This window comes from Mycobacterium sp. NGS26 (genome assembly GCF_059813025.1).
Window position 1 is genome coordinate 335605 of the sequence record NZ_JCALDU010000006.1, and the last position, 56580, is coordinate 392184.

Genomic DNA, 56580 nt, shown 5'->3' on the forward strand with positions numbered 1-56580 from the left:
TCCGGGCGCGAGCCGCCGGCCGAACTCGAAGCCGTGCTGGACTGCGACCCGCCGATCGACCGGGTCGACGCCGCGGCATTCGCCGGACGCTCGCTGGCCGGCACGCTGCATCAGGCCCTGATGGCCGCCGGGGTCGGCTGCACCCGGCTGGCCATCCACGCCGTCACCGCCAACGGTGAAGAGCTGCACCGGGTTTGGCGGTGCGCCGAGCCGTTGACCGAGGACGCCACCGCCGACCGGGTGCGCTGGCAGCTGGACGGGTGGTTGAGCAACCGGACCGCGCGCGAGGCCCGCCCCACCGCGGCGGTGACGCTGTTGCGGCTGCGGGCGGTGGAGGTGGTGTCCGCCGAGGCGCTGCAGTTGCCGCTGTGGGGTGGTCTCGGGGAGGAGGACCGGCTGCGGGCCCGCCGGGCGCTGGTGCGGGTGCAGGGCCTGCTCGGCCCGGAGGCGGTGCGGGTGCCGGTGCGCTCCGGCGGTCGCGGGCCCGCCGAGCGCATCACGCTGACGCCGCTGGGCGACGAGCCGGTGCCGCACGCCGACCCGGATCGACCGTGGCCCGGCCGACTGCCCGAGCCGTCGCCGGCGGTCCTGCTCGACGACCCGGTGGAACTGCTTGACGCGCAAGGGAATCCGGTACGGGTGACCAGCCGGGGGATGTTCTCGGCCGACCCCGCGCGGCTGACCGTGCGCGCCCGGGACGAGCGGCTGCGCTGGTGGGCCGGACCCTGGCCGGTCGACGAGCGGTGGTGGGACCCCGACGCCAAGGGCCGCAGCGCCCGCGCCCAGGTCTTGCTGACCGACGAGCGAGCGTTTCTGCTGTGCTACCGCCAGCGGCGCTGGTATCTCGAGGGCAGCTACGAGTAGCGGCGCTCATCCGGGCATACCCGGTCGGTGGGTGGGTAGTCACCCGGCATGGCCCTACTTGCGAGTGCACCGATTCCCGTCGAATCCGTTGAGGCCTCGGCCTACTCGATCCCGACCGACGCGCCGGAGTCCGACGGCACCCTGACGTGGGACTCGACGACCCTGGTGCTGGCGAGCGTGCGCGCCGGCGGGCAGGTCGGGGTCGGCTACACCTACGCGGACACCGCCGTCGTCACCGTCGTGCGATCCAAGCTGGCCGAGGCCGTCACCGGGGCGGACGCGTTGCAGCCGCCGGCGCGGTGGGCCCAGATGCAGCACGCGGTCCGCAACCTGGGCAAGCCCGGGCTGGCCGCCGAGGCGATCTCGGCCGTCGACGTCGCGCTGTGGGACCTGCGTGCCCGGTTGTTGGACGAACCGTTGGTGGTTGCGCTGGGCGCCGTGCACGACGCCACCCCGATCTACGGCAGCGGCGGGTTCACCTCATACGACAACGACGCGCTCGCGAGGCAGCTGGGCGGCTGGGTCGAGGCCGGCATTCCCCGGGTCAAGATGAAGGTGGGCCGCGACCCGGAAACCGACATCGACCGGGTGGCGGCCGCCCGGTCGGCGATCGGCGACGGCGCCGAGTTGTTCGTCGACGCCAACGGCGCGTACCGGCGCAAGCAGGCGCTGCTGTGGGCGCAGCGCTTCGCCGAGTACGACGTGCGGTGGTTCGAGGAGCCGGTGAGCTCCGACGATCTCGACGGTTTGCACCTGCTGCGCGAGCACGGCCCCGCCGGCATGGACATCGCCGCCGGCGAGTACGGCTATCACCTGCCCTACTTTCACCAGATGCTCGCCGCCGGCGCGGTCGACTGCCTGCAGGCCGACGTCACCCGGGCGCTCGGCATCACCGGGGTCCTCAAGGTCGCCGCGCTGTGCGACGCGCGTGGGATGGACCTCTCGCTGCACTGCGCCCCACAGATCAGCGGCCACGTCGGCACCGCCGTCTGGCACCTGCGCCACCTGGAGTACTTCCACGACCACGTGCGGATCGAAGGCCTGGCGTTCGACGGGGTGATCCAGCCGGAGCCCGGCGGCCTGCTGCGCCCCGACCGGACGGCGCCCGGGCACGGGTTGACCGTCAAGCACGCCGACCTGGAGCGGTTCCGGGTGGCGTGAACCCGCGCGCGAACATCCCGACCCGTTCGACGAACCGGTCGAAGAACGCGCCGGGGTCCACGCCAATGCCGATGTGGGCGTTGGGTTCTCGGCCCCACCGCCCCGACCAGTCGACGACGGTCATGCCACGGGTCAGGGTTCCGGCGAGCTCGACGTCGACCGTCGCCGCCCGGGTCGTCACCAGCCCGGGGTCCAGCGCCATGGCGGCGGCCAGCGGATCGTGAAGGTACGCCACGTATCCGTGACCGTTGTCGTGATGGACCTCGAAGTAGTAGCGCAGCGCATCCTCGATCACCCGGATCAGCGGGTTCGACGCCGTCGACCGGGTGCCGCGTTCGTCGAGCGCGCTCATCGCGGTGGTGGTCGAGCCCGCCGCGGCCGCCAGCCGCGCCAGCACCTCCGGCGTCATCGCGATGTGCTGCGTGAGGTCCAGCCCGCACAGGATCGGAAAGCGTTGGGGGTCAACGGCCGCGGTGGACCAGGCCGCGAACACCTCGGCCGCCGCCTCGGGGTCCACGGCGATATTCCATTCGGCCACCGGGTTGGTGTTGCCGCGGTAGTCGTAGGCGCCGCCCATGATCGCCAGTCGCCGCAGCAGTGTCGGCAGTGCGGGCTCGGCGCGCAGCGCCAGCGCCAGGTTGGTCAACGGTCCGGTGGCCACGCCGATCAACTCCCCGGCATGGGCGCGCGCGGCGCGCACCCAGGCGGTCGCGGAATCGTGGCCGGTGAGCCGGAGATCGGTGGCCGGCAACTCCGCGTACCCCATGCCCCTGGGGCCGTGCGCCTTCCCCGGCGGCAACGAACAGTTCAGCGGCCGCTGCGCACCCTTGGACACGGGAATGCCTGTGGCCCCGCACAATTGGAGCAGGCCGAGGTTGTTCTCGCAGACCTGGTCCACCGCGACGTTTCCGGCGGTCGAGGCGATGCCGACCACGTCGGCGTCCGGGCTGGCCAGCAGGTACACCAGGGCCATCGCGTCGTCGACGCCGGTGTCGACGTCGACGAAAACGGGCTTCACCGCGGCAACGATACCGGCGCGCTCACGGCCAGCGGGACGCCGATTTACCAGTGCAGGCCGGGCACCAGCCGCGCCAGCCGCTTGACCGGTCGGGGTGTGCGGATGCCGCGGGCGACGGCGCGCGCCGGGCGCTTCGGCTTGCGGCGCGACGGGCGGGGCGCGGCCGGCTCGGTGGCCGTGACCACGCCGCGGGCCGCGGCCGAATCCGGGTAGCCCAGGTACAGCTGATGCAGGATCCGGCGCGACAGCCTGGGCGTGAAGTAGTTGCCGGCCTCGGCCAGCGTGCCCACCGGGGTGTCGATGCGCGCCGGCTTCTCCACCAGCCCGCGCACCACCATCGCCGCGGCGCGCTCGGGGCTGATCGGCGGCACCGGGTTGAGCCGGTGCGACGGCACGATCATCGGCGTGCGGACCAGCGGCATGTGGATGTTGGTGAACGTGATGTGGTCGGACAGCGTCTCGGAGGCGACCACGTCGGCGAACGCGTCGAGCGCGGCCTTGGTGGGCAGGTACGAGCTGTACTTCGGGTTGCGGGCCTGCACGCCGGCGCTGGAGACGTTGACGACGTGGCCGAATCGCCGCTCGCGCCAGTGCGGCAGCAGCGCCAGCACCATGCGCACCGCGCCGAAGTAGTTGACCGCCATCACCCGTTCGTAGTCGTGCATCCTGTCCGTCGCGTTGACCACCGAGCGGCGAATCGACCGGCCGGCGTTGTTCACCAGGTAGTCGACGTGGTCGAACCGGCCCAGGATGTCCTTGACGGTGTGCTCCACCGACACGGAATCGGTGATGTCACAGGTGAATGCGTACGCCTGACCGCCGTTGGCGCGGATCTCGGCGACCAGCTTGTCGAGCGCGTCGCCGTTGCGGGCCAGCGCGAACACCGTCGCACCGCGCTCCGCGACGGCGATCGCCGACGCCCGGCCGATCCCGCTGGATGCGCCGGTGATGATGACGTGCCGGCCCACCAGCGGCCCGTCGGGGTTGTCGCGACGCGCGCGGTCGGGGTCGAGGTGGTCGGCCCAGTAGCGCCACAGCTTGGGTGCGTAGTCGGCGAATTCGGGCACGTCGATGTTGGTGCCGCGCAACGCCTTCCGGGTCTCGTCGCTGACGAACTGCGGCGCCAGGTCGACGACGTCGAGGACCTCGGCGGGAATGCCCAGCTGGGTGGCCGCCATGTTGCGCACCACTTTGGCGCGCCCGCTCACCTTCAGCACCGGCGTCGCCACCGAGCGGGGCAGCGATCCGCGCAGCGGGGGCAGCCCGGCCTCCTTGGCGACGCCGCGGTAGATGCCGCGCAGCCCAATGGTTTTCGGCGCGGTCAGGTGGAACGTCTGCCCGTCGCGGCCGTCGGCGTGCATGAGGGCAACAAGCGCGTCGACGACGTAGTCGACCGGGACGATGTTGGTGCGCCCGGTGTCGGGCAGCATGATCGGGGTGAACTTGGGCAGCACGGCCAGCTTGGCCAGCACGCCGAAGAAGTAGTACGGCCCGTCGACCTTGTCCATCTCGCCCGTGCGCGAGTCGCCGACCACCACGGCCGGCCGGTAGATGCGGTGGCGCAGCCCGGGCGTCGATCGCACCAGCAGCTCGGCCTCGAACTTGGTCTGGTGATACGGGGTGGGCAGCCGCTGGCCGACGTCGAAGTCGTCCTCGGTGTACTCGCCGCGGAAGTCGCCCGCCACGGCGATCGACGACACGTGGTGCAACGTGGCGTCCAGCCGTTGCGTCAGCTCGATGACGGCGCGGGTCCCGTCCACGTTGGCGGCCCGCTGCTCGGCGTCGCCGGCGGTGATGTCGTAGATCGCCGCGCAGTGCACGACGTGGTCGACCTCGCCCAGTTCGGCGACGGTCTCCTCGGTGAGCGCCAGCTCGGGCAGCTCGCCGACGAGGGGCTTCGCCCGCTCCCCCCACTCGGCGGCGAGGCGCTCGAAGCGGCCCAGCGACTGGCGGCGGACCAGCACCCACACCTGCGCGTCGGGTCGCGCCTCCAGCAGACGAGCTACGACGCGGCGCCCAATAAACCCGGTACCGCCGGTAACGACATACCGCATTCAGCCATGGTGGCCGCTGGTGGTGGCGCGCGTCAACCGTGATCTACGTCGCTACCGGCGGCGCCCGAGGCTCAGGTGAAGTTGCGGATGCCGTCCCAGTCCACCAGCGTCCAGCCGTCCGCCGGGTTGCCGGTGATCACCACGTGGCCGATGTTCGGCAGGGGATGGCTGGTCAGCAGGCTGTTCTTGCCGTTCTTGGTGTTCATCAGCGTCCAGACCATGATCGCGGTGCCCTGCGAGAACACCACCGGGTTGTGGTGGCCACTGCTGTAGATCTTCTGGACCGCGCCGGTGAACTGGTCGTTGAACTGCTTGCCGCTGACCGACCCCGGGATGCTGTTCTGGACGTCGCCGTTGACCCAGCCCGTCGGCGCCAGCAGATACGTCGAGTTCGCCATCGCTTCGGGTTTGCCGTTGTACCAACCGGCGTTGATCGACTGCAGGCCGCCCAGCACCTCGACCTGCTTGCCCAGTTCGCTGGCCAACGGCGCGGCGGTCTGCTGGGCCTCGGCCATCGCCGAGGCGTAGACGGCGTCGAACTGGTTGTGGCCGGCCTGGTGGACCACCTGCTGGGCCTGCCCCTTGCCCTCGGCGGTGAGGCCGGGACCGGGAATCTCGGTGTCGATGACCCCGTCCGCGTTCGCCTGGGACTGTGCGTTCCGGATGAAGGTCAGGGTGATGCTGCGCGCCTGCGTCGACCCGCCGCAGGCGCCGACGATCAGCGTTGCGGCAAGCACGGCCATTGCTTTTGAAGCCATCCTGATCCTGCTGCGATTGCGCATGGCGATAGCCTGCCCTGCCAACGGTGCCGGTGGGAAGGGTTTGCGATGGTTGAGTGCAGAAAAAGCCGAAAATTCCACCCGATTTCCACCTGAGAGGATCCTCGTATGGCGATTGATCCGACTGCCGTCGGCGCGGTGACCGAGCCGATGCTGTTCGAATGGACCGACCGGGACACGCTGCTGTACGCGCTGGGCGTCGGCTGCGGGACCGATGACCTGTCGTTCACCACCGAGAACAGCCACGACATCCCCCAGCAGGTGCTGCCCACCTACGCGGTGATCTGCTGTCCGGCCTTCGGGGCGGCGGGCAAGATCGGAAAGTTCAACTGGGCCATGCTCTTACACGGATCGCAAGGCATCCGGCTGCATGCGCCGCTGCCGCCCGCGGGCAAGCTGTCGGTGGTCACCGAGGTCACCGACATCCAGGACAAGGGCGAGGGCAAGAACGCGGTCGTGATGCTGCGCGGTCGCGGCACCGACCCGGACTCGGGGACGCTGATCGCCGAGACGTCGACCACCTTCGTCGTGCGGGGCGCGGGCGGATTCGGGGGCCAGCCGGGCCAGCGGCCGATCGCGCCGGAGATCCCGGATCGCGAGCCCGACGCCCGCGTCGCGCTGCCCACCCGCGAGGACCAGGCGCTGATCTACCGGCTCTCCGGCGACCGCAACCCGCTGCACAGCGACCCGTGGTTCGCCCGGGAGCTGGCCGGGTTCCCGAAGCCGATCCTGCACGGGCTGTGCAGCTACGGGGTGGCGGGACGGGCGCTGCTCGCCGAGCTCGGCGGGGGCGTCGCGGCCAACATCACCTCGATCGACGCGCGGTTTTCCTCGCCGGTGTTTCCCGGCGAGACGCTGACCACGCTGATCTGGCGGACCGGCCCGGGCAAGGCGGTGTTCCGCACCGAGGCCTCCGGCGCCGAGGGCGCCGACGCGCGGGTGGTGCTGGACGACGGCGCGGTGGAATACGCCGACGGCTAACTCACCGGGGCATCGCTGAGCTCGCGCGCCAGCCGGTCGGTGAACTCGACCACCCGCGCGGGACTGTCCAGCGCGAACAGCGCGGCGGTGGCGCGGTCGCCATCGTCGGTGTGCCGCACCACAATTGGGACACCGTCGTGGCGCACCGCGTCGAACGCGTCTTCGTCGGTGATGTCGTCGCCGAGATAGATGGGCATCAGCTGGCTCGAGCCGGCGTGCCGCAGGTGGTCGATCACCCAGCGCAGCGTCTTGCCCTTGTCCCAGTCGATGTCGGGGCGCAGCTCGATGACCTCGCGGCCGGTGGTCACGCGCAGCGCGTGGCGCCGGCCCGCCGCGCGCACCGTCGCCGCCACCTCGCCGACGCGGTCCCGGGCGGCGTTGCGGTAGTGCACGGCCACGCCGAATCGCTTGTGCTCCACCATGATCCCGGGGATGCCGCCGAGCTTTTCGCGCAGCTCGGCGGCGACCCCCTCCAGCACAGGTATCGCCGCCGCCGCGGCGTCGTTTTGGTGGTGCGTTCCGTCGGGCGCGGTCAGCTCGAAGCCGTGGCTGCCGGCATACCAGATGCCGGGCAGGCCGACGCGCCCGGTCACGTCGGCGAGGTCGCGGCCGGACAGCACCGCGACGGGACAGTGCGCGGCCAGCTTCGAAAGCGCCTCGGCCGCACCGGCGGCCGGGCGCGCCGCGTCCGGGTCGTCGACGATGTCGGACAGCGTGCCGTCGAAGTCGAAGAACACCGCGGGCTGCCGGGCGGTGAGGCCGGCGGCCAGCCCGAGCGCCTGCAAGGCGTCGGGTAACTCCGACATCCGCCGGTCCCCGGTTCGCACGGTGACCTCGTCCAGGTCGACGACGACGGCGTCGGCGCCGAAGCGGCGCAACTCGTCGCGGTGGGCCGTCGGGTCGACGCCGATGACCAAGGCGAACCCGGCGGCCCGGGCGGCCTCGACGTCCGCGGCTTCCGCGGCGATGACGACGCAGCGGCCCGGCCGCGCGCCGAGCCGGTCGGCGGCCCGCACCAGCCCGGTCGCGTCGGGCGAGCCGACCGCGTCGGCGCGGATGCCGGCGTCGCGCAGCCGCGCCATCATCGATTCGGTCGCCAGCGCGTCGGATCCGAACAGCACCGCGTCGTGGCGGCGCGGGTCGATGATGACCGGCTCGAATCTGCGCACGACCAACCTTCTCACGGCGGGCGACACGCTACGAAATCGAACATACATTCGATAGACTGCGTGGGTGGGTTGGTTCAACGGACCGCCGAGTTGGGCGGAGATGGAGCGGGTGCTCGACGGCAAGCCGCGCCGCGCGGGCGGCCCGGCCGAGCCGACCTTGGAAGCCGGGGGAGACGTCCCCTCGTCGCGCAAGCGCGGGGCCTACGAGCCGCCGGACGACAACCGGAGGGTGCGCTCGTCCGTCGCGTACGCCGAGCTGCACGCGCATTCGGCGTACAGCTTCCTCGACGGGGCGAGCACGCCGGAGGAGCTGGTCGAGGAGGCGGCCCGGCTGGATCTGCGCGCCCTGGCGCTGACCGACCACAACGGGCTGTACGGGGCGGTGCGGTTCGCCGAAGCGGCCGCGGAGCTCGACGTGCGCACCGTGTTCGGTGCCGAGCTGTCGCTGGGGTCGGTCGCCCGCACCGAGGAGCCGGACCCGCCCGGGCCGCACCTGCTGGTGCTGGCCCGCGGCCCGGAGGGCTACCGGCGGTTGTCGCGGCAGCTGGCCGCCGCGCACCTGGCCGGCGGCGAGAAGGGCAAGCCGCGCTTCGACCTCGACGCGCTGACCGAGGCCGCGGGCGGGCACTGGCACATCCTGACCGGGTGTCGCAAAGGCCATGTGCGGCAGGCGTTTTCCGACGGCGGCCCAGACGCGGCGCGGCGCGCGCTGGCCGACCTGGTGGACCGATTCGGCGCCGCGCGGGTCAGCGTCGAGCTGACCCATCACGGCCACCCGCTCGACGACGAGCGCAACGAGGCGCTGGCCGGGCTGGCGCCGCGCTTCAGCGTCGGCGTCGTCGCCACCACCGGGGCGCACTTCGCGGGGCCGTCGCGGCGCCGGCTGGCCATGGCGATGGGGGCGATCCGGGCCCGGCAATCCCTGGATTCCGCCGCCGGGTGGCTGGCCCCGCTGGGCGGATCGCACCTGCGGTCCGGCGCGGAGATGGCCCGGCTGTTCGCCTGGTGTCCCGAGGCGGTGACCGCCGCGGCTGAGCTGGGTGAGCAGTGCGCGTTCGGGCTGGCGCTGATCGCGCCGCAGCTGCCGCCGTTCGACGTGCCCGACGGGCACACCGAGGACAGCTGGCTGCGGCAGTTGGTGATGGCCGGGGCCCGCGACCGCTACGGACCCCCCGACGGCGCGCCGCGGGCCTACGCCCAGATCGAGCGCGAGCTGAAAGTCATTGCGCAATTGCGGTTTCCGGGCTATTTCCTGGTGGTGCACGACATCACCCGGTTCTGCCGGGACAACAACATCCTGTGCCAGGGCAGGGGGTCGGCGGCCAACTCCGCGGTCTGTTATGCCCTCGGCGTCACCGCGGTGGACCCGGTGGCCAACGAGCTGCTGTTCGAGCGCTTCCTGTCGCCCGCCCGCGACGGTCCGCCCGACATCGACATGGACATCGAGTCGGACCAGCGCGAAAAGGTCATCCAGTACGTCTACGACAAATACGGCCGCGACTACGCCGCGCAGGTCGCCAACGTCATCACCTACCGCGGCAAGATCGCGGTGCGCGACATGGCCCGCGCCCTGGGCTTCTCGCAGGGGCAGCAGGACGCGTGGAGCAAGCAGATCAGCAGCTGGAACGGGGTGGCGGATTCCCCTGACGCAGAGGGCATTCCGGAGCAGGTGATCGACCTGGCCGCCCAGATCCGGAATCTGCCGCGGCACATGGGCATCCACTCCGGCGGCATGGTGATCTGCGACCGCCCGATCGCGGACGTGTGCCCGGTGGAGTGGGCGCGCATGGAGAACCGCAGCGTCCTGCAATGGGACAAAGACGACTGTGCGGCAATAGGTTTGGTGAAGTTCGACCTGCTGGGGCTGGGCATGCTCTCGGCGCTGCACTATGCCAAGGACCTGGTGGCCGAGCACAAGGGCATCGAGGTGGACCTGGCCCGCCTCGACCTCTCCGAGCCGGCCGTGTACGAGATGCTGGCGCGCGCCGATTCCGTCGGCGTGTTCCAGGTGGAGTCGCGCGCCCAGATGGCCACCCTGCCGAGACTTAAGCCGCGGGAGTTCTACGACCTGGTGGTGGAGGTCGCGCTGATCCGCCCCGGACCCATCCAGGGCGGGTCGGTGCACCCCTACATCCGGCGGCGCAACGGGCTCGACCCGGTGGTCTACGACCACCCCTCCATGGAACCGGCATTGCGAAAGACGTTGGGGGTTCCGCTTTTTCAGGAGCAGCTGATGCAGCTCGCGGTCGACTGCGCCGGCTTCTCGGCCGCCGAGGCCGACCAGCTGCGCCGTGCCATGGGTTCCAAGCGTTCCACCGAACGCATGCGACGGCTGCGCGGCCGGTTCTACGACGGCATGCGCGCGCTGCACGGCGCCACCGACGAGGTGATCGACCGGACCTACGAAAAGCTGGAGGCGTTCGCCAATTTCGGCTTCCCGGAAAGCCACGCACTGTCCTTCGCGTCGCTGGTGTTCTACTCGTCGTGGTTCAAGCTGCACCACCCGGCGGCGTTCTGCGCGGCGCTGCTGCGCGCCCAGCCGATGGGCTTCTATTCGCCGCAGTCGCTGGTGGCCGACGCGCGCAGGCACGGCGTCGTTGTGCACGGTCCGTGCGTGGCCGCCAGCCTGGCGCACGCCACCCTCGAGAACGCCGGGACGGAAGTCCGCCTCGGGCTGGGCGCCGTCCGCCATATCGGCGAAGACCTCGCCGAGCAGCTGGTCGAGGAGCGAAAGGCCAACGGCCCCTTCGCTTCCCTGCTGGACCTGACCGCCCGCCTGCAGCTGTCCGTGCCGCAGACCGAGGCGCTGGCGACGGCCGGGGCTTTCGCCTGCTTCGGGATGTCCCGGCGGGAGGGGTTGTGGGCGGCCGGGGCGGCCGCCACCCAGCGGCCGGACCGGTTGCCCGGGGTGGGGTCGTCGTCGCGTGTTCCGGCCCTGCCGGGGATGACCGAGCTGGAGCTGTCCGCCGCCGACGTGTGGGCCACCGGCATCTCGCCGGACAGCTACCCGACGCAGTTCCTGCGGGCCGACCTGGACGCGATGGGGGTGGTGCCCGCCGAGAAGCTGCTCGGCGTGCCCGACGGCGACCGCGTGCTGATCGCCGGCGCGGTGACCCATCGGCAGCGACCCGCGACGGCCCAGGGGGTGACCTTCGTCAACCTCGAGGACGAGACCGGGATGGTCAACGTGCTCTGCACGCCGGGGGTGTGGGCCCGGCACCGCAAGCTGGCCAACACGGCGCCGGCGCTGCTGGTCCGCGGCCAGGTCCAAAACGCCAGTGGCGCAGTGACCGTCGTCGCCGAGCGGTTGGGCCGCATCACCCTGGCCGTCGGCTCGCGCTCACGCGATTTCCGCTGACCCCTCTCGCCGAGCGTGAAACTGTTGCGAAAAAACTCGCGAAACCTCGCAACAGTTTCACGCTCGGCGAGCAAGAGGGGGCAGGAGGGCGCTAGCCCGTCGGCGTCGTCCATACCTTGGTCGGGGTGATCGTCAGCCGGGTGCTGTAGGCGCCCATCGCCTCGGTCAGGCCGAATTTCGCCGCCTCATCGCTGTACTTCGCCCAGTACGGCTCGTCGTCGCGGCAGTCGACGTCGGTGGCATCCACGGTGGCGACCCCGCCGACGACGATGATGCCGCCGCCGTTGCCGTCGGAGTCCAGGTTCAGGCTCACCTTGGGCTGCGACTTGATGTGGGCCACCTTGCCCGCCCGCGGCATGGAGTACACCGTCAGCGTGGCGCCGTCGAAATAGAACCAGACCAGCCGCGGGATCGGTTGCCCGGATTTCGCGACCGTGGTCAGCCACCCGTAGTGATCGGAGATGAGCCTGCTGGAAACCTCTTGTTTCAGTTCGACGCTCATGAGGCCGAATGTAGTCTCCCACTCATGACCCTCAACCTGTCCGTCGACGAAGTCCTGACCACCACCCGCTCGGTCCGCAAGCGCCTCGACTTCGACAGGCAGGTGCCCCGCGAGGTGTTGATGGAATGCCTCGACCTGGCGCTGCAGGCGCCCACCGGTTCCAACTCGCAGGGCTGGCAATGGGTCTTCGTCGAGGACGCGGACAAGAAGAAGGCGATCGGCGACATCTACCTGTCGAATGCCCGGGGCTACCTCAGCGCGCCGGCTGCCCAATACCCCGAGGGCGACACCCGCGGCGAGCGGATGGGCAAGGTCAGGGATTCCGCGACGTACCTCGCCGAGCACATGCACGAGGCGCCGGTGCTGATGATTCCCTGCATCGAAGGCCGCGAGGAGAAGACGCCACTGGGCGGCGTGTCGTTCTGGGCGTCGCTGTTCCCGGCGGTGTGGAGCTTCTGCCTGGCCCTGCGCTCCCGCGGGCTGGGATCCTGCTGGACGACGCTGCACCTGTTGCGCGACGGCGAAAAGCGGGCCGCCGAGGTGCTCGGCATCCCCTACGACGAATACAGCCAGGGCGGACTGTTCCCGATCGCCTACACCAAGGGCACCGACTTCCGGCCGGCCAAGCGACTGCCCGCCGCGAGCCTCACGCACTGGAACAGCTGGTAGCCGCTAGGTCGTCAGCGGCCACACCTCGACCACCCCGTGCCCGACGGCGCACGGGACCTGGCTCACCCGCTCGATCGCCGCGTCGAGATCGTCGGCCTCCAACACTGCGAACCCCGCGATCGGCAGCTCCGACCGCAGGTAGGGCCCCGGCTCGGTCCGCACGCCGGAGCTCTCCGGATTGCGGACTTGAACGGGCCGCCCGGCAATTCCGATGAGCGCCCCGGCCGCGCGCAATTCGTCGTCGCGCACGTGGGCGGCCTTCCGGCAGTCGTCGCTCACGCGGTCGTACCCGGCCGCGTCCCCGTAACCGATCGTGATGAAAGTAGCCATGTCAATGCTGACTCGCGCGCGGCCCCGAACTCATCGCCGGCTACACCGCGCCCGCGTAGCCGTGCTGGCGCCAGGCCTCGTACACGGCGATGGCCGCCGCGTTGGCCAGGTTCAGCGAGCGCCGGCCGGCCAGCATGGGGATGCGCACCCGCCGGGTGATGTGGGCGTCGGCCAGGGTCGCCGCGTCCAGCCCGTCGGGTTCGGGCCCGAACATGAGCACGTCGCCGGGCTGGTAGTCGACGTCGGCGAACGACGTGGTCGCGTGCGCGGTGAACGCGATCACCCGGGCCGGGGCCAGCGCGTCCCACGCCGCCGGCAGCGACGGGTGCACGGTGACCGACGCCAGGTCGTGATAGTCCAGGCCGGCCCGCCGCAGCTTGGGTTCGGACAGGTCGAAGCCCAGCGGCTCGACCAGGTGCAACTGCGCGCCGGTGGCCGCCGCGGTCCGGATGGCGTTGCCGGTGTTGGGCGCGATGCGCGGGGTGACGAACATCAGCTTGAACACCCGCCGATCATGGCAAAGCCGTCCGCGCCGGTCACCCGGCGCGTTTGCCAGATCTGCCCGCCGGTGTAGCGGCAGCCCTTGAAGGGCTCCGTCTGCTCAGTAACAATTCTGGTGACCTGGGCCGCGGGCTGTCATACTCGTCGGATTGCCAGGCGTTTCCGCTCGCGACTCTCTGCGCGGGCCGGGGTGTGAATAAAGCAGGAAGTTTCATGAGGCTGTCGTTTCCTTCAGCGCTGAGCGTCAGCGCAGCGGCCGGGGCACCGGCCGCGACCGCGTGAGCATGTTCGCCCGCCCGGCCGACGCGGTCGAGGCGGTTCCCCCCGAGACCACCGAGGCCCCCGCCGCTCCGGCGCCGGTGAAACGCCCGCGCGCTTGGTCGCTGAGCAACTGGCCGGTGCGCTGGAAGGTCTTGGCGATTGTGCTGGTCCCGCTAGTTTTGGCGACGGTTTTCGGCGCCCTGCGGGTCAACGCCGCGATGGCCAACTCCGGTGGTCTGCGGCTGGCCGCGGCCCGCGCCGACGTGCTGCCGGCGATCACCAAATACATGTCGGCGCTGGACGTCGCCCTGCTGGCGAGCTCCACCAACCGCGACGTCGAGGGCGCCAAGAAGAACTTCGAGGCCCGCAAGGGCGAGCTGGCGGCGCGGCTGGCCGACACCGACGTCACGCCCGACGTCCGGTCGGCGGTGAGCACCCTGCTCAACGGCGGCCAGGCGCTGCTGGAGAAGGTCGCCGACAACAGCATCGGTTTGCGGGAGCGGGTGACGACGTACGCGCCGCTGCTGTTGACGGCCGAGGACGTGATCAACGCCTCGGTGCGCGTCGACGACGAGAAGATCCGGGCCGTGGCGCAGGGGCTGAGCCGAGCGGTCGGGGCCCGCGGCCAGATGACGATGCAGGAGATCCTGGTGACCCGGGGCGCGGACCTGCCCGAGCCGCAGCTGCGCACCTCGATGATCACGCTGGCCGGCACCGAGCCGTCGACGCTTTTCGGGATGAGCGAGGTGCTGGGCGCCGGCTCGCCGGAAGCCAAGACGCTGCAGCAGCAGATGGTGACCCGGATGGCGATCATGTCCGACCCGGCCAGCCCGCTCGTCGACAACCCCGAGCTGCTGCGCTCGATACGGACCACCGACGGCATCGCCGAACAGGTCGTCAAGGACGCCACGGCGTCGGTGACCAAGGCGGTGCACGCCCAGGCCGACGACCGGCGCAAGGACGCCGTCGTCGACAGCGTCGTGGTGCTGGCCGCGATCGTGGTCGCGCTGGCGATCGTGTTGCTGGTGGCGCGCGCGCTCGTGGTGCCGCTGCGGGTGCTGCGCGACGGCGCGCTCAAGGTCGCCCACACCGACCTCGAGGAGGAGGTCGCGCTGGTCAAAGCCGGTGGCGCCGAGCCGATCCCGCAGCCGCTGCCGGTCTACACCACCGAGGAGATCGGTCAGGTCGCCCACGCCGTCGACGAGCTGCACACCCAGGCCCTGCTGCTGGCCGGTGACGAGGCCCGGTTGCGGCTGCTGGTCAACGACATGTTCGAGACGATGTCGCGGCGCAGCCGGTCGCTGGTCGATCAGCAGCTGCAGCTCATCGACCGGCTGGAGCGCAACGAAGAGGATCCCGACCGTCTCGACAGCCTCTTCCGGCTGGATCACCTGGCGGCCCGGCTGCGCCGCAACAGCGCCAACCTGCTGGTGCTGGCGGGCGCGCAGCTGGCGCGTGACCAGCGTGAGCCGGTGCCGCTGGCGACGGTCATCAACGCCGCGGTGTCCGAGGTCGAGGACTACCGCCGCGTCGAAATCGCCCGGGTGCCGGAGGCGACGCTGCTGGGCGCGGTCGCCGGTGGGGTCATCCACCTGTTCGCCGAGCTGATCGACAACGCGCTGCGCTACTCGCCGCCGACGACGTCGGCCCGGATTTCCGGGGCGCCCGGCGGCGACGGCGGGGTGCTGCTGCGCATCGCCGACGCGGGCCTGGGCATGAACGACGCGGACCGGCGCATCGCCAACATGCGGCTGCAGGCCGGCGGCGAGGTCACCCCCGACAACGCCCGCCACATGGGCCTTTTCGTGGTCGGCCGGATCGCCGCCCGGCACGGGATCCGGGTCGGGCTGCGCGGTCCGGGGCCCAACGAGGCGGCCACCGGCACGACGGCCGAGATCTACCTGCCGCCGACGGTGCTCGTGGGCGCCGCCTCCCGGGCGGCCGGGCCGCGGGCCAGGGCCGTGTCGTCGCCGAGCACGCAGCTGGCCAACGCCATGGCCACGACGGACCCCGCCGGTGAGGCCGCCGGAGACGACGGCCCCGTCGCGGGCACCACGTCCAACGGCTCCCAGACGCCGGCGCCGCCGATCACGTTGTTGCCGCGCCGCGACCCGGGTTCCAGCGGCATCACCGGCGTTCCCGCCCCGCCCGCCGAACAGCCGCGCCGGCACCGGCGCGAGCTGGCCACGCCGTGGTGGGAGACGCAGAAACAGCCGGAGCCGGAACAGGAGCGGTCGGAGGAGCCCGCGGCCCCTGCCGCGGCCGTGTCGGACACCTCGGCGTTCTTCGCCGCGCGTCGGGACGCCGGCGACGCGGCTGACGCCGGCGACGCGGCGGACGCCGGCGATGCGGCGGATGCGCTGGGTGCGCCGGCCGAGCCTCCCCAGGCCGCCGAGGCGCCCGAAGCCCCCGAGGCGGCCAGCGGCGACGACGTGATCTACCGCCGGATGCTCTCGGAGATGCTGGGCGACCCACACGACCTGGTCAACAGCCCCGACCTGGATTGGCAGACGGTGTGGGACCGGGGCTGGTCGTTGGCCGCCGAGGCCGAGGACAAGCCCGTCGAGTCGCACACCGCCGAGCACGGCCTGCCGGTGCGCACCCCGGGCGCGCGGCTGGTGCCGGGGGCGGCCAACGGCGTCGGCCTCCCCGAAGAGGACGGCCCCGGCCAGGACGACGGCTCGCTCGTAGGATCGAATGGCGGATCCGGTTCGGCCCGGCCCGGCCGGGAGCCGCAACACGCGGCCGCGGTGCGCGACCCCGACGCGGTTCGCGCCTCCTTCAGCAGCCATTTCGGCGGCGTGCGCACCGGACGCTCGCATGCCCGTGAAACGAATCAAGGACCCGATCAGGAATGAGTTCACCCGGCAACTCACTGGACTGGCTGGTGACCAACTTCGCCCGCGACGTCCCCGGCGTGGCGCACGCGCTGCTGGTGTCCGTCGACGGGCTGCCCGTCGCCGCCAGCGAGCACCTGCCGCGCGAACGGGCCGATCAGCTGGCCGCGGTGGCCTCCGGGCTGGCCAGCCTCGCGACCGGCGCCGCGCAACTGTTCGAGGGCGGGCAGGTGCTGCAGTCCGTGGTCGAGATGCAGAACGGCTATCTACTGCTGATGCGCGTCGGCGACGGCTCGCACCTGGCCACGCTGGCCACCACGTCGTGCGACATCGGCCAGATCGGTTACGAGATGGCCATCCTCGTCGAACGGGTGGGCGGCGTCGTGCAGTCCTCCCGCCGATCCGCCGCACACTCGTGAGCCGCGATGGACAAACGCGAGCCCTGGCCGTCCTCACGTGAGGCGAGCCTGGTCCGTCCGTACACCCTGACCGCCGGACGGACCGCCACCCACGTCGACCTTCCCCTGGAAGCGCCGATCCAGAGTTTGCCGGCCGGGCTGGCTCATCGATGGCCACCCAACGATGCGAGAGGCAGGATCATCCAACTGTGCGTCAACAGCCCGTCCGTCGCGGAGATCTCGGCCCGGCTCGACCTGCCGGTCGGGGTCGCGCGCGTCTTGATCGGCGATCTGGTGCTGTCCGAATACGTTCGGGTGCATCGAACGCTGACCGAACGGTCGACCCGCGACGAGCGTCACGAACTCATAGGAAGGACGCTGCGTGGCCTTAAAGCACTCTGAGGCGCACTCCGACGAGCCGGCCACCGCCTCGACGAAGATCGTCATCGCGGGTGGATTCGGCGCCGGCAAGACCACGTTCGTCGGGGCGGTCTCGGAAATCATGCCGCTGCGCACCGAGGAGATGGTCACCGACGCCTCGGCCGGTGTCGACATGCTCGAGGCGACCCCCGACAAGCGGACCACCACGGTCGCGATGGACTTCGGCCGCATCACCCTGGACGAGGACCTGGTGCTCTACCTGTTCGGCACCCCGGGCCAGCGGCGGTTCTGGTTCATGTGGGACGACCTGGTCCGTGGCGCGATCGGCGCGATCATCCTGGTCGACTGCCGGCGCCTGCAGGACAGCTTCGCCGCGGTCGACTTCTTCGAGCACCGCAAGCTGCCGTTCTTGATCGCGGTCAACGAATTCGACGGCGCGCCAAGGTATCCCGTCGGCGCGGTGCGCGAGGCGCTGACGTTGCCGGCGCACATTCCGGTGATCAACGTCGATGCCCGGGATCGCCGGTCGGCGACGGACGCGCTGATCGCGGTGAGCGAGTACGCGCTGGCCAGCCTGACCGCGTCGTAGGAGCTATCGCTTGAGCCGCATCCGCCACCGCACGATGCCGGTGTACACCAGCGACAACAACGCGAGCATCGCCATGTCGAAGAGCCAGGTGCCCGACGCGTGCTTGAAGTGGCTGTCGTGGGGGCTCTGCGGACCGGGCGCCACCGTCCACAAATCCACCGTCGACGCCGACGCCGCGTACCCCCACCGCGAGGGCACCAGCCAGGACAGCTGATCGAGAAAGATCCGGTCGGTGACGGGCACCATGCCGCCGCACAGCACCATCTGCATCATCAAAGACACCACCAGCAGCGGCATGATCTGCTCGTTGGAGCGGGCCAGCGACGACAGCAGCAGGCCGAGCATCGCCGAGGCCACACAGGTCGCCGCGACCGTGACGTACAGCTCGAAGGTGGCGTCACCGAGCAGCACGGCCGGCCGCGTCGGCGCGCCCTTGCCCAGGATCACGATGGTCGTCGCGATCACCGCCTGGACGATGGCGAACATGCAGAACACGACGACCTTGGCGCCCAGATACGCTCCCGTCGACAGGCCGACCGCCTGCTCTCGCCGGAAGATGGAACGCTCGCCGATCAAGTCGCGCAGCGTCAGCGCGGTCCCCATGAACGCGGCGGCCATGGTCAGCAGCATCAAGATCGTGGCGGGTTCGCCGGCGGAGGGACCGGCCGGGTCGGCGATGCCGAAACCGGTGTTGCCCGGAACGGTCAGCGACAGCGCACCCATGACGAACGGCAACAGCGCCAGGAACACGAAGTAGGCGCGGTCGGAGACGACCAGGCGAACCTGGCGGCGGGCGATCGTGAAGAACTGGCGACGCACGCTGGTGTGCGCCGCGTCGCCCAGTTCGGCCGCCGGCGCTTCGGCCTCCGGGGGCGGCGGCGGCTTGGCCTGGGCCAGGAAGCGGCGGTTGGCCTCGTCCGGGTCGGCGCCCACCTTCGCGAAGATGTGGGCCCAGTTGGTGGTCCCCATGGCGGCGCCGATCTGATCGGGTGCGCCCAGGAAGGCCGTCTTGCCGCCCGGTGCCATCAGCAGCACCTGATCGCAGACGTCCAGATAGGTCAGCGAGTGGGTGACGACCAGCACGACGCGGCCGGCGTCGGCCAGCTGCCGCAGCATCGTCATGACCTGCAGGTCCAGCGCGGGATCCAGGCCCGACGTCGGCTCGTCGAGGATCAGCAGCGACGGCCCGGTGAGCAGCTCGAGGGCCACCGAGGCGCGCTTGCGCTGGCCGCCGGAGAGCCTGTCCACCCGGGTGTCGGCATGCTCGGTCAGTCCCAGTTCGTCGAGCACCTGCGCGACGACCTCCTGGCGGTCGGCCTTGTTGGTGTCCGGCGGCAGCCGCAGCTCGGCGGCGTAGCCCAGCGCCTGGTTGACGGTGAGCTGGCGGTGCACGACGTCGTCCTGCGGGACCATCCCGATCCGGGTGCGCAACGACGCGTACTCGGTGTGGATGTTGTGGCCCTCGAACGTCACGGTGCCGGCGGTGGGTGTGGCATAGCCGGCGATCAGCCGCGACAGCGTGGACTTGCCGGCGCCCGACCCGCCGATGATGGCGGTCAGCGTGCCGGGCCTGGCCGTCATCGACACCTTCTCGAGCAGGTTCTTGCCGTCGATGGCGAAGTCGACCTGGCGCACCTCCAGACCGCCGGTGCGCGTCGCGGCCTCCTGGCGGCGCAGCAGGGCGCCGCCGGTGAACACCAGGTCGACGTTGCCGATGGTGACCACGTCGCCCTCGGACAGCAGCGCGGACCCGACCCGGATCCCGTTGACGAACGTCCCGTTGCTGCTGTTGGCGTCGCGGATCTCGGCGCCGATCGGCGTCGGCGCCAGGTACGCGTGATAGCGCGAGGCCAGCACGTCGTGGATGACGATGTCGTTGTCGATCGCGCGACCGATCCGGGCGGCGCCCGGGACGGCCGCGGCCGGTTCGGGCCGCAGCGACCTGATCCTTCGGGTCCGCGCCTCCACCATCTCGGGCCCCGACGCGGGCGGGATCGGCTGCGGGACGGAGCGGTAGATGCGCGCCCGCGGGGCCTGGCCGGACGGCGGGGATTGCCGCGGCGCGGCGGGCTGCGGCCGCGACGCCGGGGCGCGCGCGGGGCCCGACGGCGGGCCGCCGGGCGGCACGATGGTCGGGATCGACACCGTCGTCGGCGGCAGCGCGCCGACGTTGCCCTGGTGATGCCCGACCTCGAAAAGGATCTGCGGCCCGTCGGGCTTGCCGATGTTGATGCTCTGGCCGTCGGTGATGTCGACCCTCGGCACCCGCTGCCCGTTGACGAACATGCCGTTGAGCGAGTTGTTGTCGACGGCCACCCAGCGGCCCTGCTCGAAGCGCAGCAGCAGATGCGCGCGGGCGACCAGCGGGTGGGCCACCCGAAGGTCGGCGCGCAGGTCGCTGCCGACGACCACGTCGCCGCCCGGGGCGAAGCTGCCCTGGGATCGATTGGACCGGGCCGTGAGCACGGGTTGGGCGGGCCGATTCATCTGGCTCAGTGCCGCTTGAGCCGGATCTTCCACCACACGATGGCGCTGTAGACCACGCTCAGCACCGCGAGCATCACCATGTCGAAGACGAAGATGTGTTTCGAGTGCTGCCAGATCGGATCGTTGGTCGGGATCTGTTTGACCTTCACCAGTGACGGAAAGTCGATCGAGGACGCACCCGCCGCATAGCCCCAACGGGCGGGTGTCAGCCATGCGAGCTGCTCGAGACCGAAGCGTTGGTAGACCGGAATCATCCCGCTGGAAAACACCAGCTGCGACATGATCGAAACCACGAGCAACGGCATGATCTGCTCGTTGGACTGCGCCAGGGCCGACAACAGCAGGCCGAGCATCGCGGAAGCAACACAGGTGCCCGCGACGGTCACGAACAGCGAGAACGTGGAGTTGCCGAAGAATTGGGGGTGCGCAGTCGGCGCGCCCTTGCCCAGCCGCACGATGAAGGTTGCTATCGCAGCCTGCGCGGTCGCGAAGACGCAGAACACCGTGATCTTGGCCAGCAGATACGCGGTGGTGGACAGACCGACGGCCTGCTCCCGGCGGAAGATGGCACGCTCGCCGATGAGATCGCGGATGGTCAGCGCGGTGCCCATGAAGACTGCGCCGATATTCAACAGCACCATGATGTACTGCGGCTGCGTGGGCGCGGGACCGAGCGGGTCGGCGGGACCGAGGCCGGGGTGGGGGCCTTTCACCGTCAGCGACAACGCGCCGATGAGAAACGGCAAGATCGCCAGGAAGATCGTGTAACCGCGGTCGGACACGACGAGGCGAACCTGGCGGCGGGCGATCGTAGACAGCTGCCGCCACAGGTCGGTTTGGGGTGGTTCGCCCAGATCCGCCGGGCTCTGGGGAGCCGGTGGCTGCGACATCTGCTGATTACGTTCCCTGAAGCGGCGGTTGGCCTCGTCGGGATCGGCGCCCACCATGGCGAAGATGTCGGCCCAGTTGCGGGTTCCCATGGCGGCCTCGACCTGGTCGGGAGGCCCGCAAAATGCGGTCTTACCGCCGGGTGCAATCAGCAGGATCTGATCGCAGACATCCAGATAGGAGACCGAGTGGGTGACCACCAATACCACGCGGCCGGCGTCGGCGAGCTGGCGCAGCATCAGCATGACCTGACGGTCCAGCGCCGGGTCCAGACCGGAGGTGGGCTCGTCGAGCAGCAGCAACGACGGTTGGGTCAGCAGCTCGAGTGCCACCGAGGCGCGTTTGCGCTGGCCGCCGGAGAGCTTGTCGACCCGGGTGTCCGCGTGTTTGGTCAACTCGAGTTCCTCGAGCACCTGAGCGACGACCTGGGCCCGTTCCCCTTTGCTGGTGTCGGGCGGCAGCCGCAGCTCGGCGGCGTACCCCAGTGCCTGGTTGACGGTCAGCTGGCGGTGCACCACGTCATCCTGCGGGACCATGCCGATCCTGCTGCGCATGGACGCATATTCGGTATGGATGTTGTGGCCCTCGAAGGTCACCGTGCCCGAAGTCGGGCTGGTGTAGCCGACGATCAGCCGCGACAGGGTGGTCTTGCCGGCACCGGACCCACCGATGATGGCGGTCAGCGTTCCGGGACGCGCGGTCAGCGAGATGTGGTCGAGCAGCTGCTTGCCGTGGTCGACGGTGTAGGTGACCGAGTTGACCTCCAGTCCGCCGGTGCGCGTCGCCGCCTCGGTGCGGCGCAGCAGGGTGTCGCCGGTGAACACCAGGTCGACGTTGCCGATGGTGACCACATCGCCCTGGGTGAGCACCGCCGACCCGACCCGGACACCGTTGACGAAGGTCCCGTTGACGCTGTGTGCGTCGCGGATCTCGGTGCCCAGCGGCGTCTGGGTCAAGAACGCGTGATGGCGCGACGCCAGCACGTCCTGGATGACGATGTCGTTGTCGGTGGCACGGCCGATCGTGATCGAGCCGCTGGGCATCGCGCCGGACCGGGACGGCAGCAGCGCCTGGAACATCTTCGTCGCCAGGTTCGCCACCTCCGGCGGCTTGGCCGCGCTGGGCGACATCTGGGTGTGCGGCGCGGCGGGCGGCGCCGCCGGCATCTGCGGCTTGGGCTGAAGGTTGGGCGGCGGGCCGGGTGGCCGCCCGCTGTTCGGAAATCCCGGCGGTGCCGGCGGCGGGCCGGGATGCGGCCGCCGGGGCGGAGCGGCCCAGTTCGGCGGGCGTCCCGGGGGGCCGGACGGGGCGGCGAGCGGGGGGCCCGGCTGACCCGACGCCGACGGCCACGCCGCCCCCGCCTGGGCCGCGACGGGGATGCCCATCGACTCGGTCCGGGGCGGGCGGCCGGCCATCCCCTGGTGGCGGCCCACCTCGAAGGTCAGCTGTGGGCCGTCGGGGTTCCCGATGTTGATGGTCTGGCCGTCGTGGATGTCGACCACCGGAACCCGCCGGCCGTTGACGAAAGTCCCGTTGAGCGAACCGTTGTCGATCGCCAGCCACCTGCCCTGGTCGAAGCGCAGCAGCAGATGGGCGCGCGAGATCAGCGGGTGGGTGATGCGCATGTCGGCGCGCAGATCGCGCCCGACCACCACGTCGTGACCCGCCGCGAACGTCCGTTCCGACCCGTCGTGTCGAACGGTCAGCGTTGGCGGGGGTGGTGCGGTCATCGCCACAACTCTAGCTCGTGCAACTGCCGTCACCCTGGCCTTAGCCCCGGCATTGATTGTGAAGCCTCGGCTTCGACAGTGAAGCCTTGGTGGACGACCGGCTCGACGTCCCGCCGTGTGCTCACCCTGAAAGCCGTCGGCTCACACTCAACCCGCCAGTGGGCCACATCCGTCAGTGGGCCAGCGCGTCGGGCGCCCCCGTCACCACGCAGCGGGTGCGGCTGTAGATGGTGGGCATGCATCGATTGCAGTGCGTGCACGCCGAATGCACTGTGCGCGCGGCCCCGTCGGCGGCGATCCGATTGATCAGGTCGGGCTCGGCCAGCAGCGCCCGCGCCATCGCGACGAACTGGAATCCCTCCGCCATCGCCAGGTCCATCGTCTCCCGGTTGGTGATGCCGCCGAGCAGGATCAGCGGCATCGACAGCTCGGCGCGAAAGAGCTTGGCGTCACGCAGCAGGTACGCCTCGCGGTAGGGGTACTCGCGCAGGAACTTCTTGCCCGTCATGCGCATGCCCCAGCGCAGCGGCGGCTTGAAGGCGCCGGCGAACTCCTTCAGCGGCGCGTCGCCGCGGAACAGGTACATCGGGTTGACCAGCGAGCTGCCCGCGGTGAGCTCGATCGCGTCGAGCCCGCCGTCGTCCTGCAACCACTTGGCGGTGCGCAGTGATTCCTCGGTGCTGATGCCGCCGCGCACCCCGTCGGCCATGTTGAGCTTGGCGGTGACCGCGATCGGCGCCCCCTCCCGGTCGACGGCGCGGCGAACGGCCATCACCACGCCGCGGGCGACCTTGGCCCGGTTCTCCAACGATCCGCCGAACTCGTCGTCGCGGCGGTTGATCAGCGGAGACAGGAACGCGCTCGCCAAATAGTTGTGGCCCAAATGGATTTCGACGGCGTCGAAGCCGGCCTCGATGGCCAGCCGGGCCGCATTGGCGTGCGCGGCCATCACCTCGTCGATGTCGTCGCGGGTGGCCTTCTTGGCGAACCGCATCCCGATCGGGTTGAAAAACCGCACCGGCGCCAGGGCCGTGGCCCGGTTGGTCTTGGCGTTGGCGACCGGGCCGGCGTGGCCGATCTGCGCGCACACCGCGGCGCCCTCGGCGTGGATCGCGTCGGTGAGCCGACGGAACCCGGGCACTGCCTCCGGGCGCATCCAGATTCCGTTGCCCTCGGTGCGGCCGCCCTGGGAGACCGCGCAATAGGCGACGGTCGTCATGCCGACCCCGCCCGCGGCCGGCAGCCGGTGATATTCGATGAGGTCGTCGGTCACCAGCGCGTCGGGCGTGCGCGCCTCGAACGTCGCGGCCTTGATGACGCGGTTGCGCAGCGTGACGGGTCCCAGCTTGGCCGGTGTCAACACGTCCGGAGGGGTAGACATGCCAGGAGCGTACGCGGCGGGCGTGCCAGACTGTCAGGCGTGGGCGCAATCACGCTGGACGGCAAGGCCACCCGTGACGAGATCTTCGTCGACCTCAAGCAGCGGGTCGCCGCGCTGACCGCCGCCGGTCGCACGCCCGGGCTGGGCACCATCCTGGTCGGCGACGACCCCGGCTCGCAGGCCTACGTGCGCGGCAAGCACGCCGACTGCGCCAAGGTCGGCATCAACTCGATCCGCCGCGACCTGCCCGCCGACATCAGCACCGCCGTGCTCGACGAGACCATCGACGAGCTGAACGCCAACCCCGACTGCACCGGTTACATCGTGCAACTGCCGCTGCCCAAGCACCTCGACGAGAACGCGGCGCTGCAGCGCGTCGACCCGGCCAAGGACGCCGACGGGCTGCACCCGACCAACCTGGGCCGGCTGGTGCTCATGGACCCGGCGCCGCTGCCGTGCACGCCGCGCGGCATCGTGCACCTGCTGCGGCGATACGGCGTCGAGATCGCCGGGGCGCACGTCGTCGTCATCGGCCGCGGTGTGACGGTCGGCCGGCCGCTGGGCCTGTTGCTCACCAGGCGCTCCGAGAACGCCACTGTGACGTTGTGCCACACCGGAACTCGCGACCTGCCCGCGCTCACCAGGCAGGCCGACATCATCGTCGCGGCCGTCGGCGTGCCGCACCTGCTGACCGCCGACATGGTTCGTCCGGGCGCCGCCGTCGTCGATGTCGGCGTCAGCCGCACCGAGGACGGACTGGTCGGCGACGTGCATCCCGACGTGTGGGACGTCGCCGGTTACGTGTCCCCGAACCCCGGCGGGGTCGGCCCGCTGACCCGTGCGTTCCTGCTGACCAACGTCGTCGAGCTGGCCGAGCGGCGATGACCGCCCGGTCCGTCGTGCGCGCGCAGTGGCCGATCGTGTCGGTCGGGCTGATCTTCGCCGCGGCCTTCGTGCTGGTCGCGGCCAACTTCTGGCGCCGCGGTTCGTTGCTGATCGGCATCGGCGTCGGCGTGGCGGCGGTGCTGCGATTGCTGTTGTCCGAAGACCGCGCCGGCCTCTTGGTGGTGCGCAGCAAGGGCACCGACTTCGTCACGACCGCGATGGTCGGGGCGGCGATGATCTACATCGCATCGACCATCGACCCGTTGGGGACGCGTTAGACGCCGGGCATGCCCGGCATGCCCGGCATCCCGCCTTGCATCCCCGGCATGCCCGGCACTCCGCCCGGCATGCCCGGCACCTGCGGCACACCAGACAGGTTGCCGCTGGCCACATTTGCCATCTCCGCCGGGCAGTACGTCTGTATGGCGATGGTGGTGAACATCTGGGCCATCGCCGGCGACAGCCCGGCGCCCCGAACGCGTTGCACGGCCGCGGCCATGCTCCCGCCGGGCTGCGCGATCATTGGGCAGATGGACTCGCCCACGGCCATCGCGTTGCCCGGTTGGCCGAACTCGACGCCGGCATGGTTCAGCGCGTCGATGAAGTTGTCGTCGTTCGGATCCGCCTCGGCCGGGGCCGCGAACGCCGCCGCCACCGTGAGCAGGCCGGCGGCCGCCGCCAGCAGGCGAATGGTCAGCGGCTGATAGCGGAACGGCCAGATCCAGTCCTGCGTTCGTGCCAGAGCCTTCAAAACAGCTTCCCCATCTGTTCCGGAGTGCACTCACAGCACTCAAATCACTCTAGGAACATTGATCTATCGGGGTCACATTTACAACACGGGGGCATAAAGGTTTGCACACTATGCGTTTCGTGACCGCGATGCGCCCGAGATATCGGCTATTGCAGCGTCGCGCGGATGCACACGGTGACGTAGGGCAAGGCCAAACCGGTGGAGTTCGCCAGCGCCGGATGGGTGGCCAGCAGCTCGCGCACCCGGTCGAGCGTCCTGGTGCGAACCTCGGTCGGCGAGGTGATGCAGTAGCTACGGGACGCCACCAGGTCGATCAACGCTTGCGGGGTAAGGTAATTCGTCCATTCCACCTGATGGCGCTGCGACTCGGCGAACGGCGCCGGCAGCGCTACGTCGAAGCGCCGCTCGCCGTCGCTGCCGATGATCTCGCCGAGTTCGCGCACCCAGCCCAGCCTTTCGTCGCGGGTGTTCCACACCAGGCCCAACCGGCCGCCGGGCCGCAGCACCCGCGCCACCTCCGGAACCGCCCGCTCGGGATCCACCCAGTGCCACGCCTGGGCGACCAGCACCGCGTCAACGCTGTTGTCCTCCAACGGAATATCTTCGGCGGTGCCCAGCACCGCGCGAGTCTCCGGCAGCGACGTGCGCAGCACCTCCAGCATGTCGGGAATCGGGTCGACGGCCACCACGTCCAGGCCGCGCTCCACCAGCCGGGTGGTCAGCTTGCCGGTGCCCGCACCCAGGTCGAGCACGCGGCGCGCGTCGCGCGGCAACAACCAGTCGATCGCCTCGGGCGGGTAGGAGGGACGGCCACGCTCGTAGGCGGCGGCCGCGGAGCCGAACGACAGCGAGCGGTCGTGCCTCGAGCGGCTCACGTCGGACACCAAAGTCACGCGCCTTCCTTCTCGGCCAGTTCCTTCTCGGCCAATTCGAGGGTCTTGCGGATCAGGTCGTTGACCGCCTCGACTTCCACCAGGAAGGAATCGTGCCCGTAGGCGGACTCGATCACGTGCAGGCCGCTGCAGCCCGGCAGCAGCTCGGCCAGTTCCTCCTGCAGGCGCAGCGGGTACAGCCGGTCGGAGGTGAAGCCGCCGACCACCACTGGCACCGGACACCCGGTCAGCGCCTTTTGCACCCCGCCGCGGCCACGGCCCACATCGTGGGCGCTACAGGATCCGCTCAGCGCGACGAAGGTGCCGGCGTCGAAGCGGTTCACCAGCTTGTCGCCCTGGTATTCGAGGTAGCTCTGCACCGCGTAGCGGCCGCCGTTCAGCGGGTCCTCGTCGCCCTGGCCGCCGTTGGCGAACCGGGTGTCGAGCTCGACCTCGCCGCGGTAGGTCAGCTGCGCGAAGCGACGGGCGAGGGACATCCCGGCATCCGGCTTGCGCCCGGTGCCGTAGTAGTCGCCGCCCTGCCAGTCGGGGTCGGCCTTGATGGTCGCGATCTGGGTTTCCAGGTGACCGATCAGGTCGGCGGTGCTGCGCGCGCTCATCGCCAACAGCAGTCCGGCCCGGACTCGGTCCGGGTAGCTGACGATCCATTCCAAAGCCCTCAGGCCGCCCATGGATCCGCCGACGACGGCGGCAACTCGTTCGATGCCCAGTGCGTCCAGCGCCGCGACATCCGCCTCGACCTGATCCCGCACCGTGATGCGCGGAAACCGTGAGCCCCACGGTTTTCCGTCCGGGGCAAGCGAACTCGGCCCGGTGGAGCCGCGGCAACCGCCCAGCACATTGGTGGCCACGGCGCACCAGCGGTTGGTGTCGATCGGCGCGCCCGGCCCGGCCACGCCGTCCCACCAGCCGGGGGTGGGATGCTCGGGCCCGGCGGGCCCGGTGATGTGCGAGTCGCCGGTGAGCGCGTGCAGCACCACCACCACGTTGTCGCGTGCCGGCGACAGCTCACCCCAGCGCTGCACGGCGATACGGACGTCGTCGATCACCGCGCCGTTCTCCAGGGTCAGCGAGCCGATGTCGACCAGCCCGATCTCGCCCTCCGGGGGGAGCGTCTGGGCAGCGTCGGAAGCCATCTTCTCGGAGTTCATCGCAACGCCCCCCTGCCTGCGGCTCACCATTGTCACGCGCCTTCGTTCCCGGCCAATTCGAGAGTCTTGCGGATCATGTCGCCGACCGCGTCGAATTCCAGCAGGAAGCCGTCGTGCCCATAGATGGACTCGACCACCTGCAGGCCGGTGCAGCCCGGCAGCAGCTCGGCCAGCTCCTCCTGCAACGTCAGTGGGTACAGCCGGTCGGAGGTGAAGCCGCCGACCACGACCGGCACCGGGCACCCGCGCAGCGCGTTGCGCACCCCGCCCCGGCCGCGGCCGACGTCGTGGCTGTTCAGCGCCTCGGTCAGCGCCACGTAGCTGCCGGCGTCGAAGCGGTTCACCAGCTTGTCGCCCTGGTGTTCCAGGTAGCTCTGCACCGCGAATCGGCCGCCGTTGAGCGGGTCTTCGTCGCCCTGGCCGTCGTTGCCGAAGCGGGTGTCGAGCTCGACCTCGCCCCGGTAGGTCAGGTGCGCGAACCGGCGGGCGATCGCCAGCCCGGCATCCGGTGCCCGCCCGCTGTCGTGGTAGTCGCCGCCCTGCCAGTTCGGGTCGGACTTGATGGCGGCGATCTGAGTGCTCTGGGTTCCGATCTGGTTGGCGGTGGCGCGCGCACCGACCGCCAGCAGCAGCCCGGCCCGGACGAGGTCCGGGTGGCTGACGATCCACTCCAAAGCCCTTGCGCCGCCCATGGATCCGCCGACGACGGCGGCGACCCGTTCGATGCCCAGCGCGGCCAGCGCGGCGACGTCCGCCTCGACCTGATCCCGCAACGAAATCTGCGGGAACCGCGAGCCCCACGGCTTTCCGTCGCGCGCAAGCGAACTCGGCCCGGTAGAGCCGTGGCAGCTGCCCAGCACGTTGGTGGCCACGGCGCACCAGCGGTTGGTGTCGATCGGGGCGCCCGGCCCGGCCACCCCGTCCCACCAGCCCGGGGTGGGATGCCCGGGTCCGGCGGGCCCGGTGATGTGCGAGTCGCCGGTGAGCGCGTGCAGCACCACCACCACGTTGTCGCGCGTCGGCGACAGCTCGCCCCAGCGCTGCACCGCGATGCAGACGTCGTCGATCACCGCGCCGCTTTCCAGCCGCAGCGAGCCGATGTGGACCAGGCCGATCTCGCCCTCGGCGGGCAGCGTCTGCGTCGGAATGTCGGAGATCGTCATGTCCGGATTCCTCAGAACGCCGCCACGGACTGCGGGTCGCCGCTGGCCTGGGCCGACCCCGCCGCCGCACCGAACCTGCGGGCGGCGGCGAAGCCGAGCTCGAGGTCGGCGAGGATGTCGTCGATGCCCTCGAGGCCGACGGCCAGCCGCACCAGCCCCGGGCTGACGCCGGTGGTCAGCTGCTCGGCGGGGCTCAGCTGGGCGTGGGTCGTCGACGCCGGGTGAATCACCAGGGAACGCACGTCACCGATGTTGGCGACGTGGCTGTGCAACTTCAGCGCGTTGACGAACGCCTGGCCGGCCTCGATACCGCCCGCCAGTTCGAACGCCAGCACGGCCCCGGTTCCCTTGGGCGCGAGCTTCTTTGCGCGCTCATGCCATGGCGAACCGGGCAGCCCCGCGTAGTTGACCGACAGCACGCCCTCGTGCGAGGCCAGGAACTCGGCGACCCGTTGCGCGTTGGCGACGTGGCGTTCCACGCGCAGGCTCAGCGTCTCCAGGCCCAGGGCGACCAGGAACGCGTTGAACGGCGACGCCGCCGACCCGTAGTCGCGCAGCAATTGCACGCGCGCCTTGATGGCGTATGCCGGCGGTCCCAGCTCGGCGTACACCACGCCGTGGTAGCTGGGATCGGGTGTGGTGAACCCGGGGAAGCGGCCCTGCGTCCAGTCGAACGTGCCGCCGTCGACGATGACGCCGGCGATCGCCGCGCCGTGCCCGCCCAGATATTTGGTGGCCGAGTGCACGACGATGTCGGCGCCCTGGGTCAGCGGCTGGATCAGGTACGGGGTGGCGATGGTGTTGTCGACGATCAGCGGTACGCCGTTGGCGTGGGCGACCCCGGCGACCCCCGGGGTGTCGAGCACGTCGATCTGGGGGTTGGAGATGGTTTCGCCGAAGAACGCCTTGGTGTTCGGCCGCACCGCGGCCTGCCAGGAGTCCAGGTCGTCGGGGTCCTCGACGAAGCTGACATCGATGCCCAGCTTCGCCAGCGAATAGTGGAACAGGTTATAGGTGCCCCCGTAGAGCCGCGGGCTGGTGACGATGTGATCCCCGGCGCCCGCCAGGTTCAATATGGCGAACGTCTCGGCGGCCTGCCCCGAACTCAGGAACAGCGCGGCCGCGCCGCCCTCGAGCGCCGCGATGCGCTGCTCGACGACGTCGGTGGTCGGGTTGCCGATCCGGGTGTAGATGTTGCCCGGAACCTCGAGCCCGAACAGCGCCGCGGCATGCGCGGTGTCGTCGAAGGTGTACGACGTCGTCTGGTAGATCGGCAGGGCCCGCGCGTTGTTCGGTGAGTCCGGGTGCTGGCCGGCGTGGATCTGCTTTGTCTCGAACGACCAATGCGCGGTCGGATCGGTCTCGGTGTTGCTGTCGTCGCTCATGACGGGCTTTCTGTCGGGAGTGGGTGAATCGGGTATCGGGAGTGCTCGCGGCCAAGCGGGACGCCACGAGCGATGGCGTCGGCCGGGCGGCCGTCGGCTAGCACCGACACACGATGGAGCGCGAATGGGCTTGAAGAATGCGCATCACGTATCCCCGTCTAGTCAGGGGCCCGTCATGGCGGACCCGCGCTTGCCGGATAGCCGGTTGGGCTACTCAACCCGGTCATCACCCGGGGCACCCCACCGCGGTTGGAGGGTTGCCGGCCAGCAAGCCGGGGCTTGTCGCTGGCACTCATGACCAATTACGAAGATTAGCTTATCGCGCCGACTCGGCGCCAACGGGGCGATCCGACGGCCGTGGCCACCGGGGTTCACCGCCCTGACCTGCAGGTCGATGCCCGGTCAAACGCCCTTGATAGCGTGGCAACAACCACAACGCTGAGCCTCATCATGTGACAACCACGCCGGGAGATGGACCGTGTGCGCCGAACAGCCGACCGTCATCTACACGCTGACCGACGAAGCGCCGCTGCTGGCGACCTACGCGTTCCTGCCGATCGTGCGCGCCTTCGCGGAGCCGGCGGGCATCAAGATCGAGACCAGTGACATCTCCCTGGCCGCCCGGATCCTTGCCGAGTTCCCCGATCACCTGACCGACGAGCAGCGGGTTGAAGACAACTTGGCGAAATTGGGCGCGCTGACGAAGCTGCCCGACACCAACATCATCAAGCTGCCGAACATCAGCGCCTCGGTGCCCCAATTGATCGCCGCGGTCAAGGAGCTGCAAGGCAAGGGATTCAAGATTCCGGACTTTCCGCAGAGCCCGAAGACCGATGAGGAGAAGGAAATTCGCGACCGCTATGCCAAGTGCCTTGGCAGCGCGGTCAATCCGGTACTGCGACAAGGCAACTCGGACCGACGCGCGCCGAAGGCCGTCAAGGAGTACGCGCGCAAGCACCCCCACAGCATGGGGGAGTGGTCGCCGGCCTCGCGCACTCACGTCGCGACCATGCGGCACGGCGACTTCTACCACGGCGAGAAGTCGATGACGCTGGACCGCGCGCGCGACGTGAAGATGGTGCTGGAGACCAAGGGCGGGAAGACAATCGAGCTCAGGCCCAGGGTGGAGCTGCGCGAAGGCGACATCATCGACAGCATGTTCATGAGCAAGAAGGCCCTCGTCGAGTTCTACGAGGAGCAGATGCAGGACGCCTACGAGACCGGCGTGATGTTCTCGCTCCACGTCAAGGCGACGATGATGAAGGTCTCCCATCCCATCGTTTTCGGCCACGCGGTGAAGGTCTTCTACAAGGAGGCATTCGCCAAGCACCAGGCGCTCTTCGACGAGCTCGGCGTCAACGTCAACAACGGGCTGGTCGACCTGTACAACAAGATCGAGTCACTGCCCGCATCGCTGCACGAGGAGATCATCCGCGACCTGCACGCCTGCCACGAACACCGCCCGGAGCTGGCGATGGTCGATTCCGCCAAGGGCATCACCAACTTCCATTCACCCAGCGACGTGATCGTGGACGCGTCGATGCCGGCGATGATCCGCGCCGGCGGCAAGATGTGGGGGGCCGACGGCCGGCAGAAGGACACCAAGGCCGTCAATCCCGAGTCGACTTTCTCCCGCATCTACCAAGAGATCATCAACTTCTGCAAGACCCACGGGGCGTTCGACCCGACGACGATGGGCACGGTCCCCAACGTCGGGCTGATGGCGCAGGAGGCCGAGGAGTACGGGTCGCACGACCAGACGTTCGAGATCGCCGAAGACGGCGTCGCCAACATCGTCGACCTGGACACCGGCGAAGTCCTGCTGACCCAGAACGTGGAAGCCGGCGACATCTGGCGCATGCCCATCGTCCGCGACGAACCGATCCGGGACTGGGTCAAGCTGGCCGTCACCCGGGCCCGCAATTCGGGGATGACGGCGGTGTTCTGGCTGGACACCGAGCGGCCGCACGAGGTCGAGCTGCGCAAGAAGGTCAAGGAATACCTCAAGGAGCACGACACCGAGGGCCTACAAATCCAGATCATGCCGCAGGTGTGGGCCATGCGGTACACGCTGGAGCGCGCGATGCGTGGCCAGGACACCATCGCCGTCACCGGAAACATCCTGCGCGACTACCTGACCGACCTGTTCCCGATCCTGGAGCTGGGCACCAGCGCCAAAATGCTGTCCATCGTGCCCTTGATGTCCGGCGGCGGCATGTACGAGACCGGCGCGGGCGGTTCGGCGCCCAAGCACGTCCACCAGCTCGTCGAGGAAAATCATCTGCGCTGGGATTCCCTCGGCGAATTCCTCGCCCTGGGAGCGTGTTTCGAGGACATCGGCATCAAGACCGGCAACGAGCGCGCCAAGATTCTGGGCAAGACGCTGGATGCGGCGATCGGGAAGCTGTTGGAGAACAACAAGGGTCCGTCGCGCAAGACCGGCGAACTCGACAACCGCGGCAGCCAGTTCTACCTCGCGCTGTACTGGGCCGAGCAACTCGCCGCGCAAACCGACGACAAGGAGTTGCGCGAGCACTTCGCCGCGCTGGCCGAGTCGTTGGGCCGCAACGAGGACGCTATCGTGGCCGAACTCGCCGAGGCGCAGGGCGAGGCGGTCGACATCGGCGGCTACTACCGGCCGGACCACGAGAAGACGACCGCGGTGATGCGGCCGAGCAAGACGTTCAACGAAGCCCTGGCTGCGTCGCAAGGCTGACGCGACGGCCCGCGGGTCGAAGCGGGCGCCCCTTGTAGTCTGAGCCCATGTCCGGTGGAAGCAAGATCAAGGTCAAGGGTCCGGTAGTGGAGCTCGACGGTGACGAGATGACCCGCGTCATCTGGAAGCTGATCAAGGACATGCTGATCCTGCCGCACCTCGACATCAACCTCGACTACTACGACCTGGGCATCGAGCATCGTGACCGCACCGACGACCAGGTGACGATCGACGCGGCCTACGCCATCAAGAGGCACGGCGTGGGCGTCAAGTGCGCGACCATCACCCCCGACGAGGCCCGCGTGCAGGAGTTCAACCTGAAGAAGATGTGGCTGTCGCCCAACGGGACGATCCGAAACATCTTGGGCGGCACCATTTTCCGCGAGCCGATCGTGATCTCCAATGTCCCGCGGCTGGTTCCGGGCTGGACCAAGCCAATTGTCATCGGCCGTCACGCTTTCGGTGACCAGTACCGGGCGACGAACTTCAAGGTCGACCAGCCGGGCACCGTCACGCTGACGTTCACCCCCGCCGACGGCAGCGAGCCGATGGTGCACGAGGTGGTGTCCATCCCCGAAGAGGGTGGCGTCGTGATGGGCATGTACAACTTCAAGGAATCCATCCGGGATTTCGCCCGCGCGTCCTTCGCGTACGGCCTGAACGCCAAGTGGCCGGTGTACCTGTCGACGAAGAACACCATCCTCAAGGCCTACGACGGCATGTTCAAAGACGAGTTCCAGCGCGTCTACGACGAGGAGTTCAAGGACAAGTTCGAGGCCGAGGGGCTGACCTACGAGCACCGGCTGATCGACGACATGGTCGCGGCGTGCCTCAAGTGGGAGGGCGGCTATGTGTGGGCGTGCAAGAACTACGACGGCGACGTCCAGTCGGACACCGTCGCGCAGGGCTACGGCTCGCTCGGGCTGATGACGTCGGTGCTGATGACGGCCGACGGCAAGACGGTCGAGGCCGAGGCCGCGCATGGCACCGTCACCAGGCACTTCCGCCAGTACCAGGCCGGCAAGCCGACCTCGACCAACCCGATCGCGTCGATCTTCGCGTGGACACGCGGGCTGCAGCACCGCGGCAAGCTGGACAACACGCCCGAGGTGATCGAGTTCGCCCAGACGCTCGAGGACGTCGTGATCGGCACGGTCGAGGGCGGCAAGATGACCAAGGACCTCGCCATCCTCGTCGGTCCCGAGCAGGACTGGCAGAACAGCGAGGAGTTCCTCAACTCGATCGCCGAGAACCTCGAGAAGGCTCTGGCCGGTTAGCTCGCCGGCGGGTTGTCCACCGCCCGCAGCGGCGGGGTGCACTCCCGGATGAAGCTGTCGATCAGCTCGGCGACGCGGTCGGGCGCCTCGAACATCGGGATGTGGCCCACGCCGTCGAGCACGGTGAGCTTGTGGTTCCTCGGCAGCAACTCGGTGAAATGCCGGCTGAACCTGCGGGGCGGGACCACCCGGTCCTTCTCGCAGAGCACCAGGTGCGAGGGCACCGCGGTGTGTTCCAGCTCCACCAGCCCGGGCAGCCACAGCGCCTTGATCAGCAGCTGGTAGTAGGCGGGGCAGTGCGTGACGTCGTCGACGATGGCCGACAGCTGGCGCTCGCTGACCCCGTCGGGCCGGGCGCTGACCGGGACGCTGCCCAGCTGGCGGCTGAACGGCAGCCGCAATATCCGCTGGCCCAGCAGACAGGTCAGCAACCAGATCGGCAGCCCCGAGACGAACTTGGCGATCACCTCGAATTTGACCGGGCTCCAGCGCGTCCATCCGCCCGCCGGTGCGATGCCGGTGACGGTGCGCGCCCGCCCGCGCCGCTCCAGTTCGAAGGCGACCCAGCCGCCGAGCGAGTTGCCGACGATGTGGGCGGTGTCCCAGCCCAGCTCGTCCATCTGGCGCTCGACGTGATCGGCCAGCACGGCCGACGACATCAGCCAGCTGCTTGCGCGCGGCCCGCCGTTGTGGCCGGCCATCGTGGGGGCGAACACCTCGTAGCGGCCGGTGTCGGCCAACCGCTGGGCGACGACCTCCCACACCGTCTGGGACATCAGGAACGGGTGCAGCAGCAGGACCGGTTCTCCGGAGCCGAGGTGGATCGGCGGGCGGTGGCGCATAGCGCCGACATTAAAGGTGATACCGGCGGTACCGCAAGCAAGGGCCGGTGCCTTCGAATCGGCCCTGCGTGAAAGGATCGGGACATCATGAGCACCGCCACCGGACGCAGCCGGATCTTCTCCGGCGTGCAGCCCACGTCAGACTCGCTGCACCTCGGCAACGCCCTGGGCGCCATCACCCAGTGGGTCGCGCTGCAGGACGACCACCCGGACGAATACGAGGCGTTCTTCTGCGTCGTCGACCTGCACGCCATCACGGTCCCGCAGGATCCCGACGCGCTGCGGCGCCGGACGCTGGTGACCGCCGCCCAGTACCTGGCGCTGGGCATCGACCCGGAGCGCAGCACCGTTTTCGTGCAGAGCCAGGTGCCCGCCCACACCCAGCTGGCGTGGGTGCTGGGCTGCTTCACCGGCTTCGGGCAGGCGTCGCGGATGACGCAGTTCAAGGACAAGTCGGTGCGCCAGGGCAGCGACTCCACCACCGTCGGCCTGTTCACCTACCCGGTGCTGCAGGCCGCCGACGTCCTGGCCTACGACACCGACCTGGTGCCCGTGGGCGAGGACCAGCGGCAGCACCTCGAGCTGGCGCGTGACGTCGCGCAGCGCTTCAACGCCCGCTTCCCGGACACATTCGTGGTTCCCGGCCTGCTAATTCCCAAGATGACCGCCAAGATCTACGACCTGCAGGACCCGACGTCGAAGATGAGCAAGTCGGCGGCCACCGACGCCGGGTTGATCAACCTGCTCGACGATCCGGCCTTGTCCGCCAAGAAGATTCGCTCGGCGGTGACCGACAGCGAGCGCGAGATCCGGTTCGACACCGAGGCGAAGGCGGGCGTGTCGAACCTGCTGAGCATCCAGTCGGCGGTCACCGGGGCCGACATCGACAAGCTCGTCGACGGCTACGCCGGGCGCGGCTACGGCGACCTGAAGAAGGACACCGCCGAGGCCGTCGTCGAGTTCGTCAGACCGATCAAGGCCCGGGTCGACGAATTGATGGCCGACCGCACCGAATTGGAGGCGGTGCTGGCGACCGGCGCGGAGCGCGCCCAGGATGTGGCCGGGAAAACGGTTCAGCGGGTTTACGATCGGCTGGGGTTCCTTCCGCACCGGAGGTAGCAGGATTCACCATGACCGAGCCGGCCGAGCCTGGGTTCCTGGATCGGCTGCGGGCCCGGTTCGGCTGGTTCGACCACGTGATGCGCGCCTACGGGCGCTTCGACGACCGCAACGGCAGCTTCTTCGCGGCGGGCCTGTCCTACTACACGATCTTCGCGTTATTTCCCTTGCTGATGGTCACTTTCGCGATCGCCGGGTACACACTGTCGCGGCGGCATCAGCTGTTGAGCACAATTCAGGGCCGCATCCATGCCTCCGTGCCCGGGGCGCTGGGCCAGCAGCTGGTCGACCTGATGAACTCGGCCATCGACGCGCGGGCGTCGGTCGGTGTCATCGGCCTGGCGACCGCGGCGTGGGCCGGGCTGGGCTGGATATCGCATCTGCGGCAGGCGCTGACCGAGATGTGGTGGGAGCAGCGCATCGACTCGCCGGGTTTCCTGCGCAACAAGCTGTCCGATCTGCTGGCGATGCTGGGCACCTTCCTGGTGCTGATGGGCACCGTCGCGTTGAGCGCGCTGGCCCACTCCGGGCCGATGTCCGCGGTGCTGAGGTGGCTTGGGATACCCGAGTTTTCGGTGTTCGACCTGATCTTCAGGGTCATCTCGCTGGTGGTGTCGTGGTTGATCTCCTGGCTGCTGTTCACCTGGATGATCGCCCGGCTGCCGCGTGAAAAGGTGAGCCTGGTCGCCTCGATGCGGGCCGGGCTGATCGCGGCGATCGGTTTCGAGCTCTTCAAACAGGTGGGGTCGATCTACCTGCAGGCGGTGGTGCGCAGCCCGGCCGGGGCCGTGTTCGGTCCGGTGCTGGGCCTGATGGTGTTCGCCTACATCACCGGCTATCTGGTGCTGTTCTCGGCCGCGTGGGCCGCCACCGCCTCGACCGACCCGCGCGCCCGGGCCGTCGAGCCGCCGGCGCCCGCGGTCATCGCGCCGCGGGTGCAGCTGCACGAGGGGCCCAGCCCCCGTCAGACGCTGACCGCGGTGGCCGCGGGAGCCGTTGGCGCGCTGGCCCTTTCCCGGTTCACCCGGTTCATCCGCCGTTAGCCGACGACCTTCAGGCCCGCGATGCAGGCCACGATCCCGGCGATCAGCACCAGCTTGATCAACGATGCCGGTTCGTCGCCGGTCAGCGTCGCGTACGCCACGGTGAGCACGGCGCCGACGCCGACCCAGACCGCATAGCTGGTGCCGACCGGCAGGGTGCGCATCGCGATCGCCAGCCCGGTCATCGAAAGCGCCAGCGCGACACCGAAGACCAGCGACGGGCCGAGCCGCGAGAAGCCGTCGGACTTGCTCAGGGCGGTCGCCCACACCGCCTCCAGGCACCCCGACGCGATCAGGACGAGCCAGGCCATTTACGCTCCTCATCCCGCCAACCGCCGCGCACCATGACGGCCCCGACCCGCAAATCCCGGTCCAGCACAACGAGATTCGCCTCGTAGCCCTTCCGCAGGCTGCCCACCCGCTGCAGGCCCAGCGCCCGCGCCGGTGTCGCCGAGGTCATCCGCGCCGCGTCGGCCAGCGCCGCGTCGGGGTCGCGATCGCCGGCGACGGCGTTCACCGCGCGGAACAGCCGATCCATGGTGGCGGTGCTGCCGGCGATCGTCGAGGTTCCGCGCACCCGCGCGACGCCGGAGACCACCTCGATCGGCACCGGGCCGAGCCGAAACGCGCCGTCGTCGCAGCCGGCCGCCGCGACGGCGTCGGTGATCACCGCGACCCGGCCGGGCCCGGCCGCCCGGATCACCGCGCGCACCATCGCGGCGTGCACGTGCACGCCGTCGGCGATGAGCTCGAGGGTCACCCGCGGGTCCTGCAGCAGCGCGAGCGCGGGTCCGGGCTCGCGATGGTGCAACGGCGGCATCGCGTTGAACAGGTGCGTGCCGACCGTGGCGCCCAGGGCCAGGGCGTGTCGGGTCTGCTCGTAGGTCGCGTCGGTATGTCCCACGGCGACAACGACTCCCGCGTCGAGGAAGCGTCGGATCGCGTCGTCGCTGCCGGGCCGCTCGGGCGCCAGCGTGACCATCCGGATGGTGCCGGCGCCCGCGGCGAGCACCGCGTCGATCTCGTCGGGGTCGGGGTCGCGCATCTGGGTGGGGTCGTGCGCCCCGCACCGGGCCGCGCTCAGCCACGGCCCCTCCAGGTGGATGCCCGCGACGGTGCCCCGCCGCGTCGCGTCGGCCAGCGCGCGCACGCCGGCGAGCAGTTCGGCGGGAGGGGCGGTGACCAGGCTGGCCAGCGTCGTGGTGGTGCCGTGCGCCAGGTGGAACGCGGCGGTCTCGGCGATTTCCCCGGCACGCAGGTACGAGCCGCCGCCGCCACCGTGCACGTGCATGTCGACAAAGCCCGGCACCACAACGCAATCCGGGAAATCGTCGTCGGCCCGCCGCGGCGGCGCGCCCGCCCCGCACGCGAGGATCCGCGCGTCGGAGGTCTCCACCCATCCGGGCCGGCAGACCCGCCCGTCGAGGACGACGGCGCCCGCGGCGATCAATCCCATCGGCCGCCGTTTTCCCAGAAGTGGCTTATCTCCTCGAGCTGGCGTCCCTTGGTCTCCGGGGCCAACCGGTAGACGAAGCCGAACGCGACCACGGCCAGAACCGCGAACACCGCGAAAGTCCCTGCGCCGCCGAGCGAATGCAGCATCGTCAGGAAGACGGCGGCGACGATCGCGTTGGCGACCAGGTTGGACGTCAGCATCGCGCTCGACCCGATGGACCGGAGCCGGGACGGAAAGCTTTCGCTGGCGTACACCCAGCCCAGCGAGCCGAAGCCCATGGTGTAGCCGACGATGAACAGCAATATGCCGGCGAACCCGACCACCAGTCCCGCGCCGCCGAGCTGGCCGCGGGCGAACACGGCCATCAGGACGACGTCGGCGGCGACCATCATCGCGATGCCGGACAACAGGATTGGGCGCCGGCCCAGCCGGTCGACGAGAAGCAGCGAGGTGCACACGGCCGCCAGGCCGGCGACCTGAACCAGCGCCGGCAACCCCAGCAGCGCGAAATTTCCGGTGAAGCCCATGGCTTCGAATATCCGGGGGCTGTAGTAGATGATCGCGTTGATGCCGGTGATCTGGGTCAGGAAGCCGAGCGTGACCACGAAGGCGCTGGCCCGCAGGTACGGCCGTCGAAGCATCTCGGCCAGCATCTCGGAGAAACCCGCACTGCCCTCGCTCAGGGCGCGGCCGATCTCGACCAGCTCCTCGTCGGCGCGCGCGTCCGGCTCGATGCGCAGCAATACCCGGCGGGCGTCGTCGACCCGGCCCTTCAGCATGTACCACCGGGCGGTGTCGGGCAGCCGAATCAACAAGGGCAGCAACAGCATTGCGGGCACGGCGGCCAGCCCCAGCATCCACCGCCAGCTGTGGGTGCCGGCCAGCAGGTATCCGGTCAGATAGCCGACGATCAGCGCGCTGACGATCGCCAGCTGATAGGCCGTCAGCAGCGAGCCACGCACCGCGGCCGGGGCCGATTCCGCCACGTACACCGGGACGACCACCACCGCCACGCCGATGCTCAGGCCCAGCAGGAGTCGCGCCGCCAACAGCATCGGCAGCGAGACCGAGAGCGCGCCCAGCAGCGCGAACAGCGCGTAGCTGACGGCGATCAGCACTATTGACCTTTTGCGCCCGATCGCATTGGCGAGCACGCCGGCGCCGAGCGCCCCGGCGATCTGGCCGATCACCACCATCGTCGTCAGCAGTTCTTGCTGCCGAGTCGTGAGCCCGAAGTCCTCGGTGACGAACAGCTGCACCCCGGCGATGATCGACAGGTCGTAGCCGTAGACGATGCCGACGCTGGCGGCGGTCAGCCCGACCAGCAGGCCCCGCCGCGAGACGGCGGGCCGCGTCGTCATCGGTGCTGCGGTCGGCGGTTCATCGAGCGAGCGACCATGATCAAGCTAAACACGACGATCGTTCCGATCACGGCGACGCCCACCCGTACCGGCAGCGCGTCGGCCGACGGCAGGATCCCGCCGGCCTGGGCGCCGTTGCCCTGCCGGTCCGCCGCGGCGTCGGGCCTGGTGGCGATCAGCGAGGGGTCGGGCTCGACCAGGTTGCCGACCTGGGTGCCGGTCGGGGTGGAAAACCCGTAGTCCAGCAGGTGCGCCGCCTGCTCCCACGGGGCGATCGGCTGCCTGGTCCCGTGCAGCAGCACCGCCATCAGCCGTCGCCCGTTGTGGTTGGCCGCGCCGACGAACGTCTGGCCGGCGTCGTCGGTGTAGCCCGTCTTGCCGCCCAGCGCGCCGGGGTACTGGTAGAGCAGCTGGTTGTCGTTCTCCAGCTCGTAGCCGGGGTGGTCGCCGTGGCCGGGGAAGTCGAACGTCCGGGTGGCGACGATGTCGGCGAAGGTGGGGTTCTGCCAGGCGTACCGGTAGAACAGCCCGATGTCGTAGGCCGACGTGCTCATGCCGGGACCGTCCAGTCCCGACGGCGTGGCCACCCGGGTGTCCCGGCCGCCGAGCTTGGCGGCGAGCACGTTGATCTTCTCCAGCGCCTGCTGCATCCCGCCCAGCTGCATGGCCAGCGCGTGCGCCGCGTCGTTGCCGGAGTGCATCAGCAGCCCGTGCAGCAACTGGTTGACGGTGTACGTGCCGCCGTCGTCCACGCCGACCTTGGTGCCCTCGGCCGACGCGTCCTCGGGCGTTCCGACGACGGACTTGTTGAGCGGCAGCGCGTTCAGGGACGCCATCGCCACCAGCACCTTGATGACGCTGGCCGGCCGGTGACGGCCGTGCGGGTCCTTCGCGGCGATCACGGCGCCGCTGTCCAGGTCGGCCACCAGCCAGGCTTCGGCGGAGACGTCGCCCGGCAGCGGCGGGGTGTCGGGCGCGGCGACGATGCCGCAGCCGCCCAGCGCGTCGCCGCCGACCGGCTTGGGGGGCACCGCCAGCGGGACCGGCGCGTCACCGGCCTGGGGGACCTCCGACGAGTCCACCGCCGGCGGGGTCGTGACCTTGTACGGGCAAGCGGCGGGGCCGGCATTGGGCCCGGGGGCGGGCTCGGCGTTGGCGGGCGGCGTGATCGGCGCGGCGAGCGGCGCGGCGGCCATGAAAACCGCCGCTGCCAGGCATGACGCGGAACGTGACAGGCTCATTGTCTGAGCAGACTAGGCGATCGGCGGCCCAATTCCGCGGAGCCGCGCTGTGACTGATGAGGCGGATGTTACAAAACCCGCCCCGGCGCGCGCGGACGGCGCCGAACCACTACGCTGACCTCTATTCCGAAAGATCGGTTGTGGTCAAGGTGGTTGGGCCCCCGGGATGGCGCTGGTGAATCCGGCCCCCGGCCGCTGAGTCGACTGCTCAAGCAGGTCGAGAAGGGGACTCAGGTGCGCAGCTCCGGGTCCGACCAGGTGCTGGAGGAGCTGAAGCAGCATCGCGATGCCGCAACCGACCCCGACCTGCGGTCCGCGCTCGCCTGGCTGTGTAACGCGCAGACGCGGATGGTGAGCAGCCCGACGGCGGCGCATTCCCGGGAGGTGCTGCTGGCCGCCTACGAGGTCAACCGGGTCCTCGCCGTCGGCTGACCCCCCGCGAGACTGCAACTACCGACGGGGCCACTCGGGCGATGTGTCGCCAGTTGCAGTTTCGCGGTCACAGGCGCGCCGACTCCTCGCTGAGCACGCCGCGCAGGGCGGCCTCGATGGTGTCGAACTCGGCCTGAGCGCTGATCAGCGGCGGCGCCAGCTGGATGACGGAGTCGCCGCGATCGTCTGTGCGGCAATACAATCCGGCCTCGAACAGCGCCGCCGACACCCGGCCCAGCAGCGCCCGGCGCTCCTCGTCGCTGAAGGTCTGCTTGGTCGCCTGGTCCTTGACCAGCTCGACGCCGTAGAAGTATCCCTCGCCGCGAACGTCGCCGACGATCGGCAGGTCGTACAACTTCTCCAGCGTGGCGCGGAAGGCCGGTGCGTTTTGCTTGACACGGTCGTTGAGGCCCTCGCGCTCGAAGATGTCGAGGTTGGCCAGCGCCACGGCGGCCGAAACCGGGTGCCCGCCAAAGGTGTAGCCGTGCGGGAACATCGTGTTGCCGTCGTCGAACGGCTCGAACAGTCGGTCGCTGGCGATCATCGCGCCGATCGGCGAGTAGCCCGACGTCATCCCCTTGGCGCAGGTGATCATGTCGGGCACGTAGCCGAAGTCGTCACAGGCGAACATCGACCCGATCCGGCCGAACGCGCAGATCACCTCGTCGGAGACCAGCAGCACGTCGTAGGAGTCGCAGATCTCGCGGACCCGCTCGAAGTAGCCCGGCGGGGGCGGGATGGAGCCGCCGGCGTTCTGCACCGGTTCCAGGAACACCGCCGCGACGGTCTGGGGCCCCTCGAACTCGATGGCCTCGGCGATCCGGTCGGCGGCCCACTGCCCGAAGGCCTTCACGTCCGTGTGGAACGGTTCCGGCGCGCGGTAGAAGTCGGTGTTGGGCACCCGGAAACCGCCCGGCGTCACCGGCTCGAACGGCGCCTTGTACGACGGCAGCCCGGTGATCGCCAGCGCGCCCTGGGTGGTGCCGTGGTAGGCGACCGAGCGCGAAATCACCTTGTGCTTACCGGGTTTGCCGGTCAGCTTGAAGTACTGCTTGGCCACCTTCCACGCGGTCTCGACGGCCTCGGTGCCGCCAGTGGTGAAAAACACCCGGTTCAACTCGCCCGGCGCGTAGCGTGCGAGGCGCTCGGCGAGCTCGATGGCGGGCGGGGTGGCATATCCCCACAGCGGGAAGAACGCCAGGGTGCCGGCCTGCCGGGCCGCGACCTCGGCGAGCTCGGCGCGGCCGTGGCCGACCTGCACGGTGAACAGGCCGGACAGCGCGTCCAGGTAGCTCTTGCCGCGGTCGTCGAAGATGGTGACGCCGTCGCCGCGCATGATGACCGGCGGCGTGAAGTCCGGGCCGTGCCGGGTGAAGTGCAGCCAGAGATTGCGAGTCATGTTGTCGGTGAGCGTAACGCTAGGCTCGCTGATATGACCGCAGCGCAGCAGGTCAGTGAGTTCGAAGAGTTGCGGCCGCATCTCATGGCGGTCGCCTACCGGCTGACCGGCACAGTCGCCGATGCCGAGGACATCGTGCAGGAGGCGTGGCTGCGCTGGCACGGGCGGGACGATGCGATCGTCGACCTGCGGGCCTGGCTGACCACCGTGGTGAGCCGGCTCGGCCTGGACAAGCTGCGGTCGGCGGCGCACCGTCGCGAGACCTACACCGGCAATTGGCTGCCCGAGCCGGTGGTCACCGGCCTCGATCGGGCCGACCCGCTGTCCGCGGTGGTGGCCGCCGAGGATGCGCGGTTCGCGGCGATGGTGGTGCTGGAGCGGCTCACCCCCGATCAGCGGGTCGCGTTCGTGCTGCACGACGGGTTCGCGGTGCCGTTCGCGGAGGTGGCCGAGGTGCTGGGGACCAACGAGGCCGCCGCCCGGCAGCTGGCGTCGCGGGCCCGCAAGGCGGTCGCCGCCGAGCCGCCCCCGGAACCCGACCCGTCACACGCCGAGGTGGTCGGGAAGCTTATGGCCGCCATGGCCGCCGGCGACGTGGAGGCCGTGGTTGCGCTGCTGCATCCCGATGTGATCTTCACCGGCGATTCGAATGGCAAGGCGCCCACGGCGGTTCAGGTCATCCACGGGCCGGACAAGGTGGTGCGGTTCATGCTCGGCCTGGCCCGCCGCTACGGCCCGGAGTTCTTCACGGCCTACGAGCTGGGGCTGGTCAACGGCGAGCTGGGCATCTACACGGCGGGCTTCCCCGCGAGCGACGGCTACCGGGAGATGTGCCCGCGGGTGATGGCGATGACGGTGCGCGACGGAAAGGTCTGCGCCCTATGGGATATCGCCAATCCCGACAAGTTCACCGGCTCCCCCCTGCGGCGCGGGCGGCCCTGAGTCATGGCGGGCAGGGTCGCCGAGGCGATGGGCAAACTGATGTTCCGGGGCATGGACAAGCTGCGCCACCGCAGCGCCTTCGACGCTCTGACTCCGCAAGGCAACGACTTCGCCGGTTTCGAAAACACGCGGCAAATCTTGTTGGTGACGTTCAAGCGTTCCGGCGAGGCGATGCCGAGCCCGATCAATCACGGTGTCGCCGACGGGAAGATCTATGTGCGAACCGATCCGTCCACCGGAAAGGTCAAGCGGATCAAGAACAATCAGCGCGTCGTGGTGGTGCCCTGCAGCCTCCGCGGCAAGCCCAAAGGGCAGGCGGTTGCCGGGACGGCCCGAATCCTGCCCGAGTCCGAACATGCGCACGCGGACAAGGTGATCGCGGCGAATTGGAGCCTGCCCATGAAGCTATTCGAACGCAGCCTGGACAAGGGCAGCGCGGCGTTCGGCATCCCGACCGCCTACATCGAGATCACCCCGGCGCAAGGGCCTTAGTCAGCTCAGGACCTGCGTTTCGTCGGCCCACGGAACACGGCACGCGTCACCGGAATTGAAGCCCTGCTCGGTGATGCCCAGGGCGGTGTTCACCCGCGCCCGCATGTTCTCCAGACCGACCTGATAGGTGAGCTCGAACACCCCGGCATCACCGAAACGGGCCCGCAGGTCGGCGACCTGCTCGTCGGTGACGGTGTGCGGGTCGGTCGTCATGGCGTCGGCGTAGGCGATGGCGGCGCGCTCGTCGTCGCTGAATGCCGGTGAGGTGGCGTAATTGTCGATGTCCTTGAGCCGCTCCATGTCCAGGCCGTCGAGGCGCTGCAGCATGGACCCGAAGTCGACGCACCACGAGCAGCCGATCTGGCGCGCGGTCCAGTACACCGCAAGCTCGCGCACGCTGGCCGGAAGCGTCTTGGACGCCCGGTCGACCATCGTCTCGTGCACGGCGCCGGCGATCAGCAGCTTGCGGTGATGCGCGGACACGGCGAATGGTTCGGGGACCTGGCCGTAGCGCCGCTTGGCGACCCGGTACATGACGCGGGTCAGCAGGCCGGCGCGGTTGGGGGGCAGGGGCTCGATGCGGGTTTTCTGTGTCATATCCCTCAGACGAGACGGGCACGCAAAGTGTGACGCGCCCCCACCCCTCTCCGCGAGCGTGCGTGTCTGTACGGCGCCACGCCGTAAATGGCGTACAACTGTGCACGCTCGCGGCACATAGCGCGGTCAGGGCGATGGGTGACTTCGATGGCTTCTGCCTCGTGGGCCGCGGGAGCGCCGTAGCATGCGGCTAGCCTTTCGACGTCGATGAGCGTCGATGAGCGGTGGTGGCGATTGGGAGTCAACGATGACCGCGCTGTTTAGCCGGCGGGCCGATCAGTACGACTGGCTCTCCGGCTACCTCGCGTCGCGGGGCATCAGCGGCGCCACCCGGGCCGTGATGGCGTTGATCTCGGCGTCGATGGTGTTGTGCCTGCTCGCGCTGCTGGGCGGCTCCGACGGTCCGCGCGGGGCGGTGCCGGTGGCGATGACGTGGGCGGCCGTCGCCGGCGGGGTGGCGGGCGTCGCGCTGTGGGCGTGGCGCTGGCCGACGCGCGGGCAGTCAATCGCATTCGCCATCACCTGCAACACCGCCGTCGCCTTGGCATGCCTGGCACACCCGAACCCGCTCGCCGCGCTGATCGGCTGCATTGCCTTCGCGACCTTCGGCGCCTACATGGCGTTCTTTCACACCACGGGACTTGTGCTGTACAACTTCGCGGTCGCCGCCGCGGTGGGATCCTGGGAGGCGTTGTCGCTGGCGAGGTCCGGGCACCCCAGCCTCGCCGGGGTGGATCTGTGGCTGGTGATCGAGGTCAACATCGCGCTGCCGCTGGCCATTCGCATTCTGGTGCGCGCCCTGACGGGAGACCTGCTGCAAGCCGACCGGGATCCGTTGACGGGCCTGCTGAACCGGCGCACCTTTCAGCACGAGGCGTTGGGGATGGTGTTGGCCCGCCGGGGCATCGACTCCCACCTGGTGGTCATGCTGATCGACCTCGACCACTTCAAAGCGATCAACGACCGGCTCGGTCACGCGGCGGGGGACCGCGCACTGGTTCAGGTCGCTCAGGCGCTGTTGTCCGCGTCGGACGACCAGGCGGTGGTGGCGCGCAGCGGCGGCGAGGAATTCCTGCTGGCCGGCACCTCCAAGACGTGCAACGCCGAATCGTTGGCCGCGCAGATGTGTCGCGCCATCGCGGCGTCGGCGGCGGGGGTGACCGCCAGCATCGGCACGGCCTGCGCCCATCTCGAAGACACCGCGTCCGAACCGCAATCGCTGCTGGGGGAGTTGATCACCGCCGCCGATGCCGCGATGTATGAGGCAAAACGGTTGGGGGGCAACCGAAGCAGCCATCACGAGCTGTGTGACCCGCGCAGATGACCAGCGGGCCGCCAAAGTGCCGAACTAACGCGAGAACATGATCGCGCGCTTGACCTCCTGGATCGCCTTCGTCACCTCGATCCCGCGCGGGCAGGATTCGGTGCAGTTGAACGTGGTCCGGCACCGCCACACGCCGTCGACCTCGTTGAGGATGTCGAGGCGCTCCGCGGCGGCCTCGTCGCGGCTGTCGAAGATGAAGCGGTGCGCGTTGACGATCGCGGCGGGACCGTAGTAGCTGCCCTCGTGCCAGAACACCGGGCAGCTGGTGGTGCACGCCGCGCACAGGATGCACTTGGTGGTGTCGTCGTAGCGGGCGCGGTCGGCCGGGCTCTGGATGCGTTCCCGCGTCGGCGGGTTGCCGGTGGTGATCAGGTACGGCTTCACCGCGCGGTATGCCTCGAAGAACGGCTCCATGTCGACGACGAGATCCTTCTCCACCGGCAGCCCCCGGATCGGTTCGACCGTGACGGTCAGCGACTTGCCCGGCTTCTTGGGCAGCAGGTGGCGCATCAGCACCTTGCACGCCAGCCGGTTGACGCCGTTGATGCGCATGGCGTCCGACCCGCACACCCCGTGCGCGCAGGAGCGCCGGAACGTCAGCGTGCCGTCGAGGTAGCTCTTGATGTAGATGAGCAGGTTGAGCACCCGGTCGCTGGGCAGGCAGGGCACCCGGAAGCTCTGCCAGCCACCGGAATCGGCGTACGCGTCCGGGTTTTCGGGGTTGAACCGGGCGATCTTGACGGTCACCATCACCGCGCCCTCCGGGACGGGCGGCAGGGGCGGCGCGGAGGTGTCGACGTCTGGTTCAAGAGCCATCAGTACTTCCGTTCCTTGGGTTGGTAGCGGGTCTGCACGACGGGCTTGAAGTCCAGCGCGATGTCGGACAGCAGATCGGCGCCCTGCTTATCGGCCCCAATTTCCTTATAGGCCATGGTGTGGCGCATGTAGTTGACGTCGTCGCGGTCCGGATAGTCCTCGCGGGCGTGCCCGCCGCGGGACTCCTTGCGATTCAGGGCGCCGACCACGGTGACCTCGGCCAGCTCCAGCAGGAAGCCCAGCTCGATGGCTTCCAGCAGGTCGCTGTTGAAGCGCTTTCCCTTGTCGTGCACGGAGATTCGGGAGTAGCGCTCCTTCAGGGCGTGGATGTCGGTCAGCGCCTGCTTCAGCGTGTCCTCGGTGCGGAATACCGCGGCGTTGTTGTCCATCGTCTGCTGCAGCGCACCCCGGATGTCGGCGACGCGCTCGTTGCCGTTCTCGGAGAGGATGTCGGCAACCCAGCCCACCACCATCGCAGCCGGCTCCGGCGGCATGTCGACGAAGTCGTGACCCCGCGCATACGAGGCCGCGGCGATGCCGGCGCGGCGGCCGAACACGTTGATGTCCAGCAGCGAGTTGGTGCCCAGCCGGTTGGCGCCGTGCACCGACACGCACGCGCACTCGCCGGCCGCGTACAGGCCCGGGACGACGGATGTGTTGTCCCGCAACACTTGTCCGGTGACGGTGGTCGGGATGCCGCCCATCAGGTAGTGGCACGTCGGGTAGACGGGCACCAGTTCGTGCACCGGGTCCACGCCCAGGTAGGTGCGGGCGAACTCGGTGATGTCGGGCAGCTTGGCCTCGAGCACGTCCTCGCCGAGATGGCGGACGTCGATGTAGACGTAGTCCTTGTTCGGTCCCGCGCCGCGGCCCTCCAGAACCTCCAAAACCATGGAGCGGGCGACGATGTCGCGGGGCGCCAGGTCGACGATCGTCGGGGCGTAGCGCTCCATGAACCGTTCGCCGTCGGCGTTGAGCAGCCGGCCGCCCTCGCCGCGGACGGCCTCGGAGATCAGGATGCCCAGCCCGGCCAGCCCCGTCGGATGGAACTGGTGAAACTCCATGTCCTCCAATGGAAGTCCCTTGCGGAACACGATGCCGATGCCGTCGCCGGTCAGCGTGTGCGCGTTGGAGGTGGTCTTGTACATGCGGCCCGCACCGCCGGTCGCGATCACGACGGCCTTGGCGTGGAAGACGTGAACATCGCCCGTCGCCAACTCGTAGGCGACCACCCCGGTGGCCATCGGTCCGCTCGGCGTCTGCGTCAAAACCAGGTCCAGCGCGTAGAACTCGTTGAAGAACTCCACGTCGTGCTTGATGCAGTTCTGGTAGAGCGTCTGCAGGATCATGTGGCCCGTGCGGTCGGCGGCGTAGCAGGCCCGGCGCACCGGGGCCTTGCCGTGGTCGCGGGTGTGCCCGCCGAAGCGGCGCTGGTCGATGCGGCCCTCGGGGGTGCGGTTGAACGGCATCCCCATCTTCTCCAGGTCGAGCACCGCGTCGATGGCCTCCTTGCACATGATCTCCACGGCGTCCTGGTCGGCGAGGTAGTCGCCGCCCTTGACGGTGTCGAAGGTGTGCCATTCCCAGTTGTCGTCCTCGACGTTGGCCAGCGCGGCGCACATGCCGCCCTGCGCGGCGCCGGTGTGGCTGCGGGTGGGGTAGAGCTTGGTCAGCACCGCGGTGCGCACGCGGGGGCCGGCCTCGACGGCCGCGCGCATGCCCGCGCCGCCCGCGCCGACGATCACCACGTCGTATCGGTGTTGGTGCAGCAACCGGGTCGCCTCCCTCGATCAGGAAATGTTCGGGTCGAAGGTCACCAGCACGTAGGTCCCCAGCGCCAGGGTGAATCCCATCGACAGCAGCAGCAGGCTGTTCAGCCAGAACCGGGTGCTGTCCTTGCGGCTGTAGTCGTCGATGATGGTGCGCAGGCCGTTGCCGCCGTGCAGCTGCGCCAGCCACAGCAGCGTCAGGTCCCAGAATTGCCAGAACGGCGACGCCCAGCGCTGCGCCACGTAGTTGAAGTCGATGCGGTATACGCCGTCGTCCCACATCAGCATCACCAACAGGTGCCCGACGACCAGGAAGATCAGCACCACGCCGGAGAACCGCATGAACAGCCACGCGAACTTCTCGAAGTTGGGTATGCCGGCGCGACGGCGGGGCGAGCGCGGGTTGTCCAGGCTGGCCGGACGGTAGCTCATCGGAACTGCTCCCACATGTGGATGCCCATCGCCACCGCGACCGGAACCATCAGCAGCAGGTAGACGACGCCGACGATCCACAGCATCAGCCGCTGGTGGCGCGGGCCCTGCGACCAGAAGTCGATCAGGATGACCCGGACCCCGTTCAGGGCATGAAACAGCACCGCGGCCACCAGGCCGAACTCCATCACGCCCACGATCGGCGTCTTGTAGGTCTGGACCACCTCGTTGTAGGTCTGCGGGCTCACCCGGACCAGGGTGGTGTCCAACACGTGGACGAACAGAAAGAAGAAGATCGTCGCCCCGGTGATGCGGTGCAGCACCCACGACCACATGCCGGGATCCCCCCGATACAGCGTCCGCGGTGGCCGCCGCTTGCGCGAGGGCGCCGGTGCGGCCGGATCCGCGGTTGTCGTTTGTGCACTCACTGAAGTTCCCACCGCCTTCGTGAACAAGCCGGGCAACCGAGCTTAGCCCGGCGGCGATGCGCCGTGGTAGGACGACGATCCGGCCTCAGGCCCGTGTCGTGCCGGAGTTAGGGTGGCTGCAAAAGCCGGCCCAGGAAGCCAGCCCATCGGTGAGCGGGGGTTGCGGTATGGACGATATCGACTGGAATGCGCTGCGGGACAGCGCGATTCAAGCGGCCACGGGAGCCTACGCGCCGTACTCGCGGTTTCCGGTGGGCGCGGCGGCGCTGGTCGACGACGGCCGCGTGGTCACCGGCTGCAATGTGGAGAACGTCTCATATGGCCTTGGTCTCTGCGCCGAGTGCGGCGTGGTGTGCGCCCTGCACTCGACCGGCGGGGGACGGCTGGTCGCGCTGGCGTGCGTGGACGGGCGGGGATCCCCGCTGATGCCGTGCGGGCGCTGCCGTCAGGTGTTGCTGGAACACGGCGGGCCCGGCTTGCTGATCGACCACCCGGCCGGGCCGCGCCGCCTCGACGAGTTGCTGCCCGACGCGTTCGGCGCCGACCTGCCGCGGGAACGCCCTTGACCGACTTGGCATTCGACGCGCCGACGGTGATCAGGACCAAGCGCGACGGCGGCAGGCTGTCCGATGGGGCCATCGCGTGGGTCGTCGACGCCTACACCGACGGCCGCGTCGGCGACGAACAGATGGCGGCGCTGCTGATGGCCATCGTACTGCGCGGCATGGACCGCGGCGAGATCGCCGCGTGGACGGCGGCCATGCTGGCGTCGGGTGAGCGGATGGACTTCGCCGACCTGCGCCGCGACGGACGGCCCCTGCCCACCGTGGACAAGCACTCCACCGGCGGGGTCGGGGACAAGATCACGCTGCCGTTGGTGCCCGTCGTCGCCGCCTGCGGTGCGGCGGTGCCCCAGGCGTCGGGCCGCGGGCTCGGGCACACCGGCGGCACCCTGGACAAGCTGGAATCCATCGCCGGGTTCAACGCCCGGCTGTCCAACCGGCGGGTCCGCGAACAGCTCGTCGACGTCGGGGCGGCGATCTTCGCCGCCGGCCAGCTGGCGCCCGCGGACGCCAAGCTGTACGCGCTGCGCGACATCACCGCGACCGTCGAGTCCCTGCCGCTGATCGCGAGCTCGGTGATGAGCAAGAAGCTGGCCGAGGGCGCGGCGGCGCTGGTGCTCGACGTGAAGGTGGGCTGCGGGGCGCTGCTGGCGTCGGAGGCCCAGTCCCGCGAGCTGGCGCACATCATGATCGAGCTGGGCGCCGCGCACGGGGTACCCACGCGCGCGCTGCTGACGGACATGAACGTCCCGCTGGGCGCGGCCGTCGGCAACGCGCTCGAGGTGGCCGAGTCCCTGGACGTGCTGGCCGGCGGCGGGCCGCCCGACGTGGTGGAGCTGACGCTGCGGCTGGCCGCCGAGATGCTCGAGCTCGCCGGGATCGACGGCGCCGATCCCGCGCCGACGCTGCGCGACGGCACCGCGATGGACCGGTTTCGGCAGCTCGTCGCGGCCCAGGGCGGCGACTTGTCGATACCGTTGCCTATCGGTGCGCACTCCGAGACCGTGACCGCGCCCCGGGGCGGCACAATGGGCGATATCGACGCGATGGCAGTGGGGCTGACGGCATGGCGGCTCGGTGCGGGCAGGTCCCGCCCGGGCGCACGGGTGCAGCCCGGGGCCGGCGTCAAGATCCACCGCCGTCCCGGCGAGCCGGTGGCGGCCGGCGAGCCGCTGTTCACCCTCTACACCGACACCCCGGAACGCTTCGCCACCGCGATGGCCGAGCTGGACGGCGGCTGGGCCGTCGGGGACACGCCACCGGTTTCACGGCCGCTGATCATCGATCGGGTCGCCCCGTGACCACACCCCTGGGCCTGCAGGAGATCAGGAAGGCGCCCAAGGCCCTGCTGCACGATCACCTCGACGGCGGGCTGCGCCCGTCCACCGTGCTGGACATCGCCGGCCAGATCGGCTACGACGGGCTGCCCGCCACCGATGCCGACGAGCTGGCCACCTGGTTTCGCACCCGCTCGCACAGCGGCTCGCTGGAGCGCTACCTGGAGCCGTTCTCGCACACCGTGGCGGTGATGCAGACGGCCGAATCGCTGCACCGGGTGGCCTACGAGTGTGTCGAGGACCTGGCCGCCGACTCGGTGGTCTACGCCGAGGTGCGGTTCGCCCCCGAGTTGCACATCGACCGCGGCCTGTGGTTCGACGAGATCGTCGAGGCGGTGCTGGCGGGTTTCGCCGAGGGGGAGAAGGCCTGCGCCGCCGCGGGCCGGCCGATCGTGGTGCGCCTGTTGGTCACCGCCATGCGCCACGCCGCGGTGTCCCGCGAGATCGCCGCGCTGGCGATCCGCTTCCGCGACAAGGGCGTGGTGGGATTCGACATCGCCGGCGCCGAGGCAGGCAACCCGCCGACGCGGCACCTGGACGCCTTCGAATACATGCGAGACCACAACGCGCGCTTCACGATTCACGCCGGTGAGGCGTTCGGGTTGCCGTCGATCCACGAGGCGATCGCGTTCTGCGGCGCCGACCGGCTGGGCCACGGGGTGCGGATCGTCGACGACATCGACGTGATCGAGGGCGGGGGCGTCCGGCTGGGCCGGCTGGCATCGATATTGCGGGACAAGCGAATTCCGCTGGAGCTGTGCCCTAGCTCGAATGTGCAGACCGGCGCGGTCAAGAGCATCGCGGACCACCCGTTCGATCTGCTGGCCCGCACCCGGTTCCGGGTGACCGTCAACACCGACAACCGGCTGATGAGCGACACCTCGATGAGCCTCGAAATGCACCGGCTGGTCGAGGCTTTCGGCTACGGGTGGAGCGACCTCGAGCGCTTCACCATCAATGCGATGAAGTCGGCGTTCATCCCGTTCGACGAGCGGCTGGCCATCATCGACGAGGTGATCAAGCCGCGGTATGCGGTGTTGATCGGCTAGGGGCCGGCTACAGTCCGGGCAGGCAGATCGGGGCGCCGTAGCACGGCGGCGGACCCAGCGGCTGCCGGGGAGCGTTGCCCTCCCACACGAACTGGCCGACGTTGCCCATGCCCCCGACGGGGACCCAGTACCAGTGGTGGCAGACGTTCATGTCCCAGCGGACATCCGGCATCGGCAACGGTTGGCCCGGGCACCAGTCGTGCGGGACGGTGAAGTTGTCCGCCTGGGCGGTGCCGGCGGCCAGCCACGAACCGCCCACCGCGAGGCCACCCGACAGCAGCGCGCCGACCAAGAGCTTCTTGACCTTGTGATTGTGTGACATTGTGTTGCGCCTTTCCTCGACGCTGTGATGCTGACGATCAGTATCCGCTCGCGGTGAGTGCATCAGGGTCGGTTCGCTACCGATCCCAAAAACGCTAGTCGGGGCAGCCTCGTTCAGGAAGCGCCGGCTTGACGCGCTGCCTCTTGGGCAAGCTGAACCCGCGACGTAAGGCCCAGCTTGGTGTAGACGTGGGTGAGGTGGGTCTCGACGGTGCGCGGTGAGATGAAAAGCCTGGTGGCGATGTCCTTGTTGCCCAGGCCCTCGCTGACGAGGCGGACGACGTCCAGTTCGGCGGGGGTGAGCGAGGCCCAGCCGCTGGACGGCCGTTTGCGTTCGCCGCGGCCGCGCTGCGCGTAGGCGATCGCTTCGTTGGTGGACAGCGCGGCGCCCTCGGCCCTGGCGGCGTCGAAGTCGTTCTGGCCCATGGCATCTCGGAGCGAGGCGACAAAATCCTCGTAGTCGGCTTGGTAAATCGCGTACCGCACCTCGCCGGTGCGCTGCCGGACGGCCTCCGCCGCGCCGACGAGCCGTGCCGCTTCGGGATAACTCTCGGCTTGCGCGGCCAGCCGAGCAAGGACGTCGAAGATGTCGGGTAAGCCCAGCTGCACTTCGCATTCGACCGCACCCGCGAGGGCGTCGTGGCAGTCACGCTCGGCGGCTGCCGCGTCGCTCTCGGCGAGCGCCACACGGGCACGGGTGATCAGTGCCAGCATCCGGAAATATCCCAGGTTGGTTGACACTGCCCGTTCGGCCCACAGCCGGGCCGCCTCCAGATCGCCTGTCGCAAGCTCGGTTTCGGCCCTCCACTTCAGGTTGGTCACCGTGAACTCGACGCCCGGTATGCGGCACCAACCCTGTTCGGTGGCCTCCTTGGCGGCCGCAACATGGCCGGCGGCCAGGTTTGCGATGCCCAACGCCAGATAGCCGAGTCCCTCCATTACCCAGCCGAGTTGGGCGGCGGACTCGATGGCCGCGTCGGCCGCCGCTCGCGCCTCGGTCGGCCTGCCCTGCCAGCCCAGGAATACGGCGTGCGCAATAAGGCCGTTGAATCTGCACAAGGAGTCGCCGGCCGCATCTGCGTCGGCGATTATCTCCCGTAATTCTGCGTCGGCGCCGGACAGGTCGCCGAACATCGCACGCGTCCCTGCGATACCCCACGTGCGGCACTGGCCGGCTGCGAACCGGTCACCAACCGCTTCGGCAAGCTCGCGCCCTTCTTCACCGGCCGCACGGGCAGCCTTCGCGTCGCCTGCCATGGTGGAGGCGTACGCCTGAAAGCCGAGCAGCTGGCTCAATCTCCATTTGTCGCCCAGGGTGCGCGCCAGCTCGATGGCCTCTGGAAAGTAGGTTGCCGCCTGCTGGGGGTGGGATGCGGCCGTACCAAAGCAGGCGGTGAGGGCGCGGACCAAGAGTGACGGGTCGTCTAGTTGGCGAGCGATGGCCAGCGCTTCCCTGGCCTGCTCCATCCGCTCGGGCACGCCGACCCAGCCGTCGAACAGGGCCGCGTCGGCCAGCGCCCGCGCCAGCACCGCCGGTGCCACCTCGCGGTCGACGGTGTCCAGGTCGGCCAGTGCCTCGTCGATCCAACTCATTCCCTCGCGCAGGCGGCCGCGGGTGAGCCACAGCGGCTGCAGCGACGACGCGAGCTGCAGTGCCAGCTCGACGTCGCGGTTCTCGAGGCTCCACGAGAACGCCGCGCGCAGGTTGTCGATCTCGGCCTCGATTTGCTCGACACGCCGCTGGTGTCCGGTGGCGGCCGGGGCGTCGAGCTGAGCGGCCATCGCGCTGTAGTAGTCGCGATGCCGCGCCCGCACGGCATCGGCCTCCCCGGACTCGCCGAGCTTTTCCAGGGCGTACTGGCGCACGGTCTCGAGTAGCCGGTACCGCATCCTGCCGCCCGTGTCGTCTGCGACCACGAGTGATTTGTCCACCAGCAGGGTCAGCTGGTCGAGGACCTGGTAGCGCTCGACCTCGGTGTCGCCGGCGACGGCGCGGGCGGCGGCCAGGTCGAATCCGCCCATGAACGGCGCAAGCCGGCGAAACAAGACCCGCTCGGGCTCCGTCAACAGCGCGTGCGACCAGTCCACCGAGGCGCGCAACGTTTGCTGTCGGCGCACCGCGGTGCGCCGCCCACCGATCAACAGCCGGAAGCGGTCGTTCAGGCTGTCGACGATCTCGTCGAGCGACAGCGCCCGCACCCGCGCCGCGGCGAGTTCGATGGCCAGCGGCATGCCGTCGAGGCGGCGGCAGATCTCCTTGACCGCGGGAAGGTCGTCATCGGTGACGGCGAAATCGGATCGCGCCCGGCGGGCCCGGTCCACGAACAGTTCGATGGCCTCGTCGTCCAACGACAGGGACGGCACCCGCCATGTCGCCTCGCCGGCCACCCCGATCGGCTCCCGACTCGTCGCCAGCAGCCTCAGCCCCGGACAGGCGCTCAGCAGCGCGGTGGTCAGCTCGGCGATCGCGTCCACGAGGTGCTCACAGTTGTCCAGCAGCACCAACATCCGACGGCCGCCCACAAACCGGATGAGCGTGTCCGTTGTGGACAGGCTCGACTGATCCGCCAGTCCGAGGGCGCCCGCCATCGTGACCGGTACGAGTTCGGGGTCGGCGATGGGCGCAAGGTCGACGTACCACACCCCGTCGTCGAAGTCGTCGGTCATTTGGCCCGCCACCTCGATGGCCAGCCGCGTCTTACCGACACCACCGGCGCCGGTCAGGGTGATCAGCCGGTCGGCGGCGAGGGTCTGCCGCACGTCGTCGATCTGCGTGCCGCGGCCGACGAAACTGGTGAGTTGCACCGGAAGATTTTGAGCGACAACGGTTTTCGACGTCCTCAGCGGCGGGAAGTCGTTGCGGATGTCCGGGTGGCAGAGCTGGACCACCCGTTCGGGACGGGCCACGCCGCGCAGCTCGTGCCTGCCGAGATCGGTCAGCCATGCGTCGGCCGGGAGCGCGTCGACGACCAGATCCTCGGTGGTGCCCGAGAGCACCGTCTGGCCGCCGTGCGCGAGATCGCGCAGCCGCGCGGTCCGGTTGATCGTCGGGCCGACG

Annotated in this window: 49 protein-coding genes, 1 pseudogene and 1 riboswitch (2 of these 51 cut by a window edge); of the genes and pseudogenes, 22 read left to right on the top strand and 28 right to left on the bottom strand. The window is 69.7% G+C overall.

The genetic code is table 11. The features are described from left to right. Both AC5Y6X_RS20835 and AC5Y6X_RS20840 read left to right on the top strand, forming a co-directional pair. Window positions 1–864, top strand: the 3' portion of a protein-coding gene (locus AC5Y6X_RS20835; RefSeq protein WP_499988793.1) for a DNA polymerase Y family protein. Its footprint begins 702 nt before the window's first position; 864 of the gene's 1566 nt are visible here — the last part of the coding sequence; its start codon lies off the left edge, out of view; it ends in the stop codon at window positions 862–864. A gap of 48 nt (window positions 865–912) precedes the next feature. Continuing rightward, the gene (locus AC5Y6X_RS20840) at window positions 913–2025 is read left to right on the top strand and encodes an enolase C-terminal domain-like protein (protein WP_499988794.1); all 1113 of its coding nucleotides are present in this window, start codon (window positions 913–915) and stop codon (window positions 2023–2025) included. Here the strand turns inward: AC5Y6X_RS20840 and AC5Y6X_RS20845 are convergent. The 3 genes from AC5Y6X_RS20845 to AC5Y6X_RS20855 form a co-directional block, all read right to left on the bottom strand. Next, window positions 1988–3043, bottom strand: a complete 1056-nt coding sequence (locus AC5Y6X_RS20845) for a nucleoside hydrolase (RefSeq protein WP_499988795.1) — start codon at window positions 3041–3043, stop codon at window positions 1988–1990. The two genes, AC5Y6X_RS20840 and AC5Y6X_RS20845, sit on opposite strands and share 38 nt — an antisense overlap. A 44-nt stretch (window positions 3044–3087) precedes the next feature. Beyond that, complete coding sequence (locus tag AC5Y6X_RS20850; protein WP_499988797.1) at window positions 3088–5097, bottom strand: SDR family oxidoreductase; 2010 nt, start codon at window positions 5095–5097, stop codon at window positions 3088–3090. A 71-nt stretch (window positions 5098–5168) separates the two neighbouring features. Then, complete coding sequence (locus AC5Y6X_RS20855; protein WP_499988798.1) at window positions 5169–5879, bottom strand: histidine phosphatase family protein; 711 nt, start codon at window positions 5877–5879, stop codon at window positions 5169–5171. Window positions 5880–5984: 105 nt separating this feature from the next. Here AC5Y6X_RS20855 and AC5Y6X_RS20860 point away from each other — a divergent pair, with 105 nt between their 5' ends. Continuing rightward, window positions 5985–6857, top strand: a complete 873-nt coding sequence (locus tag AC5Y6X_RS20860; RefSeq protein WP_499988800.1) for a MaoC family dehydratase — start codon at window positions 5985–5987, stop codon at window positions 6855–6857. Here the strand turns inward: AC5Y6X_RS20860 and otsB are convergent. Beyond that, a complete protein-coding gene (gene otsB / locus AC5Y6X_RS20865; protein ID WP_499988801.1) occupies window positions 6854–8026 on the bottom strand; it encodes a trehalose-phosphatase in 1173 nt (390 codons plus the stop codon). The genes AC5Y6X_RS20860 and otsB overlap by 4 nt on opposite strands. Window positions 8027–8090: 64 nt before the next feature. Between otsB and AC5Y6X_RS20870 the strand changes: the two genes are divergently transcribed. Further along, window positions 8091–11384 (top strand): error-prone DNA polymerase, encoded by a 3294-nt coding sequence (locus AC5Y6X_RS20870; RefSeq protein ID WP_499988803.1) that lies wholly within the window; start codon window positions 8091–8093, stop codon window positions 11382–11384. Between the two features lie 91 nt (window positions 11385–11475). Here the strand turns inward: AC5Y6X_RS20870 and AC5Y6X_RS20875 are convergent, their stop codons facing one another. Continuing rightward, on the bottom strand, window positions 11476–11886 hold the full coding sequence (locus AC5Y6X_RS20875; protein ID WP_499988804.1) for a TIGR03667 family PPOX class F420-dependent oxidoreductase: 411 nt from the start codon (window positions 11884–11886) through the stop codon (window positions 11476–11478). Between the two features lie 24 nt (window positions 11887–11910). Between AC5Y6X_RS20875 and AC5Y6X_RS20880 the strand changes: the two genes are divergently transcribed. Next, window positions 11911–12555: a nitroreductase family protein gene (locus AC5Y6X_RS20880; RefSeq protein WP_499988805.1), complete on the top strand. Its 645-nt coding sequence runs from the start codon at window positions 11911–11913 to the stop codon at window positions 12553–12555. A 3-nt stretch (window positions 12556–12558) separates the two neighbouring features. On the opposite strand, the gene AC5Y6X_RS20885 is transcribed toward AC5Y6X_RS20880, so the two are convergent. Continuing rightward, entirely contained in the window at window positions 12559–12885 is a 327-nt protein-coding gene (locus AC5Y6X_RS20885; protein ID WP_499988807.1) for a YciI family protein, read from the bottom strand. Window positions 12886–12925: 40 nt separating this feature from the next. After that, window positions 12926–13390, bottom strand: coding sequence for a tRNA (cytidine(34)-2'-O)-methyltransferase (locus tag AC5Y6X_RS20890; protein WP_499988808.1), 465 nt, complete (start codon window positions 13388–13390; stop codon window positions 12926–12928). 274 nt (window positions 13391–13664) lie between these two features. Here AC5Y6X_RS20890 and AC5Y6X_RS20895 point away from each other — a divergent pair, with 274 nt between their 5' ends. Genes AC5Y6X_RS20895 through AC5Y6X_RS20910 form a run of 4 tightly spaced genes read left to right on the top strand, consistent with a single transcriptional unit; the run spans window position 13665 to window position 17852 of the window. After that, on the top strand, window positions 13665–16505 hold the full coding sequence (locus AC5Y6X_RS20895) for a sensor histidine kinase (protein WP_499988809.1): 2841 nt from the start codon (window positions 13665–13667) through the stop codon (window positions 16503–16505). Then, entirely contained in the window at window positions 16502–16903 is a 402-nt protein-coding gene (locus tag AC5Y6X_RS20900; RefSeq protein WP_324680130.1) for a serine protease inhibitor, read from the top strand. The genes AC5Y6X_RS20895 and AC5Y6X_RS20900 overlap by 4 nt, the downstream gene beginning before the upstream one ends. A 6-nt stretch (window positions 16904–16909) precedes the next feature. Next, window positions 16910–17284 (top strand): DUF742 domain-containing protein, encoded by a 375-nt coding sequence (locus tag AC5Y6X_RS20905; protein WP_499988810.1) that lies wholly within the window; start codon window positions 16910–16912, stop codon window positions 17282–17284. Next, entirely contained in the window at window positions 17265–17852 is a 588-nt protein-coding gene (locus tag AC5Y6X_RS20910; RefSeq protein ID WP_324680134.1) for a GTP-binding protein, read from the top strand. The genes AC5Y6X_RS20905 and AC5Y6X_RS20910 overlap by 20 nt, the downstream gene beginning before the upstream one ends. 3 nt (window positions 17853–17855) lie before the next feature. On the opposite strand, the gene AC5Y6X_RS20915 is transcribed toward AC5Y6X_RS20910, so the two are convergent. From AC5Y6X_RS20915 to AC5Y6X_RS20925, 3 genes are all read right to left on the bottom strand, one after another. Further along, on the bottom strand, window positions 17856–20339 hold the full coding sequence (locus AC5Y6X_RS20915; RefSeq protein WP_499988812.1) for an ATP-binding cassette domain-containing protein: 2484 nt from the start codon (window positions 20337–20339) through the stop codon (window positions 17856–17858). A gap of 5 nt (window positions 20340–20344) precedes the next feature. Then, complete coding sequence (locus AC5Y6X_RS20920; protein WP_499988814.1) at window positions 20345–22957, bottom strand: FHA domain-containing protein; 2613 nt, start codon at window positions 22955–22957, stop codon at window positions 20345–20347. A gap of 172 nt (window positions 22958–23129) precedes the next feature. Next, window positions 23130–24338: an NADH:flavin oxidoreductase gene (locus AC5Y6X_RS20925; protein ID WP_499988816.1), complete on the bottom strand. Its 1209-nt coding sequence runs from the start codon at window positions 24336–24338 to the stop codon at window positions 23130–23132. A gap of 39 nt (window positions 24339–24377) precedes the next feature. Here AC5Y6X_RS20925 and AC5Y6X_RS20930 point away from each other — a divergent pair, with 39 nt between their 5' ends. After that, on the top strand, window positions 24378–25223 hold the full coding sequence (locus AC5Y6X_RS20930; RefSeq protein WP_499988818.1) for a bifunctional methylenetetrahydrofolate dehydrogenase/methenyltetrahydrofolate cyclohydrolase: 846 nt from the start codon (window positions 24378–24380) through the stop codon (window positions 25221–25223). After that, window positions 25220–25501, top strand: coding sequence for a DUF3017 domain-containing protein (locus AC5Y6X_RS20935; RefSeq protein WP_324680146.1), 282 nt, complete (start codon window positions 25220–25222; stop codon window positions 25499–25501). The genes AC5Y6X_RS20930 and AC5Y6X_RS20935 overlap by 4 nt, the downstream gene beginning before the upstream one ends. On the opposite strand, the gene AC5Y6X_RS20940 is transcribed toward AC5Y6X_RS20935, so the two are convergent. The 5 genes from AC5Y6X_RS20940 to AC5Y6X_RS20960 form a co-directional block, all read right to left on the bottom strand. Continuing rightward, the gene (locus AC5Y6X_RS20940; protein ID WP_499988820.1) at window positions 25498–25974 is read right to left on the bottom strand and encodes a DUF732 domain-containing protein; all 477 of its coding nucleotides are present in this window, start codon (window positions 25972–25974) and stop codon (window positions 25498–25500) included. The two genes, AC5Y6X_RS20935 and AC5Y6X_RS20940, sit on opposite strands and share 4 nt — an antisense overlap. Window positions 25975–26120: 146 nt before the next feature. Then, window positions 26121–26849, bottom strand: a complete 729-nt coding sequence (locus AC5Y6X_RS20945; protein ID WP_499988902.1) for a class I SAM-dependent methyltransferase — start codon at window positions 26847–26849, stop codon at window positions 26121–26123. A 14-nt stretch (window positions 26850–26863) separates the two neighbouring features. Next, window positions 26864–28003: a homoserine O-acetyltransferase MetX gene (gene metX / locus AC5Y6X_RS20950; protein ID WP_499988904.1), complete on the bottom strand. Its 1140-nt coding sequence runs from the start codon at window positions 28001–28003 to the stop codon at window positions 26864–26866. A 47-nt stretch (window positions 28004–28050) separates the two neighbouring features. Then, the gene (metX, locus tag AC5Y6X_RS20955; RefSeq protein ID WP_499988821.1) at window positions 28051–29181 is read right to left on the bottom strand and encodes a homoserine O-acetyltransferase MetX; all 1131 of its coding nucleotides are present in this window, start codon (window positions 29179–29181) and stop codon (window positions 28051–28053) included. An 11-nt stretch (window positions 29182–29192) separates the two neighbouring features. Then, window positions 29193–30566 (bottom strand): bifunctional o-acetylhomoserine/o-acetylserine sulfhydrylase, encoded by a 1374-nt coding sequence (locus AC5Y6X_RS20960; RefSeq protein WP_499988822.1) that lies wholly within the window; start codon window positions 30564–30566, stop codon window positions 29193–29195. 181 nt (window positions 30567–30747) lie between these two features. Continuing rightward, window positions 30748–30866: riboswitch (SAM riboswitch) on the bottom strand. 178 nt (window positions 30867–31044) lie between these two features. On the opposite strand from AC5Y6X_RS20960, the gene AC5Y6X_RS20965 reads away from it, so the two are divergent. Both AC5Y6X_RS20965 and AC5Y6X_RS20970 read left to right on the top strand, forming a co-directional pair. Continuing rightward, window positions 31045–33282, top strand: coding sequence for an NADP-dependent isocitrate dehydrogenase (locus AC5Y6X_RS20965; protein WP_499988824.1), 2238 nt, complete (start codon window positions 31045–31047; stop codon window positions 33280–33282). Between the two features lie 47 nt (window positions 33283–33329). After that, the gene (locus AC5Y6X_RS20970; protein WP_499988826.1) at window positions 33330–34559 is read left to right on the top strand and encodes an NADP-dependent isocitrate dehydrogenase; all 1230 of its coding nucleotides are present in this window, start codon (window positions 33330–33332) and stop codon (window positions 34557–34559) included. Here the strand turns inward: AC5Y6X_RS20970 and ephH are convergent. After that, window positions 34556–35401, bottom strand: coding sequence for an epoxide hydrolase EphH (ephH, locus tag AC5Y6X_RS20975; protein ID WP_499988828.1), 846 nt, complete (start codon window positions 35399–35401; stop codon window positions 34556–34558). The two genes, AC5Y6X_RS20970 and ephH, sit on opposite strands and share 4 nt — an antisense overlap. Before the next feature lie 87 nt (window positions 35402–35488). Between ephH and trpS the strand changes: the two genes are divergently transcribed. Together trpS and yhjD are read left to right on the top strand one after the other, a co-directional pair. Continuing rightward, entirely contained in the window at window positions 35489–36520 is a 1032-nt protein-coding gene (trpS, locus tag AC5Y6X_RS20980; protein WP_324680160.1) for a tryptophan--tRNA ligase, read from the top strand. A gap of 11 nt (window positions 36521–36531) precedes the next feature. Further along, a complete protein-coding gene (gene yhjD / locus AC5Y6X_RS20985; protein ID WP_499988829.1) occupies window positions 36532–37563 on the top strand; it encodes an inner membrane protein YhjD in 1032 nt (343 codons plus the stop codon). Here yhjD and AC5Y6X_RS20990 read toward each other — a convergent pair. Genes AC5Y6X_RS20990 through dacB1 form a run of 4 tightly spaced genes read right to left on the bottom strand, consistent with a single transcriptional unit; the run spans window position 37560 to window position 41621 of the window. Next, the gene (locus AC5Y6X_RS20990) at window positions 37560–37874 is read right to left on the bottom strand and encodes a DMT family transporter (protein WP_499988831.1); all 315 of its coding nucleotides are present in this window, start codon (window positions 37872–37874) and stop codon (window positions 37560–37562) included. The two genes, yhjD and AC5Y6X_RS20990, sit on opposite strands and share 4 nt — an antisense overlap. Next, window positions 37856–39019 carry an N-acetylglucosamine-6-phosphate deacetylase gene (gene nagA, locus AC5Y6X_RS20995; protein ID WP_499988833.1) on the bottom strand — a complete coding sequence of 388 codons (1164 nt, stop codon included), beginning with the start codon at window positions 39017–39019 and terminating at the stop codon, window positions 37856–37858. Before nagA ends, AC5Y6X_RS20990 begins: the two co-directional genes overlap by 19 nt. Next, entirely contained in the window at window positions 39010–40380 is a 1371-nt protein-coding gene (locus AC5Y6X_RS21000) for a sugar porter family MFS transporter (RefSeq protein ID WP_499988834.1), read from the bottom strand. The genes nagA and AC5Y6X_RS21000 overlap by 10 nt, the downstream gene beginning before the upstream one ends. After that, window positions 40377–41621, bottom strand: a complete 1245-nt coding sequence (gene dacB1, locus AC5Y6X_RS21005; protein ID WP_499988836.1) for a D-alanyl-D-alanine carboxypeptidase DacB1 — start codon at window positions 41619–41621, stop codon at window positions 40377–40379. Before dacB1 ends, AC5Y6X_RS21000 begins: the two co-directional genes overlap by 4 nt. A gap of 195 nt (window positions 41622–41816) precedes the next feature. Between dacB1 and AC5Y6X_RS21010 the strand changes: the two genes are divergently transcribed. Continuing rightward, the gene (locus tag AC5Y6X_RS21010) at window positions 41817–42053 is read left to right on the top strand and encodes a hypothetical protein (RefSeq protein ID WP_499988905.1); all 237 of its coding nucleotides are present in this window, start codon (window positions 41817–41819) and stop codon (window positions 42051–42053) included. Window positions 42054–42120: 67 nt separating this feature from the next. On the opposite strand, the gene AC5Y6X_RS21015 is transcribed toward AC5Y6X_RS21010, so the two are convergent. Beyond that, the gene (locus AC5Y6X_RS21015; protein ID WP_499988907.1) at window positions 42121–43485 is read right to left on the bottom strand and encodes an aspartate aminotransferase family protein; all 1365 of its coding nucleotides are present in this window, start codon (window positions 43483–43485) and stop codon (window positions 42121–42123) included. On the opposite strand from AC5Y6X_RS21015, the gene AC5Y6X_RS21020 reads away from it, so the two are divergent. Both AC5Y6X_RS21020 and AC5Y6X_RS21025 read left to right on the top strand, forming a co-directional pair. Beyond that, entirely contained in the window at window positions 43486–44394 is a 909-nt protein-coding gene (locus AC5Y6X_RS21020) for a sigma-70 family RNA polymerase sigma factor (protein ID WP_499988838.1), read from the top strand. Between the two features lie 3 nt (window positions 44395–44397). Continuing rightward, complete coding sequence (locus AC5Y6X_RS21025) at window positions 44398–44886, top strand: PPOX class F420-dependent oxidoreductase (RefSeq protein ID WP_499988840.1); 489 nt, start codon at window positions 44398–44400, stop codon at window positions 44884–44886. On the opposite strand, the pseudogene AC5Y6X_RS21030 reads toward AC5Y6X_RS21025, so the two are convergent. Continuing rightward, window positions 44887–45516 (bottom strand): annotated as a pseudogene (locus tag AC5Y6X_RS21030) (carboxymuconolactone decarboxylase family protein); the annotation flags it as partial. 214 nt (window positions 45517–45730) lie between these two features. Between AC5Y6X_RS21030 and AC5Y6X_RS21035 the strand changes: the two are divergent. Next, on the top strand, window positions 45731–46807 hold the full coding sequence (locus tag AC5Y6X_RS21035) for a GGDEF domain-containing protein (RefSeq protein WP_499988842.1): 1077 nt from the start codon (window positions 45731–45733) through the stop codon (window positions 46805–46807). Between the two features lie 24 nt (window positions 46808–46831). Here the strand turns inward: AC5Y6X_RS21035 and AC5Y6X_RS21040 are convergent, their stop codons facing one another. From AC5Y6X_RS21040 to sdhC, 4 genes are read right to left on the bottom strand one after another with little or no spacing between them, the layout of a single operon-like run. Further along, window positions 46832–47623, bottom strand: a complete 792-nt coding sequence (locus AC5Y6X_RS21040) for a succinate dehydrogenase iron-sulfur subunit (RefSeq protein WP_499988844.1) — start codon at window positions 47621–47623, stop codon at window positions 46832–46834. Then, entirely contained in the window at window positions 47623–49395 is a 1773-nt protein-coding gene (gene sdhA, locus AC5Y6X_RS21045) for a succinate dehydrogenase flavoprotein subunit (RefSeq protein ID WP_499988846.1), read from the bottom strand. Before sdhA ends, AC5Y6X_RS21040 begins: the two co-directional genes overlap by 1 nt. Before the next feature lie 18 nt (window positions 49396–49413). After that, window positions 49414–49824: a succinate dehydrogenase hydrophobic membrane anchor subunit gene (locus AC5Y6X_RS21050; protein WP_499988848.1), complete on the bottom strand. Its 411-nt coding sequence runs from the start codon at window positions 49822–49824 to the stop codon at window positions 49414–49416. Beyond that, entirely contained in the window at window positions 49821–50159 is a 339-nt protein-coding gene (sdhC, locus tag AC5Y6X_RS21055) for a succinate dehydrogenase, cytochrome b556 subunit (RefSeq protein ID WP_499988909.1), read from the bottom strand. Before sdhC ends, AC5Y6X_RS21050 begins: the two co-directional genes overlap by 4 nt. 260 nt (window positions 50160–50419) lie before the next feature. On the opposite strand from sdhC, the gene AC5Y6X_RS21060 reads away from it, so the two are divergent. The 3 genes from AC5Y6X_RS21060 to AC5Y6X_RS21070 are packed head-to-tail and all read left to right on the top strand — an operon-like array spanning window position 50420 to window position 53201. Beyond that, window positions 50420–50818, top strand: coding sequence for a cytidine deaminase (locus tag AC5Y6X_RS21060; RefSeq protein ID WP_499988850.1), 399 nt, complete (start codon window positions 50420–50422; stop codon window positions 50816–50818). Continuing rightward, window positions 50815–52116 carry a thymidine phosphorylase gene (locus AC5Y6X_RS21065; RefSeq protein WP_499988852.1) on the top strand — a complete coding sequence of 434 codons (1302 nt, stop codon included), beginning with the start codon at window positions 50815–50817 and terminating at the stop codon, window positions 52114–52116. Before AC5Y6X_RS21060 ends, AC5Y6X_RS21065 begins: the two co-directional genes overlap by 4 nt. Continuing rightward, the gene (locus AC5Y6X_RS21070; RefSeq protein WP_499988854.1) at window positions 52113–53201 is read left to right on the top strand and encodes an adenosine deaminase; all 1089 of its coding nucleotides are present in this window, start codon (window positions 52113–52115) and stop codon (window positions 53199–53201) included. Before AC5Y6X_RS21065 ends, AC5Y6X_RS21070 begins: the two co-directional genes overlap by 4 nt. Before the next feature lie 7 nt (window positions 53202–53208). Here the strand turns inward: AC5Y6X_RS21070 and AC5Y6X_RS21075 are convergent, their stop codons facing one another. Further along, window positions 53209–53523: a hypothetical protein gene (locus tag AC5Y6X_RS21075; protein ID WP_499988856.1), complete on the bottom strand. Its 315-nt coding sequence runs from the start codon at window positions 53521–53523 to the stop codon at window positions 53209–53211. 113 nt (window positions 53524–53636) lie between these two features. After that, window positions 53637–56580 carry the 3' portion of a helix-turn-helix transcriptional regulator gene (locus tag AC5Y6X_RS21080; protein ID WP_499988858.1) on the bottom strand. Its footprint extends 350 nt past the window's final position, so the window shows 2944 of its 3294 coding nt (coding positions 351–3294); the start codon falls outside the window, past its right edge — the gene reads right to left on this strand; the stop codon is at window positions 53637–53639.

What these genes read in the sequence shown, in the direction of transcription:
- AC5Y6X_RS20840 (WP_499988794.1), top strand. Translation starts at nt 913, where the DNA reads ATGGCCCTACTTGCGAGTGCACCGATTCCCGTCGAATCCGTTGAGGCC.
- AC5Y6X_RS20850 (WP_499988797.1), bottom strand. Translation starts at nt 5,097, where the DNA reads ATGCGGTATGTCGTTACCGGCGGTACCGGGTTTATTGGGCGCCGCGTC.
- AC5Y6X_RS20855 (WP_499988798.1), bottom strand. Translation starts at nt 5,879, where the DNA reads ATGCGCAATCGCAGCAGGATCAGGATGGCTTCAAAAGCAATGGCCGTG.
- AC5Y6X_RS20860 (WP_499988800.1), top strand. Translation starts at nt 5,985, where the DNA reads ATGGCGATTGATCCGACTGCCGTCGGCGCGGTGACCGAGCCGATGCTG.
- AC5Y6X_RS20875 (WP_499988804.1), bottom strand. Translation starts at nt 11,886, where the DNA reads ATGAGCGTCGAACTGAAACAAGAGGTTTCCAGCAGGCTCATCTCCGAT.
- AC5Y6X_RS20880 (WP_499988805.1), top strand. Translation starts at nt 11,911, where the DNA reads ATGACCCTCAACCTGTCCGTCGACGAAGTCCTGACCACCACCCGCTCG.
- AC5Y6X_RS20885 (WP_499988807.1), bottom strand. Translation starts at nt 12,885, where the DNA reads ATGGCTACTTTCATCACGATCGGTTACGGGGACGCGGCCGGGTACGAC.
- AC5Y6X_RS20900 (WP_324680130.1), top strand. Translation starts at nt 16,502, where the DNA reads ATGAGTTCACCCGGCAACTCACTGGACTGGCTGGTGACCAACTTCGCC.
- AC5Y6X_RS20905 (WP_499988810.1), top strand. Translation starts at nt 16,910, where the DNA reads ATGGACAAACGCGAGCCCTGGCCGTCCTCACGTGAGGCGAGCCTGGTC.
- AC5Y6X_RS20915 (WP_499988812.1), bottom strand. Translation starts at nt 20,339, where the DNA reads ATGAATCGGCCCGCCCAACCCGTGCTCACGGCCCGGTCCAATCGATCC.
- AC5Y6X_RS20920 (WP_499988814.1), bottom strand. Translation starts at nt 22,957, where the DNA reads ATGACCGCACCACCCCCGCCAACGCTGACCGTTCGACACGACGGGTCG.
- AC5Y6X_RS20925 (WP_499988816.1), bottom strand. Translation starts at nt 24,338, where the DNA reads ATGTCTACCCCTCCGGACGTGTTGACACCGGCCAAGCTGGGACCCGTC.
- AC5Y6X_RS20935 (WP_324680146.1), top strand. Translation starts at nt 25,220, where the DNA reads ATGACCGCCCGGTCCGTCGTGCGCGCGCAGTGGCCGATCGTGTCGGTC.
- metX (WP_499988904.1), bottom strand. Translation starts at nt 28,003, where the DNA reads ATGGCTTCCGACGCTGCCCAGACGCTCCCCCCGGAGGGCGAGATCGGG.
- metX (WP_499988821.1), bottom strand. Translation starts at nt 29,181, where the DNA reads ATGACGATCTCCGACATTCCGACGCAGACGCTGCCCGCCGAGGGCGAG.
- AC5Y6X_RS20960 (WP_499988822.1), bottom strand. Translation starts at nt 30,566, where the DNA reads ATGAGCGACGACAGCAACACCGAGACCGATCCGACCGCGCATTGGTCG.
- AC5Y6X_RS20970 (WP_499988826.1), top strand. Translation starts at nt 33,330, where the DNA reads ATGTCCGGTGGAAGCAAGATCAAGGTCAAGGGTCCGGTAGTGGAGCTC.
- ephH (WP_499988828.1), bottom strand. Translation starts at nt 35,401, where the DNA reads ATGCGCCACCGCCCGCCGATCCACCTCGGCTCCGGAGAACCGGTCCTG.
- trpS (WP_324680160.1), top strand. Translation starts at nt 35,489, where the DNA reads ATGAGCACCGCCACCGGACGCAGCCGGATCTTCTCCGGCGTGCAGCCC.
- yhjD (WP_499988829.1), top strand. Translation starts at nt 36,532, where the DNA reads ATGACCGAGCCGGCCGAGCCTGGGTTCCTGGATCGGCTGCGGGCCCGG.
- AC5Y6X_RS20990 (WP_499988831.1), bottom strand. Translation starts at nt 37,874, where the DNA reads ATGGCCTGGCTCGTCCTGATCGCGTCGGGGTGCCTGGAGGCGGTGTGG.
- nagA (WP_499988833.1), bottom strand. Translation starts at nt 39,019, where the DNA reads ATGGGATTGATCGCCGCGGGCGCCGTCGTCCTCGACGGGCGGGTCTGC.
- AC5Y6X_RS21000 (WP_499988834.1), bottom strand. Translation starts at nt 40,380, where the DNA reads ATGACGACGCGGCCCGCCGTCTCGCGGCGGGGCCTGCTGGTCGGGCTG.
- dacB1 (WP_499988836.1), bottom strand. Translation starts at nt 41,621, where the DNA reads ATGAGCCTGTCACGTTCCGCGTCATGCCTGGCAGCGGCGGTTTTCATG.
- AC5Y6X_RS21020 (WP_499988838.1), top strand. Translation starts at nt 43,486, where the DNA reads ATGACCGCAGCGCAGCAGGTCAGTGAGTTCGAAGAGTTGCGGCCGCAT.
- AC5Y6X_RS21025 (WP_499988840.1), top strand. Translation starts at nt 44,398, where the DNA reads ATGGCGGGCAGGGTCGCCGAGGCGATGGGCAAACTGATGTTCCGGGGC.
- AC5Y6X_RS21035 (WP_499988842.1), top strand. Translation starts at nt 45,731, where the DNA reads ATGACCGCGCTGTTTAGCCGGCGGGCCGATCAGTACGACTGGCTCTCC.
- AC5Y6X_RS21040 (WP_499988844.1), bottom strand. Translation starts at nt 47,623, where the DNA reads ATGGCTCTTGAACCAGACGTCGACACCTCCGCGCCGCCCCTGCCGCCC.
- AC5Y6X_RS21050 (WP_499988848.1), bottom strand. Translation starts at nt 49,824, where the DNA reads ATGAGCTACCGTCCGGCCAGCCTGGACAACCCGCGCTCGCCCCGCCGT.
- sdhC (WP_499988909.1), bottom strand. Translation starts at nt 50,159, where the DNA reads ATGTGGTCGTGGGTGCTGCACCGCATCACCGGGGCGACGATCTTCTTC.
- AC5Y6X_RS21060 (WP_499988850.1), top strand. Translation starts at nt 50,420, where the DNA reads ATGGACGATATCGACTGGAATGCGCTGCGGGACAGCGCGATTCAAGCG.
- AC5Y6X_RS21075 (WP_499988856.1), bottom strand. Translation starts at nt 53,523, where the DNA reads ATGTCACACAATCACAAGGTCAAGAAGCTCTTGGTCGGCGCGCTGCTG.